The sequence below is a fragment of the Jiangella muralis genome, assembly GCF_001270745.1.
GTDB lineage: Bacteria > Actinomycetota > Actinomycetes > Jiangellales > Jiangellaceae > Jiangella > Jiangella muralis.
The window spans coordinates 114,299-169,484 of sequence record NZ_KQ434756.1 but is presented as its reverse complement, the minus strand read 5'-3'; the positions used below and the strand labels follow the sequence as shown (position 1 = coordinate 169,484).

The window sequence follows — 55,186 nt, the reverse complement described above, 5'->3', positions numbered from 1 at the left end:
CCGATCGCCGACGGCATGGGCGTCGCGCACCTGCTCGACCTCCCCGGCACCGCGCCCGCGCTGAGCGGCTTCGGCCCGCGCCGCCCGCTGCTCACCGCCGACCAGATCTGCTTCTTCGGGTACGCCGACGACGAAGAGGACGTGCATGGGCGGGTCCCCAGCTGGCGGTTCCCGGCGGCGTCGGTCGCGCCCGACCCCGCCGCGACTGCCGGCTTGGCGCTGGCCGCGCTCACGTCCGTGACCAGCCGGTTCGTCGTTCACTTGGACGTCGACGTCGTCAACTTCATGGACCTCCCGGCCGCCGACGTGCCGCAGTACCGCGGTCTCACGCTGGCCCAGGTGATGAGCGCGGTGACGGTCATGGTGCGCCACCCCGGGTGTGCCGGCCTGGTGCTCACCGAGTTCAACCCCGACCACGGCGAACCCGACGGCTCCACGGCCAGGCGCCTCGCCGAGGCCGTCGCCGCCGTGTTCAGGCCGGCACCGTACTGATCACCCGCGACAGAACCGGCCCCTGCGAGACTGAGTCCGTGACTGCCGATCCCACCCCGGGCGACCTGATGCGGCGCATCGCGTTCCTGCTGGAGCGGGCCCGCGAGCCCGTCTACCGGGTGCGCGCCTTCCGGACCGCCGCGGCCACCGTCGACGAGGTCGGGCTGGCGGAGTTGGTGGATCGGGTGGAGGCGGGCACGCTGACCGAGCTGCCCGGCATCGGCAAGGTGACCGCGACGGTCATCAGCGAGGCGCTGGCCGGTGAGGTCCCGGTGTACCTGCGCCGCCTGGAGGCGACCGGCGGCCGGCCGGTCGCGGAGGGCGGTGCGGAGATCAGGGCGGCGCTGCGCGGCGACCTGCACCTGCATTCGGACTGGTCGGACGGCGGCAGCCCGATCCCGGAGATGGTCCGGGCCGCCGCCGGGCTGGGGCATGAGTACGTGGCGCTGACGGACCACTCGCCGCGGCTGACGGTCGCGAACGGGTTGTCGCCGGAGCGGTTGCGGCAACAGCTCGACGTCGTCGCCGAGTTGAACGACAAGGGCGAAGGGATTCGCGTCCTCACCGGCATCGAGGTCGACATCAACGAGGACGGCTCGCTGGACCAGTCCGACGAGCTGCTGGGGCGGCTCGACGTCGTCGTGGCGAGCGTGCACTCGAAGCTGCGCATGGCGTCGGACGAGCTGACCGAGCGCATGGTGACGGCGATCGCCAACCCGCACACGGACATCCTCGGGCACTGCACCGGCCGGCTCATCACGGGCGGGCGCGGCACCCGGCCCGAGTCGACGTTCGATGCGGAGATCGTGTTCGCCGCCTGCGCACGGTTCGGCGTCGCCGTCGAGATCAACTCGCGGCCGGAGCGGCTGGACCCACCGAAGCGGCTGCTCCGGCTGGCCGTCGAGGCCGGCTGTTCGTTCGCGCTCGACACTGACGCGCACGCGCCCGGCCAGCTGGACTGGCAGCCGTACGGGTGCGAACGCGCGGCCGCCTGCGGCGTGCCGCTGGAGAGGATCGTCAACACCTGGCCGGTCGACGACCTGCTGGCCTGGACCCGCCGCGGCGCCCCATGATCATCAACCTTTTGCGCTGCTATCACAACGCAAAAGGTTGATGATCATGGGAGGGAGGGCGAGGGAGGAGGGCGGCGGACGGCCAGCGCTCCGGCGGCCAACGCGACGACGGCCATGACGGCGCAGCCCCAGAGCGCGGCGACCGGCCCGTTCGCGTCGACGAGCACGCCGAGCAGGCTGGTGGTGCCGGCCGCGACGCCGACGCTGAGCCCGAGCGCCATCCCCGCCGCCAGCCCGGCGTGCCGCGGCAGGCCGTCCTGGGCGACGATGACCAGCGGGTAGAAGATCCCCTCGATCACCAGCCCGATCACGATCAGCAGCACGACGGCCAGCAGCGGCCCGGTCAGCGGCAGCACCGCCGACAGCGGGACCAGCGCCAGCACCGACACCAGCACGACCGGCCGTCGCCCGTGCCGGTCGCCGAGGGTGCCGGCCGCGTACGTTCCGACGGCGCCGGCCAGCAGCATGCCGGTGACGGCGGCGCTGCCCAGGCCGACGCCGGTGCCGAGCGTCTCGTCGAACCAGACCGGCGCGAACGCCATCAGCCCGAACAGCACGCCCGCGGCTGCCGTCGCGCCGAGCGTCGCGAACCCGAACGTGCGCCAGTCGCTCGGCGCCGGACCGGCCACGGTCGCGTCGTCGGCCGAAGCCGCGAGGTCGGACGGCACACCGCGGCCCAGCAGCAGCGCGCCGGCCAGCGGGATGACGGCGACCGCGCCGGCCGCCTCGATCCCGTACGCCACGCCCAGCGGGACGACCAGCGACGGGCCGAGCGCGAAGCCGATGTTGCCGCCGAGCGCGAACACGCCCAGCGCGGCGCCGGGGCTGGCGGCGGCCGCGGCGCGGGTCGCGCGGAACGCCTCGGGGTGGAAGATCGCGACGCCGAGACCGCCGAGCAGCAGCGCGACGGCGATGGCGGCGAACGAGTCGAGCATTGTCGCGGCCAGCAGCCCGCCGCCGGTCAGGGCGAGCCCGAGCGGCTGCAGCCACGCGGCCCGGACGCGGTCGCCGACGACGCCGGCCAGCGGCTGCATGACCGACGACGCGAGGCTGCCGGCCAGCACCAGCAGCCCGGCGTCGGCGTAGGTCATGCCGCGTTCGGCGACGAAGAACGGGATCAGCGCGGGCACGGCGGCCTGGAACAGGTCGGCGCCGGCGTGCGCGACGGTGAGCCGGGCGACCTTGCCGCGGTCGACGTCCGGCCCGGGGATCACCCGTTCCAGTAGGGCGGTCACGGCAGTAGCCCGTGGAGCGTGAGGTCGATGACGGCGTCCGTGGCGCGCTTCGCCGACCAGCGGTGTTCGCGGCGCAGGTGGCGGTACGTCTCGCAGACCTGGACGTAGAGGATCGTTGCGGTCTCGTCCGGATCGGCGGACGGCCGCAGCGAGCCGTCCAGCGCGCCGTCGCGCAGCAGCCGGACGATCGGTGCGGTGAACTCGGTGCGGGTGAGCGACTCGTCGCCGGGATCGTGGTAGATCGCGTTCAGCGTCGGGTCGTCGAGCCCGGCCATCAGGTCGGCCCGTTCGTCGGTGACCGCGCAGAAGACCTCGAACGCCGCGGTCAGCCGGGCGCGCGCGTCGCCGGGGCCGGTGAGGACGGGGAGCAGCCGCTCGCGCTCCTCGCGGGCCAGCTCGTCGCGCAGCGCGACCAGGATCGCCGTCCGCGTCTCGCCGCGCCGGTACAGCGTGACGCGGGTGATGCCGGCCTCCTTGGCGATGTCGGCCATCGAGGCGCCGCCCAGCTGCTGCCGCTCGGCCAGCCGCTTGGCCGCGGCCAGGACGTCCTGAGACACCGTCGATTCACTCACGATACAAGGTGTATCACGGTGCAGCTCAGGACGTCCAGACCGATGCGGCAAGCGGATCAGTCCAGCGGGTAGGTCCGGATCACCTCCTGCTCCAGCCGGGTGCCGTCGCCCTGGGCGTCGATCCGCAGCGAGACGTGCTCGGCGTCCTTCGGGTGCCGGACGGTGACGGAGTACTCCCCGTCGTCGTCCGGCCGCACCACCGCGGGCCGCCAGGTGGCGCCGTCGTCGTACGACACCTCGACCCGCACCCGCCGGACCGGCGGCTCCGGTGCGCCGACCTGCCCGCCCACGGTGAGGTCGAAGGTGAACGTCCGCCCGGACGGCGCCCGGTTCAGCTCGTCGAGCGGCACGTCGTACGACGCGAACAGCAGCGGCAGGAAGGCGCAGTTCCGGTGCCCGCGGTCGGTGCACGCGTACTGCACGGGCAGGTCGCCGACGCCGGATGCCGGCGCCGCGGACCGGAACGTCCAGGCCGTCGACGACCGCGTCCCGAAGCTCCACGGGGCGTCCGACCACGCGTCGATCTCCAGCCGGTACTCCGAGTCCGCCGGGACCGCCGCCAGCACCCCGCGCCCGGTCCGCCGGCTCACCACCAGCTCGTCGTCGCGGTACAGGCGGGTCGCCGAGTTCTCCCAGCGGGTGTCCCAGGCGCCGTAGTGGCCGTCGCCGGAGTCGGCGAGGTCCTCGATCCAGAAGAACAGCTCGTCGGCGTCGCGGCAGGCCGGGCACGGGATCGCCATCCGCTCCTGCTCGAGCACCTCGCGCCGCGGCGTCGGCACGAACGGCCCGCCGAACCAGCTGTCCTCCAGCTCGTCGCCAGGCTCGAGCGTCCGCAGCCGGTCGCGGGCGTGCCGGGCCAGCGCCACCTCGTCCGTCTCGTAGCCGGAGAGCTGCTTGAACCACAGCATGTCCGGCGAGGTCAGCACGTACTCCGTCCGCTCCAGCGGCGCCCGGAAGTAGCGGTAGGAGTCGAACGAGTTGTTCTGCCAGGGCGCGAACGACGGGTTGACGTCCGAGACGGTGCGCTCCGGCGCGTCCGCGTGGTACGTGCTCGTGACCGTGGCGAGGTCGTCGGTGTCGACGACGTGTGCGAGGTCGGTCCCCACCCCGCCGTCCTCGTCGAAGCGCAGGTCGTAGAGGAACTCGCTGACCGGCGTCGAGTGGACGGTGACGGCGCCGCCGCCGCGGGCCAGCAGCGTCTCGGCCTCGCTGAGGTCCAGTGCGGCCGCCGGGATCGGCAGCCCGCGCTCGACCGCGCCGGAGAACGGGTAACCGTTCCGGCTGTAGAGGAACGCCACCTCGGCGCCGGCCGCCGCGACCGCCCGGATCTGCTCGCTCCACTGCCCGCCCGTCGCCTCGACCAGCGCGATCTTCCCGTCGAGGTCGACGGCGGCCAGCTCGGCCGGCGTGGCGGCGCCGGCGTCGACGACGTCGTGGCGGAACCGGCCGTCCGGCAGCTTCGGCGCGTAGATGAAGTACTCCGGCTCGAACGCGTCCAGCCCGGAGCCGTCGACGATGAGGTCCGGCTCGGCCAGTGAGAACTGCGTGACGAGGTGGAACCCGCCCTCGGTGACGTCCTCGGTCGGCGTCGCGTACACGTCGGTGAACGGCTCGCCGAGCAGGTAGCGGTAGCTCATCGCCTCGCCGGCCAGCGGGAAGCGCCAGAACTCCAGCTTCGCCGACACGCCCTCGACGGTGCGGCCGACGTCGGCGGTCACCGGGACCGCGGTGCGGGCGTCCAGCACGACGCTCGCGCCGCCCGGCCCGACCTCGATCTGCGGGTCGCCGGCGAACGTGTACGTGTACCGCTCGCCGTCCAGCTCGCTCAAGATGCTCAGCGCGCTGTACGTGCCCGGTGGGACGCGGACGGTCGCCTGGCCGCGCGCGTCCAGGTTCGGGAACGATACGTGCTTCGAGGAGTCGTCGACGTTGCCGATCTGGACGGTCGCGCCGCGGTTGGGGTTGCCCTCGCGGTCCAAGACGGTGACCGTCAGCTCGTAGACCTCCGGCTCCTTGTTCAACCCGAGCGGCAGCACGACGCTCACCCCGTCCGGGCCGGTCCCGGTGACGAAGCCGCTGTACAGGCCGGCCGCGCCGAGCGACGGGTCGAGCGTGACGTCGACGGTGGCGGTGCCGTTGGCGGGGACGGTGACCGACGGCGCGCCGAGCGTGAGCATGCCGGCCGGCGCGGGCGTGCTGCCGGCGGTGGCGGCCGCGGTGAGCTCCAGCGTGACCGGCGCCGCCGTGACGTTGCTGAACGTGACGGTGCGGACGATCGGCTCCAGCCCGGTCTGCGGGTAGGGCAGGTAGCCGAAGTTCAGCGGCGCCGGGCCGGCATACACGCCCTGCGCGACGGCGGTCGCGACGTCGAGGCGGCCGCCGCCCTGCTGGTAGACGGTGAGCCCGTCGCGCGGGATCGCGGTCGACACCAGGGCCGCCTTGACCTGCTCGGGCGTCCAGTCAGGGTGCTGCTGACGGACGATCGCGGCGGCTCCGGCGACGTGCGGCGTGGCCATCGAGGTGCCGGACGCGCTGGTGTAGAGGTTGTCGACCGGCGTGCCCATCGCGGTGCCGGCGGCGCGGGCGGCGACGATGTTCGTGCCGGGCGCGGTGAGGTCGGGCTTGACGGCGTGATCGCCGACCCGCGGGCCGCGGCCGGACGACGACGCCAGGTCGTCGGTCTTCGTGACGTTGCCGACGGTGAGCGCGGCGTCGGCGGCGCCCGGGCTGGTCAGCGAGTAGGCGCTGGGCCCGTAGTTGCCGCCGGCGATGACGAACAGCGCGCCGGTCTCCGCGGTCAGCTCGTTCACGGCCAGGCTGAGCGGGTCGGTGCCGTCAGTGGGCCATCCGCCGAGGCTCATGCTGACGACGTCGGCGCCGTTGCGCGCGGCCCACTCCATGCCGGCGATCACCCAGGAGTCCTGGCCGCTGCCGCCGTCGTCGAGGACCTTGCCGATCATCAGATCGGCGCCGGGCGCGACGCCTTGGCGGGTGCCGCCCGAACTCGCGCCGGTGCCGGCGACCGTCGCCGCGACGTGGGTGCCGTGGCCGTGCCCGTCGACCGGGTTGTTCCCACCGGTGAAGTCCTGTTGAACGGCAATTTGACCGGCGACGTCCGGGTGGGCCGGGTCGATGCCGGTGTCGAGGACGGCGACCGTGCTGCCGGTGCCGTCGAACCCCTGCTCCCAGGCCGCCGGCGCGCCGACCATCGGCACGCTGACGTCGAGGGTCGCGGCCACGGAGCCGTCCAGCCAGACGCCGCCGACGGAGCCGTCGGCCTGGACGGCGTCCCAGAACGTGCCGGCGTCGGCCTTGGCGACCTCGACGGCGACACCGTCGATGCTGGGCAGCGGCAGCGTGGCGTCGCTGGCCGGCAGGTTCTCGGCGCTGGCGGCGACGGTGGACGCGGACCGGGCGGCGGCGCCGTCGTAGGTGACGATGACCGGCAGCTCGGTGGTCGCGTCGTCGGCGTACCCGCTCTCGATCAGCCGCGTCACGTTGAACAGCTGGTCGTCGACGGTGCCGGCGCGGACCTGCGGCGCGACCCGGGCCGGGACGACGTACGTGTCGCCGTCCAGTTCGTACGCCTCGACCGCGCCGCGGTCCGCCGCGGCGACCGCGACGGACGTCTTCCCGCCCGTGGTGGTCACGTCGACGATGTCGCCGGTGACCAGCGTGACCCGGGTGGTGGTCCCGGCGCTGGTCGGGTCGTCCGTCGCCGCGGTGGCCGGGGCAGCTGGGGCGGCCGGGGTGGTCGCGGTGCCGGGTGCCGATGTCGCTGGGGCGGTGGCGCCGGCGGTGGCGGCCAGCGCGACGGTCAGCGCGGTGGCGGACCAGACGGCCGGTCGTCGTCGGCGGGATCGGGGCACGGGCGCGGTGGGGGGCATCGCGTCGTCCTCTCTCGGCGGGGCAGGGCGAGACGTGGGCGGTACCAGATGGGCCGGATGTCCGGTCCGGTCAATCTGGCACCGCCGCTGCCCGGGGCGGAAGGACTAGGCGTGGCCGGTAGGCGCCAATGGCGCAAACATGCCGCTGGTCAGGCCCTGCTGCCGGCCTCCTCACGCTCGGCGAGCAGGACGGCGCTGACCACTGACCCGTCGTCGTCCCCGTGCCCGGCGTCGATGGCCCGGTGCAGCTGCGCGAGCGCGGCGTGCTGGACGCTGGTATCGAGGCCGCGCCGCTCCGACGCCGCGACGACGTGCTCCAGCCCGGCGGCGATCGTCGCCAGCGTCGCGACGTCGGCGTCGTAGCGGCCCGCGTCCAGCCGCTCGCCGTGCTCGGCGACCGAGTCCTTCAGCAGGGCGGCGAGCCCTTCGGCCAGCGGCACGAGGTCGGCGCCGTCGATGCCCTCGGCCTTGGCCAGCGCGAACGCGTGCATCATGCCGGCGAACGCCGTCCAGAAGAAGTCCAGCAGTGCGACGTCGAAGGCGGCCGCGCGGCCTGGGTCGGCGCCGAGGTGGTGCTGCGTCCCGCCGAGCGCGGCCAGTGTCGCCGCGTGCCTCCGGTAGAGGTCGTGCGGGCCGCTGTAGATCAGCACCGCGTCCGGCGTGTCGATGGTGATCGTCGGTGTCATGATCGACCCGTCGAGATAGTTGACGCCGTGATCGGCGGCCCAGGCGGCCAGGGAGCGCGCGGCGTCCGGCGTGTCGGCGGTGAGGTTCACGACGGTGCGCCCGCGCAGCGCGGTGGCGGCCGGCTCGAGCAGCTGTCGCGCGGCCGCGTAGTCGACCACACAGACCACGACGAGGTCGGCGCCCGCGACCGCGTCGGCGACGCTGGCGGCCCGGGTCGCGCCCGCCGCCACCAGCGCGTCGCCCTTCTCCGGCGAGCGGTTCCAGACCGTCGTCGGGTGGCCGTGGGCGAGGAAGGCGCGGGCGAGGGTCTGCCCCATCTTGCCGAGCCCGAGGACGGTGACCTGCGCGGATGTCGTCATGGCGGGTACGCTAAACCTTCACGCCGACGTGAGGGTCAAGTCGGCGGTGGGCGAGCACGGAGGGCGCGATGCGGATCGGCGAACTGGCCAGGCGAACCGGCGTGACGGAGCGCGCGCTGCGCTACTACGAGGAGCAGAACCTGCTCCGACCGGCCCGGCTGCCCAGCGGCTACCGCGACTACGCCCCGTCCGATGTCGCCGCGGTGCGGCACGTGCGGTCGCTGCTCGCGGCCGGGCTGCCGAGCCACCTGATCGCCGACCTGCTGCCGTGCATGGTCGACACCGGCGACGGGCTGATGCCCGGCTGCCGGTCGATGCTGTCGCCGCTGGAGTCCGAGCGCGACCGTCTGACGTCGGCGATCGAGCAGCTGACGGCGGCGCGGGCGCAGCTGATCGCGTTGATCGACCGCACCCCCGACGACGACGCCGAGTATGACGCCTGGGTCGCGGCGCACGGGGCGGGCTGACATCCGGCGCGTGGTGTTGACGCGGCCCGAAGCGGTGCGGAAGGCTGTGAGCCTGGCGTGGCTCCCGCCTCACCTTCGCCGGCCGGCCCCAGCCCGGTCTCGCTCCTGAAGGCAAAGGGACTCCTGATCTCGAGCCGCTCGTCCTGGTCTACCGCCTCGGACGGGATTGCTGGGGGATCACGTGCGAGTGCGTGGGAGGCCAGCGATGACGACAGACCGAAACCTCAAACGACGGGTCCGTGCCCGCGCCGCCAAGACCGGCGAGTCCTACACGGCCGCGCTCCGCAACGTCCGCCCGGCGCCGTCCGCCGACGAGCCGCCGAGGGAGACGCCGCTGCCGATCGCCGTCGCGCAGTCGACCGTCCGGACCGACCCCACCGACGCCGACGGCTTGCGCGCGAGTGGCGCCGAGGTGCGCCGGCTGATGACGGACGCGGCCGCGGCCGGTGCGCGGCTGGTGCACTTCACCGAGGGCGCGATCTGCTTCCCGGACAAGTTCGTCCTGTCCGAACTGGGCCCGGACGAGGTGGGGCCGGCCGACTGGACCCGCGCCGCGTGGACGGTGCTGGACGATGAGCTCGACCAGGTCGTCCGGCTGGCGGGGGAGCTGGCGATCTGGACGGTGCTCGCCGCGCCACATCGCCGCCCGGCGCCGTCCCGTCCGCACAACAGCCTCTACGTCGTCTCCGACGAGGGTGCGGTGGTGGCCCGGTACGACGAGCGGACCCTGTCGAACACCAAGCTGAGCTACCTGTACGCGCCCGGCGCCGGACCCTGCACCATCGACGTCGACGGGTACCGGTTCGGGCTCGCGCTCGGGATGGACGTGCACTTCCCGGAGCTGTTCACCGAGTACGAGCGCCTCGACGTCGACGGCGTCCTGGTGTCGTACGAGACCGGCGGCGTGCCCGGCCGCGAGACCGTCACCACCGAGGCCCGCGGCTACGCGGCGGCGAACAGCTACTGGATCAGCCTCGCCGTCCCCGCCGACCCGTCGGGCCCGCACGCCGGGGTCATCGGCCCGCGCGGCGGCTGGGCGGCCGGCTGCCCGGCCGGCGGCGCGCCGGCGGTTGTCGCCACCGACGTCCACCGGGACGACGAGCTCAGCCCGTACGCCCGCGACTGGCGTCGCCGCACCAGAGACCGCGTCACTCTCTGACGGCGTCACGGCACGACGGCCTGCCCGGCTGGGCGTCCGTCCGCGTCCAGCGCGGGCCGGGTCGTCGCCTCGCGAAGCGGCGCAGAATCATGTTCCATGTCAGTGCCGACCGGTGGCTGGCGTCCACTGGCTCCGTCTGACCATTGACATGGAACTCTATGCCAGGTTGAGTTCCGTCATTGCGTCAGCAGCTCTCTCGAACGGCAGTGCCGCACGGCCACGCGCATCGAAAGGAGCAGTCATGACCAGACCTTCCCGAAGCCCCCGCAGGGCCATGCTGGGCGCCCTGACCGCCGGTACGGCCCTCGTCGTCAGCGGCCTGGCCGGGGCGCCCGCCGGCGCCGGCCCGGACGACCCGACGCAGCCCGACGTGCTCATCGCGACGCAGGAGGGCGACCAGAAGCCGTTCTTCCCGGAGATCGTGCACCTCGACGACGGCCGGCTGGTCACGGTCTACTACTGGAACAACGAGCACTCCGCCGGCATCCCCGGAGGCGATCACGACGGGGAGGTGCGGTGGACGGAGAGCACGGACGGCGGCGCGACGTGGTCCGAGCCGCGGGTGGTGATCGACACGCCGGTCGACGACCGCGACGCACAGATCACCCAGCTGCGCGATGGGACCATCGTGATCACCTGGTTCCAGACCGACTGGACCGGATATCCCGACGCGGCCGCGACGCTTCGAGGCACCTACGTGGTGCGCTCCGAGGACGGCGGGCAGACGTGGTCCGAGCCGGCGTTGGTGGAGTCGTCGATGAGCTGCGGGTGCGGCCCGCGCAGCGGCGCGTACCACCTGGGCTGGGCGGCCGAGTCCGGTGAGGTCGTCGAACTGGACGACGGCGACCTGCTGATCCCCCTCTACGGCACGCGCCCGGACGCCACCCTCGGCCGCGCCAGCGTCGTGCGCAGCACCGACGGCGGGCGGACCTGGCCGCTGGAGAACGAGGTCATGCTGCCCGCGGAGCCGGGCGTCGCGCTGTCCGAGACCGAGCTGGCGGTCCTCCCCGGCGGACACGTGACCGCGGTGATCCGTCCGGGGTACGTCAGCGACTCCTTCGACGGCGGCCGCACCTGGAGCGTCGCGAGCAAGGTGCCGTGGAGCATGCAGGCACCGGACCTGATGACGCTGCCGGGCGGCAAGGTGCTGCTCACCTACGGCGGGCGGGACTACGGCTCGAACGAGCCGATCGTGGGCCGGCTCCGCCGCCGCGACCAGGCCTGGACCGACACCAGCCCCGTCCTGCTGTACATGTCGCAGCAGAACGTGGACCAGGGCGACCCGAGCACCGCGGTCGTGCGGGGCGGCCGGTTCCTGACGGTCAGCTACGACACCAACCTCCACGCCGTGGTCGGGACGTTCAGCTCCCTCAGCGACTACGTCGACGTCCAGCCGCCGGAGCCCGAGGCACCCCCGGCGGAAGCCGTCCTGGACCTTCCCGCCATGGTCGCCGCCGGTGAGGCCACCTTCACGACCGACCTCACCAGCAGCCACCAGAACCACCCGACCGCCCAGCCCGGCGGAGCGGTCGACGGCGTGGCCGAGTACTGGTACTCCTCGCTCGGCCCCGTCGCCACCCCTGAGGCGCCGCGCCACTTCACCCTCAGCTTCGCCGAGCCGCAGCGGATCTCGTGGATCGGGCTGAACCTCAAGCCCGGCTACGCCGAGACCGCGTCGGTCTACCTTTCGGCTGACGGGGTCGACTGGGGCGACCCCGTCGACGTGCGCACCGGGCACGTCTCCGTGGCCGGGGAGATCGCCTGGGCCGAGATCGATCGCAGCACGGCCCGGCACGTCAAGATCGTCATCACCGCGTCGTCGGGGGCGTCGATGCTCGCCGAACTGAACCTCGCCCGCTGACCGGGCGGTCAGGGCACCGGGGTGGCCGGTCGCGCGAACCCGCGCCCGGCCACCCCGTCCGTGCGACTCAGCCCGCGGGCGGGATGTTGACGTTGCGGCGGAACAGGTTGGCGGGGTCGTACTGCCGCTTCACCTGAGTGAGCCGCTCCCAGGTGCCGCCCGGGTAGGCCTCCCGCGCCCGCGTCTCGCCGTCTTCGGTGAGGAAGTTGACGTAGGCGCCGGTGCCGCCGTTCTCGGCGACGGCGGCGGTGTCGAGGACCCACTGCTCCCGCTCGGCCTTGGTGTCGGGGCCGTCGAGGAACGAGGCGACGTTGACCATGAACGCCCGGCCGCGGTGCGCGTACGCCGTGGCGTCGGCGGGGACGCGGTCGATGGCGCCGCCGAGCGGCCGGAACTGCGCGACCCGCATGGGCGCCGGCGCCGTGCGCAGCCGCTCGAGGACTTGGGTGACGCGGCCGAGGTCGAGCTCGTCGGCGAACATGGTGCGGGCGGTGGCGGTGGGGTGGTACTCGTCGTCGCCCTCTTCCATGAACATCTCGGCGTAGGTGATGGGCCGGACAAGGTCGGCGATGGGCTCGGCCAGCGCCCGGATGGGCGCCAGCGCCTTCTCGCCCTCCTCGGCCGGGCCCGCGTAGCAGACCAGGCCCATGACCACCATGTTTCCGTGCTGGTCGGCCGGGATGAACGGCATCGGCGGCGCCGGCATGACGTTGACGATGACGGACAGCTCTTCGGGCGCCGCGGCCGCCTCGCGGAGGAAACCGTGGATGACCTCGGGCGTGGCCGGGAGCAGGATCATGCCGCCCACGACGCCGGGCACCTCCTGCAGCCGGTACTTGAACCGGGTGACGACGCCGAAGTTGCCGCCGCCGCCCCGGATGGCCCAGAAGAGGTCGGGGTGGTTGGCGCCGTCGACCTGCAGGATCTGGCCGTCGGCGGTGACGACCTCGGCGGCGAGCACGTTGTCGATGGTCATGCCGTGCTTGCGGGACAGGAAGCCGACCCCGCCGCCGGTGGTGATGCCACCGATGCCGACGGTGCCGGTGTCGCCGAAGCCGACGGCCAGCCCGTGCTCGGCGACCGCCCGGGTGACGTCGCCCGCCGTGAGGCCGGCCTGCGCCCACACCGTGCGCTCCTCGACGTCGATGGCGATGGCGCGCAGGTGGGTGAGGTCGAGGACGATGCCGCCGTCGACGACGCTGTGGCCGACGGGGCTGTGCCCGCCGCAGCGGACGGAGAGTTCGAGGCCGGTCTCGCGGGCGAGCGTGATGACGGCGGCCACCTCGCCGGCATCGGCTGGGCGGATGACGACGACGGGCCGGGGGTCGTGGCCGCCGTAGAAGAGCGCACGCGCGCCGTCGTAGCCGTCGTCGCCGGGAGCGACGACCTGGCCGGTGAAGCGGGTGCGAAGTGCGGAGACGTCGAGGGTGGTCATGAGGCGGTTCTCCTTCGAGGTGACCACGCCGGATCGGAAGGTGTGCCCGTCCGGCATGGAAGACCCATTCAACCCCCGCCCACTGACAGAGTCCGCACGTTTTCGGCCAGGAACCGTCAGCGTTCTGTCAGCGCCCCCGGATAGTCGGCCGGCCTCGGCGCCGCTGCCGGTTCGGCCGGTGGCGACGGGACTGGGTAGCCTGTCCGCGGGGCCTCTAGCTCAATTGGCAGAGCAGCGGACTTTTAATCCGCGGGTTCAGGGTTCGATCCCCTGGGGGCCCACTAAACAGCAGGTCAGCGACTAGACCCAGCGCGACCAGCAGCAGAGGCCATGCTTTACCCATGGTTTTCCACCACCGTCGTCTGTAGAGCGTCATCGAGCAGGTCCGCGGCTGTCGATGTTCAAGCTCTACATCATCAACGACGCCCAGGTGTTCTTCGGCCCTACCCCGTCTACGAGCACCAGGTCAGCCCGGCGACGAGCCCACCGCGATCCTCGACCTCGGCGGTAAGGAGGCCATCCATGGGCTCCCAGTACGTCGTCCAACCCCGCCGCTGGTTCGACAGCATCTGGACCACCGTCGGCCGCGAGAACACCGAATGACCGCGACCGCCAACGACCAGCTCGCGAAACTCCTGTCTGGCGTCCAGTTTGCTCATGCTCGACTTCGACAGACCCGTTTGCAGCGTGTTCGCTGATTGCCCGCACCACTCGTGGCCGAGTGCCTACGAAAATCGCTTCGTGACCTCGGCGTAGAAATTTGTCGCCGAGCTTCCGCCTACCTGCCGAAGCGCTCAGCTCGGCGCGATGACGGGTACGTCCATGCCGGGAGCCTTGGCGAGCTTCCGATCAGCGGTGACGAGGGTTGCGCCGATGTGCCGGGCGAGCGCCACGTACAGGCCATCGTGGATGGTGATGGTGTGCCGCATCGTCCAAGCGTCGGAGATCAGCGGAGCGACCCGTGCGACGTTGAGTGGCCAGCGGACGAGTCCAGTGACGAGCTGGCCGGCCTGGGTGTCGGTCAGATCCCCACGGAGCACATCGCGACGGATCACCTTGGCAACCTCGACGTGGAAGTGCTCGACGGTCCAGGTCTCGGCACCGGGCCGAAACCGGAACGCGGCGAGAGCAACGCCCGACGACGTGTGGTTGAGGATCGCGATGCCGGCCGAGGCATCGAGCACGTAGCGACGGGCCATCAGTCGTCGTCGCGGGTGTCGGCGAGAACGTCAACCACCGAACGGGAACGCTCGACGGTGGGCAGCGTGGACCACCACGCCCACCACTCGTCGTTCTCCCGCTCGGCGTCAACGGGCGACGCAGCCACCTCGACGGCTGGATCGCTGAACGCCGGAACACTCATAGGACCATGATAGCGAACACTGCTGGCCAGAGCGGCGAGAGCAAGTAGAGGCGAGATGACGAGAGGGCTCGCTCGCTGATCCGCGGGTTCAGGGTTCGATCCCCTGGGGGCCCACCACCGCCGTAGCCTGCTCACCAGCGCATCCCACCTCGTCGCAGGCCTCACCTCCGAGGAACGCCCGACTCGCCCGTCCGGCACCGCCGACTCGCACGCGTCCCTCCGTCGTCGAGGCTCACGATTTGACATACCCCCTGGGGGTATGGTTTCTGTGGTGGTGGAGACACCCGAGACCAGGGGGAGACCCTCATGCGCCTCTTCGCCATCCGCGACTACCGGCACCTGTTCAGCGCCCAGGTGATCGCGCTGTTCGGCACCGGGCTGGCCACTGTCGCGCTCGGGCTGCTCGCCTACGACCTGGCAGGTTCCAGCGCCGGGGCGGTCCTCGGCACCGCGCTGACGATCAAGATGGTCATGTACGTGCTGGTGGCGCCCGTGGTCGGCGCCTACGCCGACCGTCTGCCGCGACGGGCGTTCCTGACGTTGCTCGACGTCATCCGCGCCGGCGTCGTGCTCGCACTCCCGTTCGTCACCGAGGTGTGGCACATCTACGTCCTCATCGGCGTCCTGCAAGCCACCTCAGCGGCGTTCACGCCCACGTTCCAGGCGGTCATCCCCGACATCGTGACCGAGGAATCCGACTTCACCCGCGCCCTGTCGGCCTCACAGGTCGCCTACACGATGGAGAGCCTGCTCAGCCCGGTGCTCGCAGCGGTGGCGCTCACCTTCATGACCTTCGACTGGCTGTTCGTCGGCACGTCGATCGGGTTCGTCGTCTCCGCGTTGTTGGTGCTCTCCACCCGCATCCCGAACGCGAGGCCCAGCGGCCGCACGCGCCTCTGGGATCGCGTCACCTCGGGCATCACGACCTTCGCCACGACACCGCGGCTGCGGGGCGTCATGGCGCTGAACCTGGTGGTTGCCGCCGCCGGGTCGATCGTGGTGGTCAATACCGTCAACTACGTCCGCGACGAACTCGGCGGCACGCAGGCCGACGTCTCCTGGATGCTCGCCGCCTCTGGTGGTGGCACGCTCGTGGTCGCGCTTCTCCTGCCGCGCGTGCTCGACCGCGTCGCCGACCGCACCGTCATGATGACCGGCGCCGGGGTGCTGCTCACGGGGGTGGGCGCGGCGGTCGCGATGGCCGCCACCGGGGTCGCCGCATGGGGCGTCACCGCGCCCATCTGGGGGCTCATCGGAGGCGGCATGGCCCTGATCGTCACCCCGACCGGACGCGTGATCCGATCCTCCGTCGACGGCAGCCAGCTTCCCGGGGCCTTCGCCGCCCAGTTCTCCCTCTCACACCTGGCGTGGCTGGTCACCTATCCGATCGCCGGGTGGATCGGCACCAGTTCCGGCTTCACCCTCGCATGGGCGATCCTCGGCGCACTCGCCGTTATCGGCATGGTGACGGCCGTGGTGGTGTGGCCCCGCGGGCACGCGGCGCCGGCCACCCAGCCTGCCACGGAAGGGGCCGGGGTCGGCGTCGGCGTCGGCGTCGGCGAGACTCTGCTGCGAGACGATGCCGAGGCCGCGGAATGCCTCCTCGTCGCCTGCCAGTGCTCGTCAGTCCGCACGGTCTAGGTGTACCCGGCCATCACATTGGTGGCAGACGTGTCGATCGGCCGGCCATGATCATCCAACTTTTGGGCTGTCAGAGCAGCTCAAAAGGTGGATGATCATGGTGGACGTCATCGTCGCAGCATCCGTGGCGGTGGCTGACGCTCACCCAGCGGCTACCTGTGACCAACCTCCTGGCCGGGTACATCTAGGGCCTACTTGACCGCTCCCTGGGTCAGCCCGCTGACGAAGTTGCGCTGGAACGCCAGGTAGACCGCGACGATCGGGAGGATGACGATCAGGCTGGCGGCGGAGAGCAGCGGGATGTTGGTGGAGTACTGCCCGACGAAGTAGCCGAGGCCCGCTGGTGCGGTGCGCTTCTCGGGGTCCTGCATGAGCACGAGGACCAGCAGGAACTGATTCCAGGACCACATGAAGATGAGCACCGTGAGGGTCGTGATGGCCGGCCAGGAGATCGGCAGCAGCACCCGCAGCAGCACGATCAGGTCGCGCGCGCCGTCGATCCGGCTGGCCTCGACGAGCTCGATCGGGACCTGGGCGAAGTGCGCCGACATCCAGTACACGCCGAACGGCAGGAACAGGGCGATCTCGGCCATGATGATCGCGAGGTAGGAGTTCGACAACCCGACGTCGCGCAGGTTGAAGTAGAGCGAGACGACGACGAGCTCGACCGGGATGGTGAGGCCGAGCACGAACGCCCCGGTCACGGGGCGGCTGCCGGGCGCGCGCAGCACGGTGAGCCCGTAGCCGGCGAGGGTGGCGAGGATGACGGCGGCGGGCACGACGCCGGCCGCGATGATGAGGCTGGACCTCACCAGGCTGCCGAAGTGCGCCTGGTTCCACGCGACGGAGAAGTTCTCCCACGAGATGCGGTCGGGCAGGCTCAGCCCCGACACCTGCTGGTCCGGCGGATGGACCGAGGCCAGGATGATGCCGACGAACGGCACCAGCACCAGGGCGGCGAGGGCGAACAGCACGCCGTAACGCAGCCCGACCCCGACTGGTCTGACTCTCACGATCTCTCCTTGGTGAGCCAGCGGATGACGGTCACGAGGCCGATCACGGTGACGGCGAGCACGACGGCGAGGGCGCTCGCTCCGCCGATGTCGCCCTGGGTGAAGGCGAGGCGGTAGACGAGCAGGCCCGGCACGGTGGTCTGGTTCGCCGGCCCGCCGTTCGTCGTCACGTACACGAGGTCGAAGCTGGCGAGCGCGGCGATCGTGGTGATCACGGCCGCGATGGAGACCTCGCCGCGCAGGCCGGGCAGCGTGACCGCGAAGAACTGACGGACGGCGCCGGCGCCGTCGAGCACGGCGGCCTCGTAGAGCGACGGATCGATCTTCTGGACGCCGCTCAGGAAGAGCATCATGCACAGCCCGCTCATCACCCAGGTGCCGATCAGCCCGAGCGCGAACAGGGCCACGCCGTAGTCACCGAGCCAGGCACGGGTGATGCCGCCGAGCCCGACGGCGGTGAGCGCCTCGTTGACGACGCCGTCGTCGCTGTACAGCCACCGCCAGGTGATGCCCACCGCCACGAGCGGCAGCACCTGGGGGAGGAAGAAGACCACGCGGAAGAACGCCATGCCCCGGCGGACCCGCCCGCTCAGCATCGCGGTGAGGAACAGCCCGAACGCCACGGGGATCACGGAGAAGAAGACCACCAGGACGAGACTGTGACCGACCGCGCCATACAGGGCCGGCGTGTCGAAGATCTCCCGGTAGTTGTCCAGGCCGACCCAGCGCGGCGGCAGGATGCCGTTCCACTCGAAGAAGGACAGCCGCGCCGCCGCGATGGTCGGCCAGATCGCGAAGGCCAGGTAGACCGCGGCCGCGGGCAGGATGTAGAGCCACCCGGACCAGCGGCGTCGTCCGGGCCGGGACGGCGCCCCGCCGCGCCGCAGCCCCGCGGCGGGCGGGGAGCTGCGGGCGACGACGGTGGTGCGGGGATCAGCCATGGTAGGAGGACCAGACGTTCTGCAGGCCCTCCAGGTACTGGTCGGTCGTCGACTGCTTGCTGATGAGGCCCTGGATGCCGGAGACCAGCTGGTCGAGCATGGCCGGGGCCGCGAAGTCGGGGAACGGCACGATGCCGTCGACCGCCACCACCTGCGAGAACGCGGTCGCGATGTCGGCCTTCAGCCCGGTGGCCTCCACGGTCGCGTCGACGTTGACGGGCATGAACCCGCTCTCGAACTGCACCGGCGCGGCTTCGGCGGAGCCGAGGTAGTCGAGGAACGCGGCCGCGACGTCGGGGTGCTCGGACTTCGCCGAGATGGAGTACGCGACGCTCGCGCCGGAGGCGACCATCGGTGCGTCCGCCGTCGGCCTCGGCATGGGGAAGAAGCCCACGTTGTCGCCCAGCTCGGCCTCGATCGCGGCGGCGGCCCAGTTGCCCGTGACGTGGTAGGCGGCCTCCCCGGCGGTGAACTCACCGATCGCGTCGGCGTAGCCGACCGCGTTCGACGACTCGGGGATGTAGCCCTTGGCGATCCAGTCGACCATGATGTCGGTGGCCTCCTCGGCCGCCGGCGTCTGGATGGTGGAGCCGTCGACGCCGTACACCCAGTCCTTGTAGTCCTGGACGTCGCCGAGGCGGTTCAGCAGCGCTCCCCACAGGTGCACGCCGCCGACCTCGAGGGACGGGACGGTCAGCGGGTCGACGCCGCTCGCGGCCACCGCGGCGAGGTCGTCCTCGAACTCGTCCAGGGTCGCCGGTGCGCCGTCGACGCCGGCGGCCGTGACGAGGTCCTTGTTGTAGTAGACGCCGAGCACGGACAGCGCGCCGGGCACAGCGTAGAGGCCGCCCTCGCCGTACTGCTTCGCCTCGTCGTCGGAGGTCAGCACCTCCAGGCTGGACGCCGGGAAGCTCGCGTCCCACCCGTAGGCGTCGCTCCACGCGGACAGGTCGAGGATCAGCCCGGCCGGGACGAGCGACCGCATCGCGCCGGGGTTGTACTGCGCGATGTCGGGCGGCGACTCCGACGACATCGCGAGCTGGACCGACTTGACGTAGTCGCTGAAGGGCGTCTGCTGGGTCTCGATGGTGACGTTCGGGTGCAGCGCGGTGAAGCCGTCGACGAGCGCCTGCGTCGGCGGGTCGTCGGTGTAGGCGAGCGTGAGCGTCACCGGGTCGGAGGTGATCTCGGTGGAGACCTCGGTCGGGGCGGTGCCACCCGGCGTGTCGGTCGCATCGCTACCGCACGACGTCAGGGCGAGTGCCGCCGCTCCGGCCGCGAACAGCGCCGCGGATCTCCGTGTGGTGAGCATGTGCTGCTCCTCTCGTTGCTGTGACGCAGGACAGTGGGTGGGGCGGGGCTCACTCGGAGAGCGCGCCCGGGGCGAACCGCTGCGCCTCGACGACGGCGAGGGCGTGATGGAGCGCCCCCTGGACGACGGCGTCGCCGCCGAGCGTCGAGAGCTCGATGGCCGGCTGGTTGAGGGTCTCGCCCTCCAGTTCGGCCCGGAGCGTGACGAGCAGCTCGTCCCCGCAGCGGGCCATCGGGCCGCCGATGATCACCAGTTCGGGGTCGAGCAGCGCGCGGATCGCGGCGATCCCGCGGGCGAACCGCGCGGCCACGGTCCGCATGGCCTCGAGCGCGGGGGCCCGGCCGGCTCGCACGGCCTCGATCACCAGGTCCAGCCGGGCGTCGGCGGGCGCGGCCGCGAGCGCGGCGAGCCACTCGTGGTCGTCGTGCCGGCCGGCCGCGTCCATCGCCAGCCGGGCCAGCGCCGCACCTCCGACCGTCCGCTCGAACGGGCCGAGGACGTCGGAGCGGTCGGCGTCGCCGGGCCGCGACGCGGGGTCAAGGCGGAGGAAACCGATGTCGCCGGAGTCGTTGGACGCGCCGCGGTACAGGGTGCCGTTGAGCATGAGGCCGGCGCCGACGCGTTCCCCCCATTCGACGAGGACCAGCGACGACGTCTCGTGCGGCGTGCCGCGCCACTGCTCGCCCTCGGTGGCCAGCTTGACGTCGTTGTCGACGTAGACCGGGCAGTCGAGGAGCCCCGCGACCGCGGACCGCAGGCCGTCGCCATGCAGGTGCGCCATGCTCGAGCTCAGCCGCACGGTGCCGGTGCCGACGTCGACGATGCCGGGGACGGCGACGCAGGCCGCCCAGACCCGTTCGCGCGGGATCGACAGCTCGTCGAGCGCGGTGCGGATGCCGGCGCAGACCTGCTCGCGCACGGACGACGGCTCGGTCACCGGCAGGTCGCGCCGGTCCAGGATCTCGCCGGCGAGGTCGGCTGTCGCGACGGTGACGACGTCAGGGGCGATGGCCACGCCGACGACGACGGCCGCGTCGCCGCGGAACACGACCGACTGGGCGGGTCGTCCGGCCTTCGTCGCATGCGGGTCCGGGGCGCGGAATTCGGCCAGGCCGAGCTGCTCGAGACCGGCGATGGCACGGGTGACCGCCTGGCGGGAGAGACCGGTGCGCTTCGCGATGGTCGAGACGCCGAGCGGGCTCGCAGCGCGGAGGACGGTGAGCACCGCGGCAGCGTTGATGCCCCGCATGATCTGCGTGTCGACCGCGACGGTGTGCGTCGTCACCGGTGCCTCCCTGTGTCAGTGCGCGTCACCGTAGCATATAGTTGCGGGCCGTACGTAAATATTTGGAGGCGTGATGAACGGTGCCCACGAAGCCGCCGTCCGCGAGCTCGCCGAGCGGGTCGCGGGCGCCGGGTTCGCCGGCCGGCTGGCGATCCACTGGGATCCCGGCCTCGGCCGCGGGTTCCGGCACTGCGTGCGCGACGGCCGCCTGGAGCTGACGGCGAGCGACCCGGTCAGCGCGTGCGCCGGCCTGCACGATCACCTGCGCCAGCAGCACGGGACCGCCGTCCACTGGCCCACCCGGACGCCCCTGGCCGTCACGCCGGTCGCCGAGGCACCCGAGCGCACCGTCCGCGCCCGTGTCCGCGACCAGTACATGCTGAACTTCTGCACGTTCAGCTACTCCACGGCGCACTGGTCGTGGCCGGACTGGGAGCGCGAGATCGACTGGATGGCGCTGCACGGCGTCACCATGCCGCTGGCGCTGGCCGGCCACGAGGCCGTGCTGGCCGACGTCTACCGCCGCTTCGGCTGCGACGACGAGACCATCCTGAGCTTCCTCGGCGAACCGCTCTACCTGCCGTTCCAGTACATGGGCTGCCGCGACGGCCACCGGGTCCAGCTCACCGCCGACGACCTCGAGCGGCGCGCTCGGCTCGGGCGGCGGATCATCGAGCGGATGCGCTCGCTGGGCATGACGCCGGTGTTCCCCGGCTTCACCGGGCACGTGCCGCACAGTCTCGCTCCGGACGCGACGCGGCCGCGTCAGTGGCAGGACAACACCACCTGGTTCCTCGACCCCGACGACCCACGGTTCGCCCGGCTCGCCGCCGAGGTGGTGCGGGTCCAGCAGGAGCGGTTCGGCGCCGTCACCCACATCGCGTCCGACCCGTTCATCGAGACCCCGCCGGCCGACGAGGACGACGACTTCCCCACCCGCGTAGCGGGGCAGTTGGTGCGCGGCTTCCGCGCCGCCGAGCCGGACGCCGTCTGGGTCCTGCAGGCCTGGCCGTTCGCGTACCAGGCGGACTACTGGACCCGTGAGCGGGTGCGGGCCTTCCTCGATGCCGTGCCCCATGACGCCCTGCTCGTCCTCGACCTCTGGGCCGAGCACTCGCCGGTCTGGCCGCGGCAGGACGGCTTCTCCGGCCGGACCTGGCAGTGGTGCGGGCTGCTCAACTTCGGCGGGCGCAGCGACGCGGTCGCCGACCTGCCCCGGGCCCGGGACCAGTTCGAGGCCGCGCTCGCCTCGCCCCGTCCACCCGCCGGCCTCGGCTTGACGATGGAGTCGATCCACCACAACGGCGTGTTCTTCGAGCTCCTCGCCGACCTCGCCTGGGGCGATACGCCTGACCTCGACGCCTGGGTCCGCCGCTTCGCCGCCGACCGCTACGGCCGCCGCGACGACCGGCTGGAGGACGCCTGGTCCGGGCTGCTCGCCACCATCTACGACGCACGTGGCCGGCCGATCTTCCCGGAGGACTTCCACGGTGTGCTCGTGCGGCGTCCGACCCTCGCCTGGGTCGACGAGCCCGCCGCCCTGCGTCGCGACGTCGAGTCCCAGCGCTGGTTCGACCCGGACCTGTTCGCCCGGTCGTGGCGGCTGCTGGTCGACGTGCTCGACGACGATCCCGCGCTCGCTTCCGGTCCGCTCGGTCTCGACCTGGTGGAACTCGCGCAGGCCGCCTGCTCGCGGGTCGCCGACGAACTCGTCCTGCGCATCGCCGAACAGCCCGACCCGGCCCGGCGGCCTGCCCTCGTCGAGCGGCTGACCGCGGAACTCGACGGGTTCGACGAGCTGTTCGCGACTCGCGCGGAGTCCCGGCTCGACGCCTGGGAGGCCGCCGCCGCTCGAGCTGCGGCTGACGGCGTCGACCCGGTCGAGCTGGTCCGGTCCGCGCGGCGGCTGGTCACCAGCTGGAACGAGGCGCCGGGGACCACGCTGGAGGACTACTCCGCACGCCTGTGGCGCGGGCTGGTGGGCGGTCACCACAGCAGGCGGCTCGTGGCCTGGGCGGCGGCCGCCGACCTCGCCGGCACCGACCGGCCCCGCGCCGCGGCGCAGCTCGACCGCGACCTGGACGACCTGCACCGCCGGTTCGTCGACAGCGGCGTCGAAGCGCCCGCCGTCCCGCTCGACCGGCTCGCCGCCAGCAGCCGGCGGGCCATCCACGCCTTCACCGACATCGTCGTGCCCCCGGCCGAGAGGACCCCCTCCCATGACCACCCGACCGACCGAGGCACGCAACCCCGCGACGCTCGACCTCGACACGCTGCCCACGCCGGAGGCGCTGGCGCGCATCGTCGACGAGGACGCCGCCGCCATCGGGGCGGTGCGCGCGGCGCTGCCCGCCATCGCCGGGGCGGTGGAACTGGCCGACGCCCGGCTCGCCGCCGGCGGGCGGCTGCACTACGTCGGCGCCGGAGCCTCGGGCCGGTTGGCCGTCCTCGACGCGACCGAGCTCACCCCGACCTTCGGCGTGGACCGCTCGCTCGTGACCGCCCATTTCCCGGGCGGCTCGGCGGCCCTCGTCGACTCCGCGCTCGACTTCGAGGACTCCGGGGATCTCGGCGCCGAAGACCTCCGGGAGGTGACCGACGCCGACCTCGTCCTGGGGATCACCGCCTCCGGGGCGACGCGGTACGTCGCCGCGGCGCTCGGCGTGGCGCGCCGGCGTGGCGCGTCGACCGTCCTCATGAGCTGCTCCCCGAACCCCGCGATCGAGGCCGATCACGTCATCGTGCTGGACACCGGCCCGGAGGCGCTCACCGGATCGACCCGGCTGAAGGCCGGCACGGCGACCAAGGTCGCGCTGAACGCGTTCTCGACCGCCCTCATGGTGCGCCGCGGCCGCACGTACTCGAACCTGATGATCGGCATGTCCGTGACCAACGAGAAGCTCCGCGAGCGCGTGGTCGCGGTCGTCCGTGCGGCGACCGGCCGCGACGAGGCGACCGCGCGGGCGGCGCTGCGCGATGCCGGCGGCGACATCGAGGTCGCGCTCGTCACCCTGCTCTCCGGCGCCGCCACCGAGCAGGCGCGTGCGGCGCTGTCCGAGACCGGCTCGGTGCGCGCCGCCGTCGCGCGGTTCGAGGGTCGCGCGTGAGGATTCGGGCCGGGGTGGACGTCGGAGGCAGCGGCGTCCGGGCGGTCGTCGAACTCGCCGCGGGACGCCGCCGGGTGCAGGTGACGCGGCCGACGCATCGCCGCGCCACCATCGACGGCGCCACCGTCGTCGCGGCGGCCGTCGACGCCGTGACCCGGGCGGCCGACGTGGCGCACCCGCCCCAGCTCGACGCCGTCTGCGTCGGGACGACCGGCCTTCCCGGGCTGCTCGACGACCCCGCGGCGATGGCCGCGGAGTTGCGGGACCGGCTCGGCGCCCACCAGGTGATGGTGGCCGGCGACGCGCTCACGACGCATCTGGGCGCCCTCGGCGGCCGTCCCGGCGTGGTCGTGGCGGCCGGGACCGGCGTCATCGCACTCGGCACCGATCTCGGGCAGGTCTGGAACCGCACCGACGGCTGGGGGCACCTGCTCGGCGACGAGGGCGGCGGCGCCTGGATCGGCCGCCGTGGCCTCGTCGCGGCCCTTCGTCACCTCGACGGCCGCGCCGGCGGCTCGGCGCCGCTCGCCGCCGCGGTGGCGACGCGGTACGGCGATCCGGCGGGCCTGCTGAGCCGCGTGTACAACGGCGAGTCGCCGTCGTTCGAACTGGCGGCGTTCGCCCCGGCCGTGGCCGATGCCGCGCGGGACGGAGACGCGGTCGCGGGCAGCATCTGGCGCCGCGCCGGGGAACGCCTCGCCGAGTCGGCCGTCGCGGCCGCCACCGGGCTGGAGCCGCGCTTCTCCTGGGGCGGTGGCCTGTTCCGGACCGGCAGCCTGCTCGCGGACCCGTTCCGCCGAGCGGTCCTGGCTCGCCTCCCCGGCGCGCACATCGTCGCGCCGGACGGCGACGGCGCCGACGGTGCGCTCCGCCTGCTCGACCACCCGCAGCTGACCCGGCACGCCGGCGCGTTCCTGCACGCCTCCGGCTTCGACGACGCCTGACGCCCGGCCGACTGGCCTGGCGTGGCGTCGGCCGGCTCCTCGCGCGGGCCGTCAGTCCGGGAGCAACTCGATGTCGAACGCGCCGATCCGGTCCGGGTCCATGACGATCTCGATCTCGACCACCCGGCCGCCGGCGACGGTGAACGGGAAGGCGCCGCGGACCTCGCCGCAGGACCACCACACCAGGCCGGGCGCGCCGTCGATCAGCGCCCGCCGGGTGTTCCCGGCCCGGCGCAGGAACACGTCGGCGACCGCCTGCCGGCCACGCATCACGCTGCCCAGCGGCGCCGCGCCGCGGGACCGGGCGGCGAGGGACAGCTCGACGGCGACCTCGTCGGCCCGCATCACGACCTCCGGGTCCAGGACCGCCAGCAGCGCCTCGAAGTCGCCCTGTCGCGACGCCGCCGTGAAGGCGTCCACGACGGCACGCTGCCGCCTGACGTCGTCCGTGCCGGGTGCCCGGGTCCCCGCGCCCTGCACCCGCCGCCGGGCCCGGCTGGCCAGCTGTCGCGTCGCTACCGGTGACCGGCCGACCAGCGGCGCGATGTCGTCGAACGGGACGGCGAACAGGTCGTGCAGCACGAACGCGAGCCGCTCGGCCGGCGCCAGCGTGTCCAGCACCACCAGCAGCGCCGGCCCGACCGTGTCGGCCAGCAGCGCCTCGTGCTCCGGGTCGGCGCCGTTCACCGCCACGGCCGGCTCCGGCGGCAGCGGCTGCTCGCGCCGCGCCGTCCGGGACCGCAGCATGTCCAGGCTGACCCGGGCCACCACGGTCGTCAGCCAGCCGCCCAGGTTGTCGACGCCCGCGGTGCCGGCCCGGGCGACCCGCAGCCACGACTCCTGGACGGCGTCGTCGGCCTCGCTGGTCGAGCCGAGCATCCGGTAGGCCACGGCCCGCAGGTGGGTGCGGTGGTCCTCGAACTGTCGTGCCAGCCAATCGTCGCTCATCGGTCACATTCCTTCGTCGCGGTCCGTCAGTGCGCTGACGAATGAAAGGCGGCAGGTGTGACACCCCGGATCTGGAAGGAAGTGCTGAACAATGCGTCGATGGGCTGAGTTCGTCCTGGCACATCGCCGGTGGGTCATGGCGTTCTGGCTACTGGTCGTGGTGGCGGGCGCGATGGCGGCCGGCCCGGCCAACGAACGGCTGACGACCGATTATTCGCTGCCCGGTGAGCCGGGCGCGGAGACCGCGGAACGGATCGACGAGCGATTCGGCAACGGCGGCAACCAGGCGCCGTACCTGGTGTCGTTCACCCACCCGGACGGCGAGGAGGCCGAGCTGGGGGACGCGGCGGCGTTCGACGCCGCGGGGCGGGCGCTGCCGGACCTGCGGCTGCTGCACGCCGGCAACACCGGCGACGACGCGTTCGTGACCGACGACGGGAGCACGGCGTACGCGCTGCTGTTCTGGCGGTGGGACGAGACGGCGACGTCGCTGCCGACCGATCGCATCCGCGACGCCCTGGAGGAGGCGGCGCCGCCGGGCACGACCGTCGGCGTCACCGGCTACGACGCGCTCGCGGCCGGTTCGGAGGAGGAGGGCTGGGGCGTCCTGGCCGAGGTGGTGGCGGGTTCGGTCGGCGCGCTGGCGGTGCTGGCGTTCGTGTTCGCCTCGCTGCTGGCGTTCCTGCCGCTGATCGTGGCGGCCGGGTCGATCATGGCGACGTTCGTGCTGCTGCTCGGGCTGACCTACCTCGGCGACTTCTCGGCGTTGGTGACGTTCCTGATCGCGCTGATCGGGCTGGGGGTGGCTATCGACTACTCGCTGCTGCTGGTGACCCGCTGGCGGGAGGAGCGGCACCACGGCCGCGACAACCACGACGCCGTCGTGGTGGCGATGGGCACGGCCGGCCGGGCCGTGCTGGTCAGCGGCGGGACGGTGGCCATCGGCCTGATCTCGCTGCTGGTGCTGCCGGTGCCGTTCATGCGCAGCGTCGGCATCGGCGGTGCGCTGATCCCGCTGGCCAGCGTCGCGGCGACGCTCAGCCTGACGCCCGCGCTGCTGGGCGGCATCGGCCCGCGGGTGGACTGGCCGCGGGTGCGGCGCGAGAACACGGCCAGCCGCGCCTGGACCGGCTGGGCGACGCGCGTCGTCCGGGCCCGCTGGGTGGCGGCCGCCGCCTCGCTCGCCGTCCTCCTCGCCCTGGTCGGGGCGTTCTCCGGGCTCAAGATCGGGCTCGCGTCGACGGAGTCGCTGGCGCAGAACGGCGCCGCGTACGAGGACCTGCACCGGCTCACCGACGGCGGTGTTCCACGCGGGACGCTCACGCCGATCGAGGTGCTGGTATCCACGGACGACGCCGACGCGGTGGCCGGCGACCTGGCCGGGATCGACGGCATCGACCGGGCGCTGGTGTCAACGGACGCCGCGAGCAGCCGCGACGGCGAATCCGTCGTCGTGCTCATCCCGGACCAGGAGACCGTCGACTCCACCAGCGTCGACGTCGTCGACCGGGTGGTCGAACGGGCCGGCGACCTCGACGGCGTGGTCGGCGTGTCCGGCGTCGGCGCGATGCAGTCGGACTTCATCGACGCCGTCTACGGCAACTTCCCGCTGATGCTCGCGCTGATCGCGTTGCTCACCTACGTGCTGCTGGTGCGGGCGTTCCGGTCGCTGCTGCTGCCGCTGAAGGCGGTGCTGCTCAACCTGCTCTCGCTCGGCGCGGCGTACGGGCTGGTGGTGCTGTTCTGGCAGTACGGCTGGGGTTCGGACGCGGTGTTCGGGATACCGGAGACCGGCGCGATCACGTTCTGGGTGCCGCTGCTGATCTTCGCGTTCCTCTACGGGCTGTCGATGGACTACGAGGTGTTCATCCTGGCCCGGATCCGGGAGGAGTACGACGCCACCGGCAACACCGACCTGGCGATCGTCCAGGGCATCGGGCGGACGGGGCGGCTGGTCACCAGCGCGGCGCTGATCCTGTTCCTGGCGTTCGCGGCGCTGGCGGCGAGCCCGGCCACCGACCTCAAGGTCATGGCGACGGGGCTCGGCTTCGGCATCCTGCTGGACGCGACCATCATCCGGTCGCTGCTGACGCCGGCGCTGGTGTCGCTGTTCGGGAAGTGGAACTGGTACCTGCCGGTCTGGGCGGCGCGGCTGCTGCGCGTCCCGCCGTCGCCGGTCGCCGTGGCCGAACCGGAACCCCGTCCGGTCGGCACCAGCTCCTGAGACGCCACTGGCGGGGCCGCGGCGACCGCGGCCCCGCCAGGACGGCGTCGGATCAGGTCAGGTCAGCGTGCCGGCCCGCCAGTTCGCGACGAAGTCCGGGTTCGCCTCCAGCCACTGCGCCACGGCGCCCGCGTTGTCCTCACGGTTGTTCTGCACGACCATGAGGTCCTCGATCTCCAGCAGCTGCTCGTTGGAGAGGTAGAGGTTGCGGATCAGCTGCGCGGCGTTCGGGAATTCCTCGTGGAAGCCCGGCCGGCCGAGGCTGTACAGCCGCTCCGCGTCGCCGAGCGAGCCCTCCGGGTCCTCCAGGTCGCGGATGTCGTACGCCGCGTAGGCCCAGTGCGGGTGCCACAGCGTGACGGCGATGTCCTCGCCCGCGGCCATCGCGCTGTCCAGCTCGGCCAGCATGGCCGGCGACGAGGAGGTCGGGAACTCCCAGTCCTCCAGGCCGTAGGTCGGGATGACCTCGTTCTGCGTGGTGGTGGTCAGCCCGGCGCCGGGCTCGATGCCGACCAGCCGGCTGCCGTAGGCGTCGGCCTCGCCGGCCAGGTCCGCCAGCGACTGCGCCGGCGAGTCGGCGTTGACGGCGATCGTCAGGAAGCCCTCGTCGAACCAGCAGCCGGTGTCCTCGAGGTCGTCGCCGAACTGCTCGACGTAGCTGGCGTGGGTGTTCGGCAGCCAGGCGTCCATGACGATGTCGATGTCGCCGTCGGCGACGCCGGTGTAGGCCGGGCCCGCCTCGAGCTCCTCGAACTCGACCGTGTAGCCCTGCTCCTCCAGGGCGACCTTGGTCAGCTCGGCGACGACGTAGTTCTCGTCCCAGCCGGTGAAGACGCCGATGGTCAGCGTCGTCGCGTCGTCCCCGGTGCCCTCGGCGTCGGGGATCTCGGCGTCGCCCTCGGCAGGGTCGCAGCTGGCGCTGTCGACGTCGCCGATGGTCTGCACGTCGGCGCCGCCGCCGTCACCGGAGCCGCCGTTGTCGGCGGACCCGCCGCCGTTGTCGTCGTCGCCGCAACCGGCGAGGACCAGACCGCTCGCGGCCAGGCCGGCCACGAGCGTGAGGGTGGACTTGCGCATGATTCTCCTCTTGATTTCGACTACCAGGCACTCTGGGTTCGAGGACCTACTCGTGAAGCGACGTTCAGGCGCGCACTCTCGACGCCCGGACGACTGGAGCGCGGTCGGCCAGCGCCGACACCACACGGTCCAGATAGATGGCGAGCACGACGACGGCCAGACCGGCCTCCACGCCGCGAGCCACGTTCAGGGACTGCAGACCGGCCACGACGTCCAGGCCCAGCCCGGCCGCGCCGACCATGGCCGCGAGGACCACCATCGACAGCGACAGCATGATCACCTGGTTGATCCCGGCCATGATCGTCGGCAGTGCGAGCGGCAACTGGATCTGCCGCAGGATGCGCATCGGCGACGACCCGAACGCCTGCCCGGCCTCGACGACCTCGGTGTCGACCTGCCGGATGGCCAGCTCGGTGAACCGGACACCGGGCGGCATCGCGAACACGATGGTCGAGATCATGCCGGGGACGACGCCGATGCCGAACGCGCCCAGCGTCGGGATCAGGTAGACCATCGCCGGCATCGTCTGCATGAAGTCGAGGACCGGCCGCAGCAGGTTGCTCACCGTCGGAGAACGGGCCGCCCAGATGCCCAGCGGCACCGCGATGACCGTCCCGATGAACGCGGCCACCAGCACCAGCGCGAGCGTCTGCATGGCGGCGTCCCACTTGTCCATCGCCGCGATCAGGTAGAACCCGAGCACGGTGAAGACGGCGAACTTCCACGACCGCACCGCCCAGCCGAGCGCGGCGAACAGCGCGACCATCACCAGGAACGGCGGCGCGCTCAGCGCGTCGGCGACGCCGCTGTAGGCGCCGTCGAGCACGGTGTCGACGAAGTCGAGCACCGGCTGGAGGGTGTCGGTGAACCAGTCGAACGCGTCGGAGACCCAGGTGCCGACCCTCAGCCGGGGGTCCAGCGGGTCGAAGGAGTCGCTCATCGGGCCACCTCCAGGTCCGGCTGGGCCTCGGCCAGGCTGGCCATGGCGGTCAGCAGCGTCACCCGCGGGATGACGCCCAGCAGCCGGTCGTCGTCGCCCACGACCGCCAGCGGCAGCACCGACTCGGCGGACGGCGCGAACAGCTCGGCCAGCACCGTGTCGGCGTGCACGGAGGCGACGCCGGAGTCGACGATCTGCTCGAGCGTGGTGTCGCCCCGGTTGACGGCCGCCACGACGTCGTCGTCACGGACGACGCCGCGCAGCTTGCGGTCCCGGGTGACGACGAACGCCGCGCTGAGCTGCTTGTCGCGCATGCCGTGCAGCGCGACGCGAGGCCCGGCCGACGCGTTGACCTCCAGCTGGGCCGGCACCATGACGCTGGACGCCGTCAGCACCCGGGTGCGGTCGACGTCGGCGACGAACTGCGCGACGTAGTCGTTCGCGGGGTCACGCAGCACCTCCTCCGCCGTCCCGACCTGCACGATCCGGCCGTCGCGCATGACCGCGATGCGATCGCCCAGCCGCATGGCCTCGTTGAGGTCGTGCGTGATGAACACCACCGTCTTGCCGAGGCTGGCCTGCAGCTCCAGCAACTGGTCCTGCATCTCGCGCCGGATCAGCGGGTCGAGGGCGGAGAACGCCTCGTCCATCAGCATGATGTCGCTACCGGCGGTGAGCGCGCGGGCCAGCCCGACCCGCTGCTTCATGCCGCCGGACAGCTGCGCCGGGTAGCGGTCCTCCCACCCGCGCAGCCCGACCAGCTCCAGCGCCTCGGCGGCCTTGGCGCGCCGCTCGTCCTTCGGCACGCCCTGGATGTCCAGCGCGTATGCCGCGTTTTCGGCGACGGTCCGGTGCGGGAGCAGCGCGAAGTGCTGGAAGACCATGCTGATCTTCTGCTGCCGCACCCGGCGCAGCTCGCCCGCGTCGATGCCGGAGATGTCGACGCCGTCGACATAGACGTGGCCGGCCGTGGGCTCCCACAGGCCGTTGAGCATTCTGATCAGCGTGGACTTGCCCGATCCGGACAGCCCCATCACGACGAAGATCTCGCCCGGCTGCACTTCGAAGCTCGCGTCGATCACCGCTGGGGTCGCCCCCTGCGCGACGACGTCGGCACGGCTCGCGCCGTCCCTGAGCCGCTGAACGGCGTCGTCGGCGCCTCGGCCGAAGACCTTGAACAGTCCTTCCGCGCGTACGGCGGTCACGCCCTCCCCTTCGTTCGTCTGCCACGCGACGCACCGGTTTCTCCACCGGGCGCGCTTTCCGCGCCCATGGTTCAAGGCGGCCGGTGAGCCACGCGACGAGCGACGCGAGCGGGGACGAAAGCGGCACCGCGGGGCCTGAGCCCGCACCGTCGGCCGACAACCCCAACCGCGTCTGGTCTGGTTCGGTCGCTGGTGACGCTAGCCCAAGGCGGCGATCGTCGGCCAACCGGACACGTCCGGAGCAGCGGAATTGTGACGAGTGCAATGCCAAATGGTTACCTGCTGAGATGTTCACCGTCCACCATGTGGACGATCAAGCCCTCACGGTGACGACTGTCTCGGGCAGGGTGACACCAGCGTCACCATGTGGCGTCCTCGTCACCATGCCGGCCACGACGACCGGCAGCGCCGGCCAACGTCATCCAGTGCTGCCAGGTCGCGCTGCTGCTCGGCGACGGACGACGAGGTCAGCGGGTACGCCCGCGGGCTGGCACAGCAGCTCTCCCCACCGGCTGACCTGACCGCGCCGCACAAGACGCGGACGCCGATGACGTCGCGAGGGAGTAGACATCAGCGCCAACAGTTGGCGCCTGCGTCAACACCGGCGAAACGCACCCCACCTCGCCGGCGACGGCGACCCAGGGTCTGACCATCCGTGCCGGACGTGCTCAGTCGTAGTCGGCGGCGGTGGTGCGGAAGGAGACCACCGTCCGGTTGGCGACGTCGAAGCCGAAGGTGAGGAAGGAACCGTCGTCGAGCTGGACGGTGGTGGGGTTGGCCTGGTCCTCCCAGCCGGAGTTGTACAGCGCCAGCGGCCGCTGCCCCGTCCACGGCCCGGACGGGTCGTCGATCAGCACGCCGTACGTCGGCCGCCCGGCCTGGGCGTAGTTCCCGTACGTCATCAGCACCGAGCCGTCGTCGGTGACCAGTAGGTGCGCCGACGACGCGGGCAGGCCGGTCGGCTCCGGGCCGGTCCAGGTGTGGCCGTCATCGAAGGAACGGACGAGGGTCGACTCGCTCTCGATCGCCAGCAGGTTGTCGTGCCGCCGGATCTGCATGACCAGCTCCCCACTGGGCAGCCGGACGATGTTCGGCTCGCCGTTGGAGAACCGTTCGTCGTCCTCGACGACGGTGCGCTCGTTCACCGCGGGGAACGAGCGGCCGCCGTCGGTGCTGCGGGCGACCCGCGCGCCATACCCGTACAGCGGTTGCAGGATGTCGCCGTTCGGCAGTTCGACGGCGGGGCCGTGCTGCCAGGCGCCCGGCTGCGTGCTCTCGACCTGCGTGACCTCGGGGAACGTCAGCCCGCCGTCGGCCGAACGGTAGACGAACGTGCCGAGGTTGCTCTCCGGGCTGGTCGACCAGTCGGTACGGAACACCGTCAGCAGCACGGTGCCGTCGCGCAGCACGCTGAGCTTCGGGTCGCGGTTGTCGGCGCCGGCGGTGGCCGCGACGGTGACGGGGTCGGTCCAGGTGCCGCCGCCGTCGGTGGAGCGGACCATGCGGACGACGCCGTCGGCCTTCGTGTGCGCGTCGGCGTGGTGGTAGGCGAGCACGATCGTGCCGTCGGCCAGCCGGACGGCGTCGGGGAAGCGCGGCTCGGCGGCGCCGGCCGGCTCCTGCGCGACGACCTCGGCGGGGATCGGCGAGTACGCCTGGATGCGCTGCTGGGTCGACCGGGCGACGCCGGTGCGCAGGTCGGTGACGGTGACGGTGACCGGGTGCAGGCCGATGTCGGCGCCGTCGATCGCGGCGCTGACGACCAGCCGGCCGGGCTCGCCGTGCACGCGGCCCGGGAACGGCCGGTCGACGCCGTCGACGACCACGCTGGCCCGGACCTGCCCCGCCCGCAGGTCCGGAGCGTCGATCGTCGCGACCACGGTGGACGCCGGGTGTTTCTCGGCGACGTAGGACGGGAGGACGCCGGTGACGGGCAGCCCCTCGGCGAGTGCGGGGCCGGCCGGGTCCAGCTCGCTCAGCGCGACGTCGTCCAGGTACGCGTCGGAGCCGACGCCGGCGGCGCCGCTGGACGCCAGCTCGAGCCCGGTGATCGCGGTACCGCCGGATGCCCGCACCGTGGTACGGAACGACATTCCGTTCACCGTCAGCACGGCCGCGTCGCCGCTCGCGTCGATGCGGACGCGGCTCGGGTGGTCGCGCGCCGTGAGCATCGGGACGGTCGCCAGGCGCAGGTACTGCCGTCCGTCGTAGACCAGGACCTGCGCGGTGCTGCTGCCGCCGTACGCGTACACCGGGGTGATCATGAACCGGTACGCGCCGAGCGCCGGGTTGTCGCCGTCGGCGTGCACGGCGAGGAACACCGCCTGCCGCGTCGTGTGCATCGCGAGGTCGAACTCGAACCGCCTGGCAGCGGCCGCGGGAGCGGGAATCTGCAGGCGGGACTGGAGGGTCGCCGTGTAGTCGGCCAGGTGCACCGCGCGGTTCCCGGGTGGCCCGAACGGCGCCTCGGCGACGGTGATGTCGCCCTGCGTGGCGTAGCCGGCCGGTGCGGCGCCGAGCGGCTCGGCGTCGAACGTGCGGACCTCACCGGACGCGGCGGCCGTCGTGCTCACCCCCAGCCCGGCGGCGAGTCCCAGTGCGGCGATGGCGGCGACGACGGCGGTGCGTGGCATGCGTCCACTCCCTGACAAGTCCGGCGGATCGACATGAAACGTCGTGCCACGGTAGCTGGGAAGAGTCGCGCGGACAAGCCTCCCTCGCGAGGTTCCGGTGCCGCACGCCGCCGCCGGGTCAGCGTCGCGTCACGGCTGGAGCCAGTCGGGGAGCGACGGCGGGTCGGTCCACCACGAGGCGTCGGGGGCGGAACCCTGCAGGTCGCGCAGCAGTCTGGCGGTCAGGATGGCGGTGTCGCCGTGGCGTTGGAGCGCCCTGCGCCAGGCCCGTTCCGCGATGTCCTGCCGGTGGTGCACCGCGGCCGCGGCATGACAGACGGCGATCAGCCGGTCGCCGGCCGACCGCAGAGCGGCGTCCCATGCCGAGTCCGGGACCGGTCGGCCCTCTGCCGCGATGTGGTCGACCACCGGATCGAAGGCACGCCAGCCGCCTGCCGTCGGTTCCAGCAGCGCGACGGTGTGATCGATCAGCTCACTGGCCCATTCGATCGCGCGGGCCGTGCGGTCCGCGCCGGTGCGGCGGCCGGGTTCCGGCAGGTATCGGCGGGCCAGCCGGCCCAGGACCGGCTCCGGGACGCCGTCGAGGCCCATGCGCCGCCAGTCGGCGGCGGCGCGCACCATGGCCGCGCCGAGGGGGTGCTCGGACTCGCCGGCGTGCAGCCGTTCGATCGCCAGCGCCGCACCCCCGAGGTACTCGGCGAGGCCGTAGCGCAGCACGCCGGCCCGCATGCGCGGGTCGTCGATCATCCCGGCCAGTCGCCTGCGTTCGTCAGGGTTCGCGTGCAGCCACACGGGCCGGAACCGTTCGAGGAGTTCCCACTGGGAGCGCTGGACGTCCCCATGCGGCAGGAACTGCTCGTACGGCCCGGACCGCATGGTCGCCACCACGATGTTCTCCGCGTGGATCGCGCGATCGAGCCACTCGACCCGGAACAGGTCGTCGCCCAGGTAACGCTCGAGGTCGTCGAGCCAGATCACCGTGCGCATGGGGCTCCCGCCCGCGCCGAAGAGCTGCGCCAGCCCACGCGGCGGCGCCGGGACGACCAGGGGCAGCTCCGGGTAGTGCTGCCGGACGACCTCCGCACCCAGCCGCGACTTGCCCGCCATGGCGTGCCCCAGGAGCAGCGTCGGCTCGCCCGTCTGCAGCGTCGTCACGATCTCCGCATGCGCGGTCCTCGTCAGGTAGGTCATGTGCAGCGGGGCGCGATGTACACCGAACAGCTGGAGTGTGGAGTCGCCCGTCCGTGGCAGTGAGCCGGCGCCGAGGGCCGAGCGGATGGTCGACTCGACGGCGTGCTCGCGCTGGTCCCAACTCGCCGCTCGCTGCCGCAGCCACCACACCAACGGCATGCCGAAGCCCGCGACGGCGCACAGAGCCAGCAGCAGCCCCCAGGGGATGCCGGTCCAGTACTGGGCCAGGGTGGCGCTCGAAGCTGCCACGGCTGTCACGACGAGCAGCCGAGCCGATTGCTGGTGCGGGGTGCTCCACCGCACGCCGCTGTTCTGCATCTTCGATCGTCCCCCTGCACTACATAGCCATTATTCCCGCCTTGTCACGATTCTGGGAGTCATCGTGATCATCATTTTTGATCACTTCTGGGCCTCGATCTGGTGACGGCCGCAGCAAGGACGTCATGACTGGAGGTCACGAGCAGTGTGGCCATGTGTCGTGGAGCGAAGATGCTGCGAACCGGCTGTCGCAGTCCCTACGCTGTGGTCCACGATCGTGGCCGATCACGCTGGAGGGGACATGTCCGAAGCTGTTGTGGTCGAGGTGGTTCCGTATCCCGGTCCCGAGGTGTTCGGGGCGGGCAAGGTCAACGACTATGTGCTCCTGGTCGGCTCGGCATTGGTGCTGCGGAGCAAGAAATACCGCGACCTCTACAAGGAGGGCCCCAGTCGCACCTGGTCGGCCACCGACCAGGCCGCCGTCAAGGCGTTCCAGGAGGACCAGGGCTGGAAGGGAACCGACGCCGACGGCATCCCCGGCAAGCAGACCTGGCAGCGGCTCGGCCTGGGCTGACGCGGCTAGGCTCAGCGGGGTGCCGGTTGGACGGTGAGGGTTGCCGGCCCTAGCTGAAGCGCGCCGTCGTCGAGGGGTGTGCAGCGGACGCCGCCGCGGCCGCGGAGCCCGCGGAACGCACCCGGCGCCAGCGCGACGTCCATCCAGGCGCATGGGTTCGCCGCCCGGTGAGCCTGGAACCGGATCGGTCCCGCGCCGGAGTCGAGCGTGAACACCGCGCCCGGTTCCGGCCGTCGCGCCGTGAGGTCGTCGACACGGAAGCCGCGAAGCACGATGTTTCGCCTGGTCAGCAGCGGATCGAGCGGATGGTTCAGCCCGAGCGACGCGGCGAGTTCGTCCAGCGCGGCCGCGTCGATCAATGTGACCGCGGCGTTGCGGTGCGCCGGTCGGCCGAAGTAGCGGTCGCCGACCAGTCCGAGCCCAGCGCGCACCGTGACGTCCGGCCGGGTGGCCGGCGCCGGATCGTGTCGCGGCCCGTCCTGTGGCCGGCCCTCGTACGCGTGCACCGGCGAGACCAGCAGCCCCACGATCTCGACCGGACGGCCGTCGCCATTCATCCGTCCTCCCAGGGATCGCCGAGAAGTCTAGGTCAGATCTTGTAAGTAAGTACTTACTTCTGTCATGCTGCGAGGCATGGCAGAAGCGCGTAGTACCGCGTCCCAGCGGCGAGCCGACGCCGTCGCCGCCGCGATGCGGGTGATCGCCGACGACGGCCTGACCACGGCCGCGCTGCAACGCGTCGCGGACGAGATCGGGGTGTCGCAGCCGTACGTCTTCCGCCTCTTCGGCAGCAAGCAGGGACTGCTGCTGGCCTGCGTCGACGAGGTGGAGGCGCGGGTGCGGACGGCGTTCCGCGCGGCCGCGGCCGACCGGCCCGGCGACCCGATGACGGCGATGGGTGCGGGCTTTCGCGAGCTGCTCTCCGGCGGCGTCACCGGCGGGCTGTGGCTGCAGGCATCCGCGATCGCCCGGCGCGACGAGGTGGTGGCGGCGCGCTGCCGCGGCGTCATCACCGTCCTCCTCGGCGAGTCGGCCGCGCTGACCGGCGCCGGCGCCGACGACCTCGCCCGGTTCCTGGCCGACGGTGCGCTGGTGGTGCTGCTGCAGGCCATCGGCGTCGATCTCGGCGACGGCACCCGGGCCGCCGTCGGCACCCTGCTTCCCGGGGCGGCCTCGTGAACCGGCTGCTGTTGCCCCTCGTCGCGATGCAGGGGCTCTGGGTGCGCTCGACGTTCACGCTGGCCGAGCCGGTCGACGACCGCGTGGCCGGCACGATCGGCGGCGGCGACGGCGCGCCGCTGCGGGTGGCGGTGCTCGGCGAGTCGACCGCGGCCGGGTCCGGCGTCGACTCGCACGACGACGGGTTCGCCGGTGCGCTGGCGGGGCTGCTCGCCGCGTCGACCGGGCGGCCCGTCGACTGGGAGGTGGCGGCGCAGTTCGGCGCGACCGCGCGGCGGGTCCGGCACCGGCTGCTGCCCCGCCTGACCGGCTCGTACGACGTCGCCGTGCTGCTGGCCGGCGCGAACGACGTGCTCACCCGGCGGCCCCCGGCCGACTGGGGTGCCGACCTCGCCGCGATCGTCGACGGCCTCGCCGCGCGGTCGGCCCGGGTGGTGGTCGCGGGGGTGCCGCCGTTCGGGCTGTTCCCGGGGTTGCCGCGGACGCTGCGGCGCTACCTCGGCGAGCGGGCGGCCGCCTTCGACGCGGTGGCGCGGGACGTGTGCGCGGCGCGGCCGCAGGTGGCCTGGACGACGGTCGTCTCGGACGGGCTGCCCCCGATGGACTTCTTCAGCGCCGACCGCTTCCACCCGTCCGCGACCGGCTACCGCCTCTGGGCCTCCGCCGTCGTCGCCGCCATCCCGCCGCGATGACCGTCCTCCCGTTCGTCGACGAGCGCCAGTTGCTGGTCCCCGCCTCGCCGTCCGACGTCTGGGTGGCGCTCGGCGCACACATGGGCGGCATGCGCGGGGCGGGCGTGCTCGCGTGGCTCCTCGGGACCTCGCCGCGGCGGCCGTCCGGGGCGCCGCTAGAGCCGGGCGCGACGGTGCCGGGGTTCGCGGTGGCCGCGGTGGAGCCGGAGCGGCTGGTGCGGCTGGCCGGGCGGCACCGGTTCTCCCGCTATGCGCTGACGTTCACGCTGGCCGCGGCCCCGGGCGGGACGACGGTGAGCGCGCGCACCGAAGCCGCGTTCCCCGGCCCGCACGGCCGCATCTACCGCCTGCTCGTCGTCACGTCGGGCGCGCATCGCCTCGCCGTCGCCCGCATCCTCCGCGACATCCACCGTCGCGCCGTCACCCCGTGACGACGTGGTCGGCGTGGGGCGCGTCCTGGGTCTGAGGTGCGTTCTCGGGCCGAATTCGGCGGTTTCGCGCACCCGACACCCAGGACGCGCGTCAGAGCCAGGTCCTGTTCTGAAACATTCGGATGACACGAGCGTTCTACGGTCGCCACCATGCGCATCGCCGTCGACGACCTGGCGGGGGCGGAGATCGCGGCGTTCCTGGAAGACCACGTCCGGGAATTGCGGTCCATCACGCCGCCGGAGAGCAAGCACGCCCTCGACCTCGACGGCCTGCGCCGGCCGGGGGTCACGTTCTGGGTGGTCCGCGACGACGCCGGGGTCATCGTCGGGTGCGGGGCGATCACGCGGCTGGACGATCGGCACGCCGAGCTGAAGTCGATGCGCACGGCGCCCGCCCGCCAGCGCAGCGGCATCGCGTCGCTGCTGCTCGGCCACATCGTCGGCGAGGCGCGGGCGATGGGATACCGGCGGCTCAGCCTCGAGACCGGGTCGGACGAGTTCTTCCGGCCGGCCCGGCGGCTCTACGAGAAGTTCGGATTCGAGCACTGTGCGCCGTTCGCCGGCTACGGTCCAGACCCGCTCAGCGTCTTCATGACCCGCCTGCTGTGACGCAGCTCACATCGCCGCTCGCGTGCTGATCCCGCGACCGGCGGTCTCCTACCCGACGAGGGAGTGCCCGCGGGGGGAGAAGGGGAGGTCGCGACATGGCGACGCCGAGACGGGGGCGGTTCCGGTCGGATCGGCGGCGGTTCGCCGACGTTCTGACGCCGGCGTTCGCGCGCGACCTGCGCGGGACGCTGCTGCACGTCCAGTGGGCCGCGTCGGCGGCGATCGTGCTCGCCCTGCTGGCCGCGGTGCTGCGCGTCCAGCCCTGACGGCATCAGCCGCCGGCCGGGCGGTCGGCCTCGAGAACGGCGACCAACGCTTGCATGGTGTCCAGTGCGCGGGTGAGGTCGCCGAGGTCGAGCTGTGAGCCGATGTGCTCGGCCCACGGGTGCTGCACCAGCGAGATGCGCCGGATCGCCCAGTAGCCCGCCTCAGTGCAGGCCAGCAGCTTGGCGCGGCGGTGCGCGGGGTTGTCGCGGTACTCCGCCAGCCCCTGCTCGACCAGCAGGTCGGCCACCCGGCGCACACCCTGCCGCGACATCCCCACGAGCCGGCCGATGTCGGCGTGCGTGCGCGGCTGGTCGAGGACGCCGCCGAGCACCTGCCACCACGCGGCGGTGATGTCGCCGGCGGCCGCCATGTCCTGCGCGGCCTCCATCAGCCGGGCGTTGAGCCGGAACGTCGTCAGGGCGAGGTCGGTGAGCACCTCGCCGGCCGGAGTGGCCGGCCCCGGCTCCGGCCACTCCGCGCGCGGCGGGACCTCCGTCGTCGTCATTCGGCTCATTGTGCCTGCATGAGCACCGGGTACGCGCTCGGGTCGGCGGCGTGGAACACGCCCTCGTACGCCTGCAGCGTCTCCTCCGACGCGAGGCCCAGCCGGCTCAGCGTGGCCCGGGCGAACTGCACCGGCGAGTCCGGCCCGGCGGTGACGACGTCGCCACCGACGACAGCGCGCGCGTCGATGTAGTGGTCGCGGCCGCCGTAGCCGGGCTGCATGGTCACGTAGTCCAGTGCCGCGCTGGTGTGGTCGCGGTCGTCCAGCAGCCCCGCCCGCGCGAGACCGGCCGTCGCGCCGCAGATGGCGGCGACCGGCACCCGCGCGTCGAGGAATCGCCGGGCGGCGTCCGTCCACGCCTGGCCGCCGCTGGTGTCCCACATCTCCGCGCCGGCCAGTACCAGCAGGTCGCTCTCCTCGGGCGAGAGGTCGGCGAGCAGCAGGTCCGGGACGATACGCATCCCGCCCATGGTGGTGATCGGGTCGGCCGTCTCAGCGACGGTGACGACGTTCCACGGCGTGCCGGTGAACCGGCCGGTGCGCAGCTCCACGAGCAGGTGCCCGATCTCGGAGTCGGCGAGCGTGTCGTACAGGGCGATGTGCGCTGTCGGTGTCATAGGCAACATGTTGTCATTTTGGGAACATGTTGTCAATAGGTCGGCTCAGTCGTACCGGCGCACCAGCCGGAGGTTGAGATACACCATCAGCGCGCCGAACGCCGCCACCACCCCGAACCCGCGCGCCAGCACGTCCCACTGCAGGTCCTGCAGGATCAACGACCGCAACGCCTCCATGACGTACGTGACGGGGTTGAACGTCGCCGCGATCTCCATCGGCCGGGTCAGCAGCTCGCGCGGCACGAAGTTCGGGGTCAGGAACAGCAGCGGGAAGAACACCAGCCCGCCCGAGTTCGTGGCCGCCGCACTACGCGTCTTCAACGCGATGAGCTGCATGAATCCGGCGAACACCATGCCCCACAGCGACGTCAGCACGACCAGCAGCACCAAGCCGGCCGGCCCGCTGGCGATCGTCACGCCGAACGGCAGTGCGATGACGACCAGCGCGACCGTGAGCAGGGCGGTCTTCGCGCCCTCGGCGATCAGCCGGCCGAGCACCAGCGCGGCACGCGACACCGGCGCCGCCCGCAGCTTGTCGAAGTAGCCGCCCTCGATGTCCTCGACGAGGTACAGCGCGGCCGATCCGAACGAGGCGGCCAGCAGCAGCGAACTGGGCAGCTGGAACGCCGCGTACGTCTGCCCGTACAGGAACGGGGTGGAGTCGGACGGGAAGATCCGCCCGGCTTGGCCGAAGTTGACGACCAGGAAGAACACCGGGATGAACAGCGTCGGCGCGAGCGCCTCGGGCGTGCGCAGCGACTCGCGGATGGCCCGGCGGCCGAGCAGTTCGGTCTGGACGAGCGCGCTCATGCCGTCACCTCCTGCACGTCGCCGGCCACGCGTTCGCGGGTGCGGCCGGTGGCGTCGAGGAACACCTCGTCCAGGGTGGGGTCGGACGTCAGTCCGAGCCGCGACCGCAGCTCCGCCTTCAACGATGCCGGCGTGCCGGAGCGGACGATGCGGCCGTCGTCGATGATCGCCAGCCGGTGGCAGAGCTGGTCGGCCTCCTCCAGGTACTGGGTGGTGAGGAACACCGTGGTGCCGCGCTGGTTGATGCGCCGCACCTCGTCCCAGACGCCGAGCCGGCTGGCGGGGTCGAGGCCGGTGGTGGGCTCGTCGAGGAACAGCACCTCGGGCCGGTGCACCAGCGCCGACGCGAGGTCGAGGCGGCGTTTCATGCCGCCGGAGTAGCCCTTGATGCGCCGGTCGGCGGCCTCGGTCAGCTCGACCAGCTCGAGCAGTTCCTCCGCCCGGGCCGCTGCCTCGGCCGCGGTGCTGCCGAACAGCCGCGCCTGCAGCTCGATCAGCTCGCGCCCGGTCTGCCGTGGGTCCAGCCCGGCCTCCTGCAGCGCGACGCCGATGCGCCGGCGGACGGCGTCGGGGTCGGCCGTGACGTCGATGCCGGCGACGCGGGCGGTGCCCGCCGTGATGGTGAGCAGCGTGGTGAGCATGCGGACGGTGGTCGACTTGCCGGCGCCGTTGGGCCCCAGGAACCCGAAGACCTCGCCCGCGGTGACGCTGAGGTCGACGCCGCGGACGGCGTCGACGGTGCCGGCCCGGCCGCGATACTGCTTGACCAGGCCTTCGGCCTCGATCGCGAGAGCGTTCATGTCCCCTCCTCGTGGTCATAGCCACGGGGGCGCAGGGGTGCGTCCCCACAGAGACGTCGAACCGTAGCGGCCGATACCGACAAGGTCGGGCGGGCGAGTGTCCTCAGCGGACGACGACGGTGACCTGCTGCGCGTGGTTGTTGGCCATGCCCTGACGGTTCCAGGCCTGGTCGACGGGCTGCTCGTGGCCGGCGGCGTCGCGGGCGCGGGCGCGCAGCTCGTGCCGTCCGGGGTGGGCAGTCCACGCGAACCGCCAGGACCGCCACGCGTACGGCGCGGGTTGCGGGCCCAGCTCGGCCGGCCGCCAGTTGCCGCCGTCGTCGGTGCTCACCTCGACGGACTCGACCGGCGCCCAGCCCGACCACGCCCGCCCGGTCAGCTCGACGACGCCTGAGTCGACGACGCGGACGCGGCTCTGGAAGTCGGGCACGCCGGGCGGCTGGATCAGCGCCTTCGGCAGGATGCGGGTCACCGGCTCGCCGGGGTCGTCGGCCGCCTGCTTGACGCGGTACGACGTGACGTTCTGGTAGCCGTCGAACGCCGACTCCAGCACCTCGACGCCGACCAGCCATTTCACGTGCGCCATGCCGTACCAGCCGGGGACGATCAGGCGCACGGGCGCGCCGTGCTGCGGCGGCAGCGGAGCGCCGTTCATCTCGTCGGCCAGCAGGACGTCGTCGCGCAGCGCCTCGGCCAGCGGCAGCCCGCGCCGGTACGTCTGCTCGACCCCGCGTTCGAGGCCGCTGTCGGCGCCGGTGAACGCGACGTCGACGGCGGACGCGGCCACGCCCGCCTCGGCGAGCACGGCCGCCAGCGGTGTGCCCGTCCACTCCGCGGTGCCGACCGCTTCGTCCAGCCACGGCTGGCTGACCGGCCGCGGGCTCAGCCGGGCCCGCCCGTTGCCGGCGCACTCCAGCGTGACGCGGTGGGTCACCCGCGGCCGTGCGCGCAGGTCGTCCAGACTCAGCGAGAGCGGCCGGGTGAGTGCGCCGGACACCGTCAGCCGCCAGGCGGCCGGGTCCACGGCCGGGATGTCGTAGTGCGTCAGCAGATAGTGCAGGCCGGCCGGGGTGACGTCGTAGCGCAACGCCTCCAGCGGCAGGCCGTGGTTGCGGGCGGCGAGCCGCAGCTCGTCGACCGAGACGCCCTCGCCGGGATCGGCGATCCGTGCCGGTGCGCTCACCCAGTCCTCGACCGTCCCCATCGTCCAGTCGTACTCCCCGTGGACCCGGCTGGCAACAGTTCGGGCAGGTCACACGCGGCGTCACACGGCGCGGTGGGAGAACTGTGGGGATCGGCTGACACCCGAGGGGGGAGCACCATGTCCGAATTCACGCTCGACCAGTTGCGCGAGCAGGTCCGCGGCGCCGTGTACGCGTCCGGAGACGACGGCTACGACCAGGCCCGGCGCGTGTACAACGCGATGATCGACCGGCGGCCGCGGGTCGTCGTGCGGGCCGCCAACACCGGCGACGTCGCCACCGCCGTCCGGTACGCCCGCGCCAACGACCGGGAGATCGCCGTCCGCGGCGGCTCGCACAGCGTGCCCGGCTTCGGCACCGTCGACGACGGCGTCGTCATCGACCTCGGCGCCATGCGCGCGGTCCGGGTCGACCCGGCGGCCCGGACCGCGCGCGCGGAAGGCGGCGCGACCTGGGGCGACTTCAACGCCGCGACGTATCCGTACGGGCTGGCCACGACCGGCGGGATCATCTCGACGACGGGGGTCGGCGGGCTGACGCTGGGCGGCGGCATCGGCTACCTCGCCCGCGGCTTCGGGTTGTCCTGCGACAACCTGGTCTCCGCCGACGTCGTCACCGCCGACGGCCGCATCCTGGTGGCCAGCGAGGACGAGAACGCCGACCTGTTCTGGGCGCTGCGTGGCGGCGGCGGCAACTTCGGCGTCGTGACGTCGCTGGAGTTCCAGCTGCACCCGGTGAAGGACATCTACGGCGGGCCGATGTTCTTCTCGCTCGACGACGCCGCCGACGTGCTGCGGTTCTACCGCGACTTCATCCAGGACGCGCCCGAGCAGTTCGGCGGCTTCCCGGCGTACCAGATCGCGCCGCCGCTGCCGTTCATCCCGGAGGACCGGCACGGGGAGCCGTTCCTGGCCTTCGTGTCCTGCTGGGCCGGGCCGCTGGACGAGGGCGAGGCGATGCTCAAGGAGCTGCGCGACGTGGCCCCCGTGGTCGCCGAGCACGTCGGCCCGATGCCGTATCCGGCCCTGAACAGCGCGTTCGACGGCCTGGTGCCGCCCGGGTTGCAGCACTACTGGAAGGCGAACTTCGTCCGCTCACTCAGTGACGAGGTGATCGCGGCGCATCTGGAGCACGGGCCGAAGGTGCCCGTCGTCAACTCGACGATGCACATCTACCCGATCAACGGCGCCGTCCACCGGGTCGCGCCGGACGCGACCGCGTTCGGCCACCGCGACGCCACGTTCGCGACGGTGATCGCGGGGATGTGGCCGGACCCGGTGCAGAACGAGGCCAACATCGGCTGGGTGCGCGACTACTACGCGGCCACGGCGCCGTTCTCGGAGGAGGGCGGCTACGTCAACTTCATGGCGGCCGACGATCAGGACCGGGTCGCCGCCAACTACGGCGGCAACTACGAGCGGCTCCAGGCGGTGAAGCGCGTCTACGACCCGGACAACGTGTTCCACCTCAACCAGAACATCGCGCCGTAGGCCGGTGGCCGTCGCCTCACAGCACCGCGACGGCTTCGACCTCGATGCGGTACCGGGGGTCGGCGAACCCGGCCACACGCACCAGCGTGCTGGCCGGGTACGTCCCGGTGAAGTAGCGCGACCGCACCTCGCGCAGCTCGTCGCGGTGGGCCTGGTAGTCCTCGCCGACATAGACGGTGACCTTGACGACGTCGTCGAGGGTGCCGCCGGCCGCGACGAGCACGGCGCGCAGGTTGGCGAAGACGAGGTCGGCCTGCTCGACGATGTCGTCGGGCATGGTGCCATCGGCCCGGAAGCCCATGATCCCGCTGACGTAGACAGTGCTGCCGCCGGTCACCTTCACCGCCTGGCTGAACTGCCACGTCGGCGCGTACACGTCCGGCGGCGTCACGACTTCGCGCCGCACGACCCCGGTCATCAGCCGACCGACCTGACGCCGGCCTCGTACCACGGCGCCCACTTGCGCCGGGCGGCCGAGATCGTCAGCAGCAGCCCGTTCGCCACGATCACCATGACCAGCACGATCGCCAGCGCCTCGGCCATCCGGAAGTCGAACGCGACCTGCTCCAGCCGGTGCCCCAGCCCGCCGGCCCCGCCGAGGAACTCGCCCAGCACGACGCCGGTGAAGGCGAGCGCCGAGCCGCGCTGGATGCCGGCCAGGCTGAACGGCAGCGTCGCCGGCAGCACGATCTTCAGCCCGAGCGCCGGCCCGCGGAACCCGAAGACGCGGCCGGCCCGGATCAGTGAGCCGTTCACGGTCTCGACCCCTTCCATGGTGTTGAGCAGGATCGGGAACACCGCCAGCAGGAACGCCAGGGCGATCTTCGACGCGCTGCCCAGGCCCAGGGCCAGGATGAACAACGGCGCCAGCGCCACCTTCGGCGTCGAGTAGAGCAGCCAGAGGAACGGCGCCACGGTGAAGTGCAGGACGGGGAACCAGCCGACCGTCAGCCCCACGACCAGCCCGACGACGATCGCCAGCGCCAGCCCGGCGAACAGGTTCTGCAGGCTGAACACGAACGCGTCCCAGAACTCCGGGTCGCCGAGCAGGTCGACGAACGCCGCGCCCACGTCTGTCGGCGGCGGCAGGAACGCCTCCTCGACCAGCCCGAGGCGGGTGACGGCGAGCTGCCAGAACACCAGCAGTGCCGCGACCGTCCCCGCGAGCAGCAGGACGTACTTCGCATCGGAGCCGCGACGGCTCATCGTGCCCCCTTCGTCCAGGGCGCCACCCAGCGCCCGACGCCGCCGATCAACTGGGTCATGCCGACGCTCCAGAGGACGACCATCGCGATGGCGGCGAACGACTGGTCGGTCTGGTAGCTGTTCGCCGTCCGGACGATCAGCGCGCCCATGCCCGTGGACGTGCCGGCCAGTTCCGCGACCATCAGCGCGATCGTCGCCATCACCGCGCCCTGCCGCATCCCGGCGATGAGGAACGCCACCGTCGACGGCAGGAACACCTTCCGGTACAGCTGAAGGCGGCGGCCGCCGTATACCCGGGCGGCGTTGACCAGCGACGGGCTGGTGGTGCGCATCCCGGCCGACACGTTCAGCAGGATCGGGAACAGCGCGCCCATGACCACCAGGAACACCACCGGCCCGGTGCCGAACCCGAACCATGCCAGCGCCAGCGGCTGGTACGCGAGCATCGGCGTCGCGTAGATCGTCCAGGCCATCGGCCCGACGACGCGGTCGACGGCGAGCGACGAGCCCATCAGCAGCCCGAGCGGCACCCCGATCAGCGTCGCCAGCCCGAACCCGGTCAGCCAGGACCGGATCGACGTCAGCACGTGCTCGCCCAGTTGCCCGGACGCCAGCAGCTCGTCGAATCCCTCCAGGATGCTCAGCGGCGGCGGCAGGAAGATCGGGTTGATCACCCGCCACGACCCGACCAGCAGCTGCCACAGCGCCAGGACGACCAGCACCTCGCCGAGGACGATCAGCGCCTTCTGCCATGGATCCAGGGCGGCCAGCCGGGCCGCGAGGCTCGGCCCCGCGGCCCGGCTGGAAGCCGTCGTGACGGTCGTCACGGGTAGACCAGCTCCTCCGACGGCATCGCGGCGTCCAGGTCGAGCAGCTCCTGCGCCTTGTGCAGGTAGGACAGGTCGACGTGCTCGTCGAACGGCAGCGGGTCCAGCTCCTGCGTCTCGATGGTGGTGTCCCACGCCTCCTCGTCGAAATACAGGTTCGGGCAGGCCAGGTGCCCGTCGAGGATCCACGGGTGGTCCTGCGCCCGCAGCTCGTCGACCTCGAAGTCGTTGGCCGCGTAGATGTCGAGGATCTCGTCCTTGTTCTCCGGGACCTCGCCGACGCCGGGCGCGACGATGTGCTCCAGCGACTTCATGGTGGCGCGCAGGAACCGGACGGCGCTGTTCGGGTTGTCCTCCAGCCAGCCCTTGCCGACGACGTGGAGGTCGTTGGCCCACGGCCGCAGCGCCTCGATGACGATGTTCGCGCCGTACTCGTCCAGCGCGGGCCGGTCGTCGCCGTAGAACGGGATCAGCGAGACGCGGTCGGTGACGAAGAACTCGCGCCAGGTGGCGGAGTCGGGGCCCGGGTAGACGATGTCGACGTCGACGCCGTCGAGGTCCCAGCCCTCCTCCTTCAGCACCCGCTGGCGCTGGAACTCCGCCGGGTCGCCGGTGGTGCCGGCGAGGACGACGTCGGTGCCGGCCAGCTGGTCGACGGAGGTGACGCCGGGCTGCACGGCGAAGTCGAAGTTCTGCCGGCAGAAGTGCCCGGCCAGCGGCATGACGCCGACTCCCGCGCGCACCGCCTCGATCACCGCACCGGCGCTTTCCACGCCGATGTCGGCGCTTCCGCTCGACACCGCGGCATTGACGTTGTCGGCGGTGATCACTTCCACGGAAAGACCTTCGTCCTCGTAGAAGCCCAACTCCGTGCCCACGACGTACTGGGAGTACATGGTGATGTCCGGAAAGGGGATCGCGACCGTGATCTCGGTGTCCTCGGCGGCTCCCGGCTCGCCGTCACCGAGGTCGGCCGCCTCCACGGGGCCGTCATCCCCGGCCGTCGACGGTACGTCGGTGCAGGCCGCGAGCGTGATCATGGCCGTGCCCGTGATCAAGGCGACTGAGAGCGCCAGTGATCTGCGCATTTCACATCTCCGTTCCTGAAGGTGCCGCCGAGGCCCACCGGGGATCGGGCCGGTCAGTATTCGGATCACCATATTGATTGCGCCGCCTGAGTCGAGCCCCGCGTTCTCACCATTCCGGTATCACGCGATGCGGATTTCGCAGGGTACCTTTCTCTTCCGCCCGTTCCCGCTTTTTCCTACGCTCGACGAAACGCTTCGCCGACCGACTTGATCGCACGCTCGACGGGAGACACCGCATGGGCATCTCGCTCGCCACCGAGGCCGGCCAGCCGCCGGGGCGCCGCCCGCAGGACCGACGGCCGCTCATCAGCGTCCGCGGCCTGTCGGTGCGCTACGGCGCGAGCCGGAAGGGCAAGCAGGTGGTCGCGATCGAGGACGTGAACCTCGACGTGTTCCCCGGCGAGGTGCTCACGGTGCTCGGGCCCAGCGGCTGCGGCAAGACCACGATGATGAACACCGTCGCCGGCATCGTGCCCGCGACGGAGGGCACGGTCACGGTCGACGGCGCGCCGGTCACCGGCCCCGGGCCGGACCGTGCGGTCGTCTTCCAGGACTACGCGCTGATGCCGTGGCGGACGGTCGAGGCGAACGTCCGGTTCGGCATGGAGATGCAGACGAAGCTGCGCGGCCGCGACGCCGACCGGCAGGTGAAGGACGCCATCGAGCTGGTCGGGCTGACCGGCTTCGAGACCGCCTACCCGCGCGAGCTGTCCGGCGGCATGCAGCAGCGGGTCGGCCTCGCCCGGGCGCTGGTCGCCGAGCCGCGCATCCTGCTGATGGACGAGCCGCTCGGCGCGGTCGACGCGCTCACCCGCGAGGTCATGCGCGGCGAGCTGGAGCGGATCATCGCGACGACCGGCAAGACGGTCATGTTCATCACGCACAGCATCGAGGAGGCGATCCTGCTCGGTGACCGGGTGGCGGTGTTCAGCCGCCATCCCGGCACGGTGGCGGAGATCCTCGACGTCGACCTGCCCCGGCCGCGGTCCGAACGGGCCGCCCAGGGCGACTCGCGCTACGTCGAGCTGCGTAACCACCTCTGGGACGTGCTCGAGGCCGACGCCCGCGACGCCGCGAAGGACCAGCGGTGATGACCGGCGCGGCGGTGGTCGCGCCGGGCGGGGCCGACGGTGTCGTCGTCGGGCCGCTGCCGGTGCCGCGCCCGGCCGCCGGTGAGGTGCTGATCGCGGTGCAGACGGTCGGCGCGAACCACCTCGACCTGCACGTCATGAACGGACGGGGTCCGGGTGCGGCGGCCAGGCTGCCGCTGGTCCCCGGCATCGACCCGGCCGGCGAGATCGTCGAACAGGGCTGGGACGTGCCCGGCGACCGGCGCGGTGAGCGGGTCGTCGTCAAACCGAACCTCACCTGCGGGACCTGCCGGTACTGCCGGGCCGGCGAGGACGCCGACTGCACCGCTCAGCGGGTCGTCGGCGGGCACCGGGACGGCGGCGCGGCACAGTTCGTCGCGGTGCCGTCGCGCGCCGCGATCCCGATCGGCGGGATCGACTACGCGATCGCCACCGCGGCGGTGCACAGCGTCCCCATCGCGCTGCACGCCATCGAGGCGGCCGGCGGGATCGAGGCGGACGCGACGGTCCTGGTCACCGGCGCGACCGGCGCCGTCGGCGCGGCCGCCGTGCAGCTGGCCCGGCACGCCGGGGCGCGCGTGCTGGCCGCGTCGACGTCGGCGGACGTGACGACCGCGGGCGCCGAGCCGCTGCGCTACGCCGAGCCGGACGACCTGCCGGAGCTGGTGGCGGCGCGCGCGCCGGACGGCGCCGACGTCATCGTCGACGGCACCGGCCGGGCCGACGTGCTGACGGCGGCGGCCCGCTGCCTGGCCTGGCGCGGCCGGCTGGTGCTCTGCGCCGCGTCGTCGGCCGGGCAGCTGCGGCTCGACCCGCGGACGTTCTACCAGCGGCGGCACTCGGTCGTCGGTGCGGCGTCGGCCGGCTACGACGACGTCGTCCGGGCCCTGGAGCTGGTCGCCGCCGGTGTCGTCGTCCCCGAGATCGCCGCCGAGTACCCGCTGGCCGAGATCCACGCCGCCTGGGCGGCCCTGGGCGATCGCGGCCGCCGCGGGAAGGTCGTGATCCGTGTCCGATGAGCTGACCAACGCGCCCTACCTGCGCGACGTCGTGCTGTCGACCCGCGAGCGGCTGTCCCGCGAGCCGGGTGCGGCGCGCATGCGCCCCTGGGTGTCCACCCGGCTGGAACAGGACGTGCGCGCCGTCGCCCGGTTCATGCAGTACGACCAGCCGTACGAGTTCCGCTGCGACGAGTCGCCGGCCCGGGCCGGGCTCGGCTCGGCGCCCAGCCCGATGCGCTACCTGCTCAGCGGGCTGGCGTTCTGCCTGCAGGTCTGGTGCGCGAAGGTGGCCGCCCTGCACGACGCGGCCCTGCACGAGCTGCAGATCGACGTGCGCACGCTGCTGGACATGCGCGGCGAACACCTGGTCGACGACGTCCCGGCGCACCCGCAGTGGTTCGTCCTCGACGTGCGGCTGCGCAGCCCCGCGCCGCCGGACGCCGTCATCGCCGTCGTCCGGGAGGCCGCGCGCCGCTGCCCGGTCACGTCGCTGGTGCGTGCGGCCGTCCCCGTGTACCTGCTGATCACCCACAACGGCACCACCACGTACGACGACCGCCCCGATGAGCTCAGCAAGGAGCACGAGGAGATGACGACCCGATGACCGGCCCGTTGGCCGGCCTGCGCGTGATCGAGCTGGCCCAGTACATCTCCGGGCCGTTCGCCGGCAAGCTGCTGGCCGACCTCGGCGCGGACGTGCTGAAGGTGGAGTCGCCCAGCGGTGACCCGATGCGACGGTGGGAGGGCGGCGACGCCGTCACCAGCCCGCAGTTCGCCGCGTACAACCGCAACAAGTCCGGCGTCGTGCTGGACCTCAAGACAGACGCCGGGCGGGACGAGCTGACCCGCCTGGTGACGACGGCGGACGTCCTGATCGAGAACTTCCGGCCCGGCGTCACCGCCCGCCTCGGCGTCGGCTACCCCGAGTTGGAGCGGGTCAACCCGCGGCTGATCGTCTGCTCGATCACCGGGTTCGGCCCGGACGGCCCGTACGCCGGCCGGCCCGCGTACGACACCGTCATCTCCGCGCTCAGCGGCATGTACAGCCAGATCGTGCCGGACGGGACGATGCGCCCGCTCGGCCCGGCGTTCTCCGACCTGCTGTCCGGGATGTCCGCCGCGCAGGCCGTCCTCGCCGCGCTGCACGCCCGGCAGCGGACCGGGCGCGGCGAGCACGTGGAGGTGTCCATGCTCGGCTCCGTCGTCGACTTCCTCACCGAGCCGGTGTCGACGTACCTGCGCACCGGCGAGGTCTCCCGGCCGGACAGCCGGCCGCGACGGGCCCAGGCGTTCGCCTGCGTCGGCTCCGACGGTGGCGCGTTCGTCGTGCACCTGTCGGTGCCGGAGAAGTTCTGGACGGGGCTGCTGGACGTGCTGGAGCGGCCGGACCTCGCGCACGACCCGCGCTTCGCCAGCCGCGAGAACCGGGTGCGGCACTACGACGTCCTGGACGCCGTCCTCAAGGAGATCACCGCCGCCCGGCCGCGGGAGCAGTGGCTGCGCCGGCTGGCCGCCGCCGACATCCCGCACTCCGCGCTCAACGGCGTCGACGAGTTGCTGGCCGACCCGCAGGTGGCGCACCTCGCGCTGACCGAGCCGGTGGCCGAGCCGGACGGCCGCGAGGTGCTGCAGCCGCGGCTGTCCACCGTCTTCCACCGCAGCGGCGCGCCGGACTACCGGCCCGCGCCGCCGCTGGCGGCGGACGAGGCGGTGGCGTCGTGACGGTGCCCCGCGACCTCGTCGCGATCGACGTCCACACGCACCCGCAGACCGAGGAGTTCCTCGCCGCGATGGGGCAGCGGCGGGCGCAGATGGCCATGCACTTCGGCCAGCAACGCCCGGTCGTCTCCTTCGCCGAGCAGGCCGACCAGTACCGGTCGCGGAAGATGATGGCGGTGATCGTCAACTCCGACTCCGAGACCACGTCCGGCATCCGCGGCGCGCCGAACGACCTGCTCGGCAAGGCGCAGGCCGACCACCCCGACGTCTTCCTCGCCTTCGCCGGGATCGACCCGTGGAAGGGCGCGGCGGCGGTCGCGGAGATCCGGCGCTGCCACGCCGAGTACGGCATCGTCGGCGTCGGCGAGCTGAACCCGTCGCGGCAGCGGTTCCTCCCCAACGACCGGCGGTTCTTCCCGATCTGGGAGACCTGCGCCGAGCTGGGGCTGGTCGTGATGTTCCACGGCGGCTTCCCCGGCGCCGGCGCCGGAACGCCGGGCGGCGGCGGCCACCGGCTGGAGAACGCCCGGCCGATCCCGTACGTCGACGACGTCGCGGCCGAGTTCCCCGAGCTGCGGATCATCTCCGCGCACCCGGCGTGGCCGTGGCACCTGGAGAACATCGCCATGGTCTGGCACAAGTCCAACGTCTACCTGGACCTGTCCGGCTGGGGACCGAAGTACCTGCCGCCGGAGGTCGTGCGGTACGCCGACTCGGTGATCAGCGACCGGGTGCTGTTCGGCACCGACTGGCCGGTCCTGACGGCGGACCGCTGGCTGGCCGAGTTCGACGAACTGGGCTGGAAGGACACGTCGCGGCGGAAGATCCTGCGCGACAACGCGTTGCGGCTGTTCGGCCTCGCCGGCTCGGAGGAGTGAGGATGGCCGAGCTGGTGCTGACCGCGGCGACGCCGCACAACCCGCTGCTGTGGCGGGTGCTGACCGACCCGCCGCCGGACGACCTGCGCGGCGTCGCGGCCAACTTCGCCCGCATCCGGGCCGCGCTGGAGGCCGCGGCCGTCGACGTCATCGTGGTGATCGGAACCGACCACATCCGGCAGTTCTACTCCGACAACAACCCGGCGTTCGTGATCGGGCTGGCCGACGACTATCACGGGACGTTCGAGAACGAGGTGCGCACGTTCGGGCTGCCGTACCGGGAGGTCCGCGGCCACCGGGCGCTGGCCGAGGCGATCGCCGGGCGCGAGCTGCTGACCGGGCCGATCGACTTCGCCGTCAGCCACGAGTGGCGGCTGGACCACAGCTTCGTGCTGCCGCTGCTCTACCTGACCCCCGAGTTCGACGTGCCGATCGTGCCGATCCACGTCAACGGCGTGCTGCCGCCCTTGCCGGGGGCAGACCGCTACGTCGCGTTGGGCGAGCAGGTGCGCGACGGCATCGCCCGCTGGGACTCCGGCGCACGGGTCGCGCTGCTCACGTCCGGGCACATGGCGACGGAGATCGGCGGGCCGCGGCAGTTCCTCGGCGGCGCGTCGTCGGACCCGGAGTTCGACGCCGAGGCGGTCGGCTGGATGCGCGACGGCGACTTGGCGGCGGCCGTGGCCGGGGCGACCTACGAGCGGGTCACCTGCGCCGGCAACATGACCTACCAGTACGTCAACGTGCTGGCCGCGCTCGCCGCCGTCGACGGCCGGCCCGCCGACCTGGCCGAGGCGACGCCGTCGCGGTTCGCCCCCAGCCCCTTCTTCCTCTGGACCGAGCCATGAGCGCGTACATGATGAACAAGTTCATGCGCGCGGTGGAGATGAGCGACGACGCCGTCCGCGCCTACGTCGCCGACCCCGCCGCGTTCGTCGCGTCCTGGCTGGACGGCGCGCCCGGGCCGGACCAGCGGCCCGACGACCGGGTGCTCACCGAGGCGGAACGGGCGGCGTTCGCGGCCCGCGACTACGGGGCCCTCTACGCGCTCGGAGCCCATCCGTACCTGCTGTGGCACTTCACCGAGGCCGTGTACATCCACGAGACGTCATGGCCGGAGCTGAACGAGCGCTACCGTGAGGCGGTACGTCCGCACGGATACCCGGACGCGATCGTGTGACTTGCGGGCCCGAGGATGAGGCATGGAGCTGGAGGACCTCACGGCGTACATCGCCGTGGTCGAGCACAACGGATTCCGGCGCGCGGCCGAGGCGCTGTACGTCTCGCAACCGTCGCTGACCCGGCGCATCGCCCGGCTCGAGCAGGAGCTGGGTGTGCTGCTCCTGGAGCGCAGCCGGCACGGCGTCAAGGTGACGACCCAGGGTGACGCGCTGCTGTCCGCCGCCCGCCGGGTGCTCGCGACGGTCGAGGAGGCGCGCGCCGTCACCAGCGGCGCGTGGTCGCACACCATCGTCGTGGCCTGCACGCCCACCGCCGTCAGCACCTATCTCACCGACTTCCTGGCCGACTGGATCCCGCAGCACCGCTCGACCCGGGTCCGGCTGATCGAGGACACCCCGATCCGGACCCGGCAGCGGCTGATGGACCACGAGTGCGACGCCGCCATCGCCTCGCCGCCGGTGCCGCGCGAGGTCGACAGCCTGCCGATCACCCGGGTGGAGGTCAAAGCGTTGATCCCGAGCGGACACCGGCTGCACGAGCCCGGGCCGCTGCGGGTCAACGAGCTGCACCGCGAGCCGGTGCTCCTCACCGGCGAGCAGTTCCGCTCCGCCAAGCTGCTGCGCTCGGCCTGCCAGATGGCCGGCGTGCAGCCCGAGGTGATCTTCGAGTGCAGTGCCGGCGAGACCATCGCGGCGCTCGTAGCGGCCGGCGTCGGCATCGGCGTGCTCAGCGACGCCATCGGCCGCCGCAGCAGCGACCTGCTGACCCGGCCGCTCTGCGACGCCGACGGCCGGCCGCTGGCGTTCGACCTCGCGATCAACTGGGTCCGCGGCCGGACCCTGCACCCGATGGTGCACGAGTTCGTCCACGACCTGTCCGCGTACACCCGTCAGCTGCGGGAGTCCTAGCTTTTCGCTTGGTCGCCGAGACTCCGACACTTGAGCCGAGTTTGAAGCCGGTGGCGGCGCCTCGCCGGCCCGGCGCAACGGTGTGGGACGGCTGCGTGATCGATGGGAGAACACTGTCGTGTCAGCGACAGTGATGCCGCGTCGTTTCCGCAGCGATCTCACGTCGATCTCGGCATCGTTGGGCGTGGCGACTGTGCGCCCTCTGGTGCGCCATTGGGTGGGATTACTGTGTTTGCTGGGTGGCGTTGCTGTTGTCAGGGGAACAGTGATCCGCCCCACCCGGTGCAGCGAATCCACACGGTGAGGTGGGGATCGTGTAACGGTTCGCCGTTTTGCGGCGGTGGGCCGTCCCCCTGCTGCCCGTGTTCGAGGAGCCTTTCGGACGTTTCTCGCCATCGAGGACGGCTCCGGGCATCGAGGTGTGCCCAGTCTTTCCCCGTCCCCCTGATAGGTGCCCGTTCTTGGCCGCGGGGCCGCGGGTCAAGCGGTCACCCAACGCGCGAAGCGCCATCGGGTCCGCTTGAGGCGCGGTCACGCGGCTAAGAAAATGGGCGCCAGGGGGACGGCCAACCTGCGGACCACGGCCAACGTGCGGACCACGGCGAACGTGGCAGACCCTAGTCCGCCGGTCAGACCCAGCCGCGTCGGGCGGCCTGCATGCCGGCCTGGAACCGGGTCTCGGCGTCGAGCAGGTGCAGCAGTCGCTGCATCCGCCGCCGCACGGTGCGGACGCCGACCTCGAGGTCGCGCGCGATCGCCTCATCCTTCGCGCCGCTGACCAGCAACGACAGCAGTCGACGG

General features: G+C 72.4%; 53 protein-coding genes, 1 tRNA gene and 1 pseudogene (2 of these 55 cut by a window edge). 26 read left to right on the top strand and 29 right to left on the bottom strand.

Annotation, left to right across the window (positions count from 1 at the left end):
- Together ACW62_RS12750 and ACW62_RS12745 are read left to right on the top strand one after the other, a co-directional pair.
- Positions 1-492, top strand: partial view of an arginase family protein gene (locus ACW62_RS12750; RefSeq protein WP_053204484.1) — the 3' portion only. The gene continues 402 nt to the left of window position 1, outside the view; only the last 492 of its 894 coding nucleotides appear in the window; its start codon lies beyond the left edge, outside the window; its stop codon occupies positions 490-492.
- A gap of 68 nt (positions 493-560) precedes the next feature.
- A complete protein-coding gene (locus ACW62_RS12745; protein WP_053204483.1) occupies positions 561-1,565 on the top strand; it encodes a PHP domain-containing protein in 1,005 nt (334 codons plus the stop codon).
- A 44-nt stretch (positions 1,566-1,609) separates the two neighbouring features.
- Here the strand turns inward: ACW62_RS12745 and ACW62_RS12740 are convergent, their stop codons facing one another.
- The 4 genes from ACW62_RS12740 to ACW62_RS12725 form a co-directional block, all read right to left on the bottom strand.
- A complete protein-coding gene (locus ACW62_RS12740; protein WP_053204482.1) occupies positions 1,610-2,800 on the bottom strand; it encodes an MFS transporter in 1,191 nt (396 codons plus the stop codon).
- Positions 2,797-3,372: a TetR/AcrR family transcriptional regulator gene (locus ACW62_RS34730; RefSeq protein ID WP_205629306.1), complete on the bottom strand. Its 576-nt coding sequence runs from the start codon at positions 3,370-3,372 to the stop codon at positions 2,797-2,799. The genes ACW62_RS12740 and ACW62_RS34730 overlap by 4 nt, the downstream gene beginning before the upstream one ends.
- Positions 3,373-3,428: 56 nt before the next feature.
- Entirely contained in the window at positions 3,429-7,259 is a 3,831-nt protein-coding gene (locus tag ACW62_RS12730) for a S8 family serine peptidase (RefSeq protein ID WP_053204480.1), read from the bottom strand.
- A gap of 149 nt (positions 7,260-7,408) precedes the next feature.
- Positions 7,409-8,305, bottom strand: a complete 897-nt coding sequence (locus ACW62_RS12725) for an NAD(P)-dependent oxidoreductase (protein ID WP_053204479.1) — start codon at positions 8,303-8,305, stop codon at positions 7,409-7,411.
- A gap of 68 nt (positions 8,306-8,373) precedes the next feature.
- Between ACW62_RS12725 and ACW62_RS36180 the strand changes: the two genes are divergently transcribed.
- From ACW62_RS36180 to ACW62_RS12710, 3 genes are all read left to right on the top strand, one after another.
- Complete coding sequence (locus tag ACW62_RS36180; RefSeq protein ID WP_053204478.1) at positions 8,374-8,772, top strand: MerR family transcriptional regulator; 399 nt, start codon at positions 8,374-8,376, stop codon at positions 8,770-8,772.
- A 205-nt stretch (positions 8,773-8,977) separates the two neighbouring features.
- A complete protein-coding gene (locus ACW62_RS12715; RefSeq protein ID WP_053204477.1) occupies positions 8,978-9,931 on the top strand; it encodes a carbon-nitrogen hydrolase family protein in 954 nt (317 codons plus the stop codon).
- 241 nt (positions 9,932-10,172) lie between these two features.
- A complete protein-coding gene (locus ACW62_RS12710; protein ID WP_157574712.1) occupies positions 10,173-11,792 on the top strand; it encodes an exo-alpha-sialidase in 1,620 nt (539 codons plus the stop codon).
- A 67-nt stretch (positions 11,793-11,859) separates the two neighbouring features.
- On the opposite strand, the gene ACW62_RS12705 is transcribed toward ACW62_RS12710, so the two are convergent.
- Positions 11,860-13,227, bottom strand: a complete 1,368-nt coding sequence (locus tag ACW62_RS12705) for an FAD-binding oxidoreductase (protein WP_053204616.1) — start codon at positions 13,225-13,227, stop codon at positions 11,860-11,862.
- 208 nt (positions 13,228-13,435) lie between these two features.
- On the opposite strand from ACW62_RS12705, the gene ACW62_RS12700 reads away from it, so the two are divergent.
- Positions 13,436-13,508 (top strand) — tRNA-Lys (locus ACW62_RS12700).
- A gap of 171 nt (positions 13,509-13,679) precedes the next feature.
- Here the strand turns inward: ACW62_RS12700 and ACW62_RS12695 are convergent.
- The 3 genes from ACW62_RS12695 to ACW62_RS33985 form a co-directional block, all read right to left on the bottom strand.
- Positions 13,680-13,886, bottom strand: a complete 207-nt coding sequence (locus ACW62_RS12695; RefSeq protein ID WP_053204475.1) for a hypothetical protein — start codon at positions 13,884-13,886, stop codon at positions 13,680-13,682.
- Between the two features lie 135 nt (positions 13,887-14,021).
- Positions 14,022-14,426 carry a type II toxin-antitoxin system VapC family toxin gene (locus ACW62_RS12690; RefSeq protein WP_053204474.1) on the bottom strand — a complete coding sequence of 135 codons (405 nt, stop codon included), beginning with the start codon at positions 14,424-14,426 and terminating at the stop codon, positions 14,022-14,024.
- The gene (locus ACW62_RS33985) at positions 14,426-14,590 is read right to left on the bottom strand and encodes a hypothetical protein (protein WP_157574711.1); all 165 of its coding nucleotides are present in this window, start codon (positions 14,588-14,590) and stop codon (positions 14,426-14,428) included. Before ACW62_RS33985 ends, ACW62_RS12690 begins: the two co-directional genes overlap by 1 nt.
- Before the next feature lie 306 nt (positions 14,591-14,896).
- Between ACW62_RS33985 and ACW62_RS12685 the strand changes: the two genes are divergently transcribed.
- Positions 14,897-16,231, top strand: coding sequence for an MFS transporter (locus ACW62_RS12685; RefSeq protein ID WP_053204473.1), 1,335 nt, complete (start codon positions 14,897-14,899; stop codon positions 16,229-16,231).
- A gap of 191 nt (positions 16,232-16,422) precedes the next feature.
- Here ACW62_RS12685 and ACW62_RS12680 read toward each other — a convergent pair whose 3' ends face one another.
- From ACW62_RS12680 to ACW62_RS12665, 4 genes are read right to left on the bottom strand one after another with little or no spacing between them, the layout of a single operon-like run.
- On the bottom strand, positions 16,423-17,244 hold the full coding sequence (locus tag ACW62_RS12680) for a carbohydrate ABC transporter permease (protein ID WP_053204472.1): 822 nt from the start codon (positions 17,242-17,244) through the stop codon (positions 16,423-16,425).
- Positions 17,241-18,185: a carbohydrate ABC transporter permease gene (locus tag ACW62_RS12675; RefSeq protein ID WP_053204471.1), complete on the bottom strand. Its 945-nt coding sequence runs from the start codon at positions 18,183-18,185 to the stop codon at positions 17,241-17,243. Before ACW62_RS12675 ends, ACW62_RS12680 begins: the two co-directional genes overlap by 4 nt.
- A complete protein-coding gene (locus ACW62_RS12670; RefSeq protein ID WP_053204470.1) occupies positions 18,178-19,497 on the bottom strand; it encodes an ABC transporter substrate-binding protein in 1,320 nt (439 codons plus the stop codon). Before ACW62_RS12670 ends, ACW62_RS12675 begins: the two co-directional genes overlap by 8 nt.
- Before the next feature lie 49 nt (positions 19,498-19,546).
- Positions 19,547-20,782 (bottom strand): ROK family transcriptional regulator, encoded by a 1,236-nt coding sequence (locus ACW62_RS12665; RefSeq protein WP_053204469.1) that lies wholly within the window; start codon positions 20,780-20,782, stop codon positions 19,547-19,549.
- Between the two features lie 73 nt (positions 20,783-20,855).
- Here ACW62_RS12665 and ACW62_RS36510 point away from each other — a divergent pair.
- From ACW62_RS36510 to ACW62_RS35775, 3 genes and pseudogenes are all read left to right on the top strand, one after another.
- Positions 20,856-22,865 (top strand): annotated as a pseudogene (locus ACW62_RS36510) (alpha-N-acetylglucosaminidase); the annotation flags it as partial.
- A gap of 136 nt (positions 22,866-23,001) precedes the next feature.
- On the top strand, positions 23,002-23,889 hold the full coding sequence (locus ACW62_RS35780; RefSeq protein ID WP_053204467.1) for an N-acetylmuramic acid 6-phosphate etherase: 888 nt from the start codon (positions 23,002-23,004) through the stop codon (positions 23,887-23,889).
- Positions 23,886-24,833 carry an N-acetylglucosamine kinase gene (locus ACW62_RS35775; protein WP_083459721.1) on the top strand — a complete coding sequence of 316 codons (948 nt, stop codon included), beginning with the start codon at positions 23,886-23,888 and terminating at the stop codon, positions 24,831-24,833. Before ACW62_RS35780 ends, ACW62_RS35775 begins: the two co-directional genes overlap by 4 nt.
- Positions 24,834-24,884: 51 nt before the next feature.
- On the opposite strand, the gene ACW62_RS12645 is transcribed toward ACW62_RS35775, so the two are convergent.
- A complete protein-coding gene (locus tag ACW62_RS12645; RefSeq protein ID WP_053204466.1) occupies positions 24,885-25,781 on the bottom strand; it encodes a sigma-70 family RNA polymerase sigma factor in 897 nt (298 codons plus the stop codon).
- 91 nt (positions 25,782-25,872) lie between these two features.
- Here ACW62_RS12645 and ACW62_RS12640 point away from each other — a divergent pair, with 91 nt between their 5' ends.
- Positions 25,873-28,005 (top strand): MMPL family transporter, encoded by a 2,133-nt coding sequence (locus ACW62_RS12640; protein WP_053204465.1) that lies wholly within the window; start codon positions 25,873-25,875, stop codon positions 28,003-28,005.
- 57 nt (positions 28,006-28,062) lie between these two features.
- On the opposite strand, the gene ACW62_RS12635 is transcribed toward ACW62_RS12640, so the two are convergent.
- The 5 genes from ACW62_RS12635 to ACW62_RS12615 form a co-directional block, all read right to left on the bottom strand.
- Positions 28,063-29,082: a glycine betaine ABC transporter substrate-binding protein gene (locus ACW62_RS12635; protein WP_053204464.1), complete on the bottom strand. Its 1,020-nt coding sequence runs from the start codon at positions 29,080-29,082 to the stop codon at positions 28,063-28,065.
- Positions 29,083-29,146: 64 nt separating this feature from the next.
- Positions 29,147-30,022: an ABC transporter permease gene (locus ACW62_RS12630; RefSeq protein WP_053204463.1), complete on the bottom strand. Its 876-nt coding sequence runs from the start codon at positions 30,020-30,022 to the stop codon at positions 29,147-29,149.
- The gene (locus ACW62_RS12625; protein ID WP_053204462.1) at positions 30,019-31,227 is read right to left on the bottom strand and encodes a quaternary amine ABC transporter ATP-binding protein; all 1,209 of its coding nucleotides are present in this window, start codon (positions 31,225-31,227) and stop codon (positions 30,019-30,021) included. The genes ACW62_RS12630 and ACW62_RS12625 overlap by 4 nt, the downstream gene beginning before the upstream one ends.
- A gap of 668 nt (positions 31,228-31,895) precedes the next feature.
- The gene (locus tag ACW62_RS12620) at positions 31,896-33,860 is read right to left on the bottom strand and encodes a sialidase family protein (RefSeq protein WP_053204461.1); all 1,965 of its coding nucleotides are present in this window, start codon (positions 33,858-33,860) and stop codon (positions 31,896-31,898) included.
- Positions 33,861-33,989: 129 nt separating this feature from the next.
- On the bottom strand, positions 33,990-35,300 hold the full coding sequence (locus ACW62_RS12615) for a hypothetical protein (RefSeq protein ID WP_157574710.1): 1,311 nt from the start codon (positions 35,298-35,300) through the stop codon (positions 33,990-33,992).
- A 310-nt stretch (positions 35,301-35,610) separates the two neighbouring features.
- On the opposite strand from ACW62_RS12615, the gene ACW62_RS12610 reads away from it, so the two are divergent.
- Positions 35,611-35,883, top strand: coding sequence for a peptidoglycan-binding protein (locus ACW62_RS12610; RefSeq protein ID WP_141711414.1), 273 nt, complete (start codon positions 35,611-35,613; stop codon positions 35,881-35,883).
- Between the two features lie 11 nt (positions 35,884-35,894).
- Here the strand turns inward: ACW62_RS12610 and ACW62_RS12605 are convergent, their stop codons facing one another.
- Positions 35,895-36,440 carry an MOSC domain-containing protein gene (locus ACW62_RS12605; RefSeq protein ID WP_053204458.1) on the bottom strand — a complete coding sequence of 182 codons (546 nt, stop codon included), beginning with the start codon at positions 36,438-36,440 and terminating at the stop codon, positions 35,895-35,897.
- Between the two features lie 76 nt (positions 36,441-36,516).
- Here ACW62_RS12605 and ACW62_RS12600 point away from each other — a divergent pair, with 76 nt between their 5' ends.
- The 5 genes from ACW62_RS12600 (at position 36,517) to ACW62_RS33980 (ending at position 39,060) form a co-directional block, all read left to right on the top strand.
- Positions 36,517-37,062: a TetR/AcrR family transcriptional regulator gene (locus ACW62_RS12600; protein ID WP_053204615.1), complete on the top strand. Its 546-nt coding sequence runs from the start codon at positions 36,517-36,519 to the stop codon at positions 37,060-37,062.
- Entirely contained in the window at positions 37,059-37,754 is a 696-nt protein-coding gene (locus tag ACW62_RS12595) for an SGNH/GDSL hydrolase family protein (RefSeq protein WP_053204457.1), read from the top strand. The genes ACW62_RS12600 and ACW62_RS12595 overlap by 4 nt, the downstream gene beginning before the upstream one ends.
- The gene (locus ACW62_RS12590) at positions 37,751-38,185 is read left to right on the top strand and encodes a hypothetical protein (RefSeq protein ID WP_169792047.1); all 435 of its coding nucleotides are present in this window, start codon (positions 37,751-37,753) and stop codon (positions 38,183-38,185) included. The genes ACW62_RS12595 and ACW62_RS12590 overlap by 4 nt, the downstream gene beginning before the upstream one ends.
- Before the next feature lie 150 nt (positions 38,186-38,335).
- Positions 38,336-38,794, top strand: a complete 459-nt coding sequence (locus tag ACW62_RS12585; protein WP_053204456.1) for a GNAT family N-acetyltransferase — start codon at positions 38,336-38,338, stop codon at positions 38,792-38,794.
- 95 nt (positions 38,795-38,889) lie between these two features.
- Positions 38,890-39,060 carry a hypothetical protein gene (locus ACW62_RS33980; protein WP_157574709.1) on the top strand — a complete coding sequence of 57 codons (171 nt, stop codon included), beginning with the start codon at positions 38,890-38,892 and terminating at the stop codon, positions 39,058-39,060.
- A 5-nt stretch (positions 39,061-39,065) separates the two neighbouring features.
- Here ACW62_RS33980 and ACW62_RS12580 read toward each other — a convergent pair whose 3' ends face one another.
- From ACW62_RS12580 to ACW62_RS12560, 5 genes are all read right to left on the bottom strand, one after another.
- On the bottom strand, positions 39,066-39,566 hold the full coding sequence (locus ACW62_RS12580) for a MarR family winged helix-turn-helix transcriptional regulator (RefSeq protein ID WP_083459697.1): 501 nt from the start codon (positions 39,564-39,566) through the stop codon (positions 39,066-39,068).
- A 5-nt stretch (positions 39,567-39,571) separates the two neighbouring features.
- Positions 39,572-40,183: a DJ-1/PfpI family protein gene (locus ACW62_RS12575; RefSeq protein ID WP_053204455.1), complete on the bottom strand. Its 612-nt coding sequence runs from the start codon at positions 40,181-40,183 to the stop codon at positions 39,572-39,574.
- 45 nt (positions 40,184-40,228) lie between these two features.
- On the bottom strand, positions 40,229-40,993 hold the full coding sequence (locus ACW62_RS12570; RefSeq protein ID WP_053204454.1) for an ABC transporter permease: 765 nt from the start codon (positions 40,991-40,993) through the stop codon (positions 40,229-40,231).
- Positions 40,990-41,793 carry an ABC transporter ATP-binding protein gene (locus ACW62_RS12565; RefSeq protein WP_053204453.1) on the bottom strand — a complete coding sequence of 268 codons (804 nt, stop codon included), beginning with the start codon at positions 41,791-41,793 and terminating at the stop codon, positions 40,990-40,992. The genes ACW62_RS12570 and ACW62_RS12565 overlap by 4 nt, the downstream gene beginning before the upstream one ends.
- Before the next feature lie 103 nt (positions 41,794-41,896).
- Positions 41,897-42,997 (bottom strand): sulfite oxidase, encoded by a 1,101-nt coding sequence (locus ACW62_RS12560; protein ID WP_053204452.1) that lies wholly within the window; start codon positions 42,995-42,997, stop codon positions 41,897-41,899.
- A gap of 117 nt (positions 42,998-43,114) precedes the next feature.
- Between ACW62_RS12560 and ACW62_RS12555 the strand changes: the two genes are divergently transcribed.
- Positions 43,115-44,485, top strand: coding sequence for an FAD-binding oxidoreductase (locus ACW62_RS12555; RefSeq protein ID WP_053204451.1), 1,371 nt, complete (start codon positions 43,115-43,117; stop codon positions 44,483-44,485).
- Between the two features lie 16 nt (positions 44,486-44,501).
- On the opposite strand, the gene ACW62_RS12550 is transcribed toward ACW62_RS12555, so the two are convergent.
- The 4 genes from ACW62_RS12550 to ACW62_RS12535 are packed head-to-tail and all read right to left on the bottom strand — an operon-like array spanning position 44,502 to position 47,558.
- Positions 44,502-44,903, bottom strand: coding sequence for a RidA family protein (locus ACW62_RS12550; protein ID WP_053204612.1), 402 nt, complete (start codon positions 44,901-44,903; stop codon positions 44,502-44,504).
- A complete protein-coding gene (locus ACW62_RS12545; protein WP_053204450.1) occupies positions 44,903-45,691 on the bottom strand; it encodes an ABC transporter permease in 789 nt (262 codons plus the stop codon). Before ACW62_RS12545 ends, ACW62_RS12550 begins: the two co-directional genes overlap by 1 nt.
- Positions 45,688-46,518, bottom strand: a complete 831-nt coding sequence (locus ACW62_RS12540; RefSeq protein ID WP_053204449.1) for an ABC transporter permease — start codon at positions 46,516-46,518, stop codon at positions 45,688-45,690. Before ACW62_RS12540 ends, ACW62_RS12545 begins: the two co-directional genes overlap by 4 nt.
- On the bottom strand, positions 46,515-47,558 hold the full coding sequence (locus ACW62_RS12535) for an ABC transporter substrate-binding protein (RefSeq protein ID WP_157574708.1): 1,044 nt from the start codon (positions 47,556-47,558) through the stop codon (positions 46,515-46,517). The genes ACW62_RS12540 and ACW62_RS12535 overlap by 4 nt, the downstream gene beginning before the upstream one ends.
- A gap of 284 nt (positions 47,559-47,842) precedes the next feature.
- On the opposite strand from ACW62_RS12535, the gene ACW62_RS12530 reads away from it, so the two are divergent.
- The 8 genes from ACW62_RS12530 to ACW62_RS12495 are packed head-to-tail and all read left to right on the top strand — an operon-like array spanning position 47,843 to position 54,385.
- Positions 47,843-48,697, top strand: coding sequence for an ABC transporter ATP-binding protein (locus tag ACW62_RS12530; protein ID WP_083459695.1), 855 nt, complete (start codon positions 47,843-47,845; stop codon positions 48,695-48,697).
- On the top strand, positions 48,697-49,716 hold the full coding sequence (locus ACW62_RS12525) for an alcohol dehydrogenase catalytic domain-containing protein (protein WP_053204447.1): 1,020 nt from the start codon (positions 48,697-48,699) through the stop codon (positions 49,714-49,716). Before ACW62_RS12530 ends, ACW62_RS12525 begins: the two co-directional genes overlap by 1 nt.
- Entirely contained in the window at positions 49,706-50,302 is a 597-nt protein-coding gene (locus tag ACW62_RS12520; RefSeq protein ID WP_053204446.1) for an OsmC family protein, read from the top strand. Before ACW62_RS12525 ends, ACW62_RS12520 begins: the two co-directional genes overlap by 11 nt.
- Positions 50,299-51,420 (top strand): CaiB/BaiF CoA transferase family protein, encoded by a 1,122-nt coding sequence (locus tag ACW62_RS12515; RefSeq protein WP_053204445.1) that lies wholly within the window; start codon positions 50,299-50,301, stop codon positions 51,418-51,420. The genes ACW62_RS12520 and ACW62_RS12515 overlap by 4 nt, the downstream gene beginning before the upstream one ends.
- Entirely contained in the window at positions 51,417-52,295 is an 879-nt protein-coding gene (locus tag ACW62_RS12510; protein WP_083459694.1) for an amidohydrolase family protein, read from the top strand. The genes ACW62_RS12515 and ACW62_RS12510 overlap by 4 nt, the downstream gene beginning before the upstream one ends.
- Positions 52,296-52,297: 2 nt before the next feature.
- Complete coding sequence (locus ACW62_RS12505; protein ID WP_053204444.1) at positions 52,298-53,143, top strand: DODA-type extradiol aromatic ring-opening family dioxygenase; 846 nt, start codon at positions 52,298-52,300, stop codon at positions 53,141-53,143.
- Positions 53,140-53,475 carry a hypothetical protein gene (locus tag ACW62_RS12500; protein WP_053204443.1) on the top strand — a complete coding sequence of 112 codons (336 nt, stop codon included), beginning with the start codon at positions 53,140-53,142 and terminating at the stop codon, positions 53,473-53,475. Before ACW62_RS12505 ends, ACW62_RS12500 begins: the two co-directional genes overlap by 4 nt.
- Positions 53,476-53,497: 22 nt before the next feature.
- On the top strand, positions 53,498-54,385 hold the full coding sequence (locus ACW62_RS12495) for a LysR family transcriptional regulator (RefSeq protein WP_053204442.1): 888 nt from the start codon (positions 53,498-53,500) through the stop codon (positions 54,383-54,385).
- Between the two features lie 629 nt (positions 54,386-55,014).
- Here ACW62_RS12495 and ACW62_RS12490 read toward each other — a convergent pair.
- Positions 55,015-55,186: the final stretch of a helix-turn-helix domain-containing protein gene (locus tag ACW62_RS12490; RefSeq protein ID WP_053204441.1), read on the bottom strand. The gene runs 803 nt beyond the window's last position; 172 of the gene's 975 nt are visible here — the last part of the coding sequence; its start codon lies beyond the right edge, outside the window; its stop codon occupies positions 55,015-55,017.

Coding starts and splice junctions, on each gene's coding strand:
- ACW62_RS12745 (WP_053204483.1), top strand. CDS start 561: ATGCGGCGCATCGCGTTCCTGCTGGAGCGGGCCCGCGAGCCCGTCTAC.
- ACW62_RS12730 (WP_053204480.1), bottom strand. CDS start 7,259: ATGCCCCCCACCGCGCCCGTGCCCCGATCCCGCCGACGACGACCGGCC.
- ACW62_RS12725 (WP_053204479.1), bottom strand. CDS start 8,305: ATGACGACATCCGCGCAGGTCACCGTCCTCGGGCTCGGCAAGATGGGG.
- ACW62_RS36180 (WP_053204478.1), top strand. CDS start 8,374: ATGCGGATCGGCGAACTGGCCAGGCGAACCGGCGTGACGGAGCGCGCG.
- ACW62_RS12715 (WP_053204477.1), top strand. CDS start 8,978: ATGACGACAGACCGAAACCTCAAACGACGGGTCCGTGCCCGCGCCGCC.
- ACW62_RS12710 (WP_157574712.1), top strand. CDS start 10,173: ATGACCAGACCTTCCCGAAGCCCCCGCAGGGCCATGCTGGGCGCCCTG.
- ACW62_RS12705 (WP_053204616.1), bottom strand. CDS start 13,227: ATGACCACCCTCGACGTCTCCGCACTTCGCACCCGCTTCACCGGCCAG.
- ACW62_RS12695 (WP_053204475.1), bottom strand. CDS start 13,886: ATGAGCAAACTGGACGCCAGACAGGAGTTTCGCGAGCTGGTCGTTGGC.
- ACW62_RS12690 (WP_053204474.1), bottom strand. CDS start 14,426: ATGGCCCGTCGCTACGTGCTCGATGCCTCGGCCGGCATCGCGATCCTC.
- ACW62_RS33985 (WP_157574711.1), bottom strand. CDS start 14,590: ATGAGTGTTCCGGCGTTCAGCGATCCAGCCGTCGAGGTGGCTGCGTCG.
- ACW62_RS12685 (WP_053204473.1), top strand. CDS start 14,897: ATGCGCCTCTTCGCCATCCGCGACTACCGGCACCTGTTCAGCGCCCAG.
- ACW62_RS12675 (WP_053204471.1), bottom strand. CDS start 18,185: ATGGCTGATCCCCGCACCACCGTCGTCGCCCGCAGCTCCCCGCCCGCC.
- ACW62_RS12670 (WP_053204470.1), bottom strand. CDS start 19,497: ATGCTCACCACACGGAGATCCGCGGCGCTGTTCGCGGCCGGAGCGGCG.
- ACW62_RS35780 (WP_053204467.1), top strand. CDS start 23,002: ATGACCACCCGACCGACCGAGGCACGCAACCCCGCGACGCTCGACCTC.
- ACW62_RS12645 (WP_053204466.1), bottom strand. CDS start 25,781: ATGAGCGACGATTGGCTGGCACGACAGTTCGAGGACCACCGCACCCAC.
- ACW62_RS12640 (WP_053204465.1), top strand. CDS start 25,873: ATGCGTCGATGGGCTGAGTTCGTCCTGGCACATCGCCGGTGGGTCATG.
- ACW62_RS12635 (WP_053204464.1), bottom strand. CDS start 29,082: ATGCGCAAGTCCACCCTCACGCTCGTGGCCGGCCTGGCCGCGAGCGGT.
- ACW62_RS12630 (WP_053204463.1), bottom strand. CDS start 30,022: ATGAGCGACTCCTTCGACCCGCTGGACCCCCGGCTGAGGGTCGGCACC.
- ACW62_RS12620 (WP_053204461.1), bottom strand. CDS start 33,860: ATGCCACGCACCGCCGTCGTCGCCGCCATCGCCGCACTGGGACTCGCC.
- ACW62_RS12610 (WP_141711414.1), top strand. CDS start 35,611: ATGTCCGAAGCTGTTGTGGTCGAGGTGGTTCCGTATCCCGGTCCCGAG.
- ACW62_RS12605 (WP_053204458.1), bottom strand. CDS start 36,440: ATGAATGGCGACGGCCGTCCGGTCGAGATCGTGGGGCTGCTGGTCTCG.
- ACW62_RS12600 (WP_053204615.1), top strand. CDS start 36,517: ATGGCAGAAGCGCGTAGTACCGCGTCCCAGCGGCGAGCCGACGCCGTC.
- ACW62_RS12590 (WP_169792047.1), top strand. CDS start 37,751: ATGACCGTCCTCCCGTTCGTCGACGAGCGCCAGTTGCTGGTCCCCGCC.
- ACW62_RS12585 (WP_053204456.1), top strand. CDS start 38,336: ATGCGCATCGCCGTCGACGACCTGGCGGGGGCGGAGATCGCGGCGTTC.
- ACW62_RS33980 (WP_157574709.1), top strand. CDS start 38,890: ATGGCGACGCCGAGACGGGGGCGGTTCCGGTCGGATCGGCGGCGGTTC.
- ACW62_RS12580 (WP_083459697.1), bottom strand. CDS start 39,566: ATGACGACGACGGAGGTCCCGCCGCGCGCGGAGTGGCCGGAGCCGGGG.
- ACW62_RS12575 (WP_053204455.1), bottom strand. CDS start 40,183: ATGACACCGACAGCGCACATCGCCCTGTACGACACGCTCGCCGACTCC.
- ACW62_RS12570 (WP_053204454.1), bottom strand. CDS start 40,993: ATGAGCGCGCTCGTCCAGACCGAACTGCTCGGCCGCCGGGCCATCCGC.
- ACW62_RS12565 (WP_053204453.1), bottom strand. CDS start 41,793: ATGAACGCTCTCGCGATCGAGGCCGAAGGCCTGGTCAAGCAGTATCGC.
- ACW62_RS12560 (WP_053204452.1), bottom strand. CDS start 42,997: ATGGGGACGGTCGAGGACTGGGTGAGCGCACCGGCACGGATCGCCGAT.
- ACW62_RS12555 (WP_053204451.1), top strand. CDS start 43,115: ATGTCCGAATTCACGCTCGACCAGTTGCGCGAGCAGGTCCGCGGCGCC.
- ACW62_RS12550 (WP_053204612.1), bottom strand. CDS start 44,903: ATGACCGGGGTCGTGCGGCGCGAAGTCGTGACGCCGCCGGACGTGTAC.
- ACW62_RS12545 (WP_053204450.1), bottom strand. CDS start 45,691: ATGAGCCGTCGCGGCTCCGATGCGAAGTACGTCCTGCTGCTCGCGGGG.
- ACW62_RS12535 (WP_157574708.1), bottom strand. CDS start 47,558: ATGATCACGCTCGCGGCCTGCACCGACGTACCGTCGACGGCCGGGGAT.
- ACW62_RS12530 (WP_083459695.1), top strand. CDS start 47,843: ATGGGCATCTCGCTCGCCACCGAGGCCGGCCAGCCGCCGGGGCGCCGC.
- ACW62_RS12525 (WP_053204447.1), top strand. CDS start 48,697: ATGACCGGCGCGGCGGTGGTCGCGCCGGGCGGGGCCGACGGTGTCGTC.
- ACW62_RS12515 (WP_053204445.1), top strand. CDS start 50,299: ATGACCGGCCCGTTGGCCGGCCTGCGCGTGATCGAGCTGGCCCAGTAC.
- ACW62_RS12505 (WP_053204444.1), top strand. CDS start 52,298: ATGGCCGAGCTGGTGCTGACCGCGGCGACGCCGCACAACCCGCTGCTG.
- ACW62_RS12500 (WP_053204443.1), top strand. CDS start 53,140: ATGAGCGCGTACATGATGAACAAGTTCATGCGCGCGGTGGAGATGAGC.
- ACW62_RS12495 (WP_053204442.1), top strand. CDS start 53,498: ATGGAGCTGGAGGACCTCACGGCGTACATCGCCGTGGTCGAGCACAAC.